Annotated in this window: 55 protein-coding genes and 1 pseudogene (2 of these 56 only partly in view); 17 read left to right on the top strand and 39 right to left on the bottom strand. The window is 67.8% G+C overall.

Annotation, left to right across the window (positions count from 1 at the left end; genetic code table 11):
- From IPI67_14100 to IPI67_14090, 3 genes are all read right to left on the bottom strand, one after another.
- On the bottom strand, positions 1-538 hold the 5' portion of the coding sequence (locus IPI67_14100) for a hypothetical protein (GenBank protein ID MBK7581333.1). 125 nt of this gene lie to the left of the window's left edge; 538 of the gene's 663 nt are visible here — the first part of the coding sequence; its start codon is at positions 536-538; its stop codon lies beyond the left edge, outside the window.
- Positions 539-602: 64 nt separating this feature from the next.
- Positions 603-1,352, bottom strand: coding sequence for a hypothetical protein (locus IPI67_14095; GenBank protein ID MBK7581332.1), 750 nt, complete (start codon positions 1,350-1,352; stop codon positions 603-605).
- A 29-nt stretch (positions 1,353-1,381) separates the two neighbouring features.
- Positions 1,382-1,897, bottom strand: a complete 516-nt coding sequence (locus IPI67_14090) for a hypothetical protein (protein ID MBK7581331.1) — start codon at positions 1,895-1,897, stop codon at positions 1,382-1,384.
- Between the two features lie 357 nt (positions 1,898-2,254).
- Here IPI67_14090 and IPI67_14085 point away from each other — a divergent pair, with 357 nt between their 5' ends.
- Positions 2,255-2,611 carry a DUF559 domain-containing protein gene (locus tag IPI67_14085; protein ID MBK7581330.1) on the top strand — a complete coding sequence of 119 codons (357 nt, stop codon included), beginning with the start codon at positions 2,255-2,257 and terminating at the stop codon, positions 2,609-2,611.
- Positions 2,612-2,698: 87 nt separating this feature from the next.
- On the opposite strand, the gene IPI67_14080 is transcribed toward IPI67_14085, so the two are convergent.
- From IPI67_14080 to IPI67_14065, 4 genes are all read right to left on the bottom strand, one after another.
- On the bottom strand, positions 2,699-3,601 hold the full coding sequence (locus IPI67_14080; GenBank protein ID MBK7581329.1) for a hypothetical protein: 903 nt from the start codon (positions 3,599-3,601) through the stop codon (positions 2,699-2,701).
- Positions 3,586-4,308, bottom strand: a complete 723-nt coding sequence (locus IPI67_14075) for a hypothetical protein (protein MBK7581328.1) — start codon at positions 4,306-4,308, stop codon at positions 3,586-3,588. The genes IPI67_14080 and IPI67_14075 overlap by 16 nt, the downstream gene beginning before the upstream one ends.
- Positions 4,309-4,323: 15 nt before the next feature.
- Complete coding sequence (locus IPI67_14070; GenBank protein ID MBK7581327.1) at positions 4,324-4,686, bottom strand: hypothetical protein; 363 nt, start codon at positions 4,684-4,686, stop codon at positions 4,324-4,326.
- A gap of 131 nt (positions 4,687-4,817) precedes the next feature.
- Entirely contained in the window at positions 4,818-5,159 is a 342-nt protein-coding gene (locus IPI67_14065) for a hypothetical protein (protein ID MBK7581326.1), read from the bottom strand.
- Between the two features lie 409 nt (positions 5,160-5,568).
- On the opposite strand from IPI67_14065, the gene IPI67_14060 reads away from it, so the two are divergent.
- The gene (locus IPI67_14060; protein ID MBK7581325.1) at positions 5,569-5,874 is read left to right on the top strand and encodes a DUF559 domain-containing protein; all 306 of its coding nucleotides are present in this window, start codon (positions 5,569-5,571) and stop codon (positions 5,872-5,874) included.
- A gap of 22 nt (positions 5,875-5,896) precedes the next feature.
- On the opposite strand, the gene IPI67_14055 is transcribed toward IPI67_14060, so the two are convergent.
- On the bottom strand, positions 5,897-7,474 hold the full coding sequence (locus IPI67_14055; protein MBK7581324.1) for a hypothetical protein: 1,578 nt from the start codon (positions 7,472-7,474) through the stop codon (positions 5,897-5,899).
- 17 nt (positions 7,475-7,491) lie between these two features.
- A complete protein-coding gene (locus IPI67_14050) occupies positions 7,492-8,328 on the bottom strand; it encodes a hypothetical protein (protein MBK7581323.1) in 837 nt (278 codons plus the stop codon).
- Between the two features lie 357 nt (positions 8,329-8,685).
- Here IPI67_14050 and IPI67_14045 point away from each other — a divergent pair, with 357 nt between their 5' ends.
- Positions 8,686-9,042 (top strand): DUF559 domain-containing protein, encoded by a 357-nt coding sequence (locus IPI67_14045; protein ID MBK7581322.1) that lies wholly within the window; start codon positions 8,686-8,688, stop codon positions 9,040-9,042.
- Positions 9,043-9,073: 31 nt separating this feature from the next.
- Here the strand turns inward: IPI67_14045 and IPI67_14040 are convergent, their stop codons facing one another.
- Positions 9,074-9,520, bottom strand: coding sequence for a hypothetical protein (locus IPI67_14040; protein MBK7581321.1), 447 nt, complete (start codon positions 9,518-9,520; stop codon positions 9,074-9,076).
- On the opposite strand from IPI67_14040, the pseudogene IPI67_14035 reads away from it, so the two are divergent.
- Both IPI67_14035 and IPI67_14030 read left to right on the top strand, forming a co-directional pair.
- Positions 9,498-9,578, top strand: a pseudogene (locus tag IPI67_14035) (energy transducer TonB). The gene IPI67_14040 and the pseudogene IPI67_14035 sit on opposite strands and share 23 nt — an antisense overlap.
- 450 nt (positions 9,579-10,028) lie before the next feature.
- Entirely contained in the window at positions 10,029-10,250 is a 222-nt protein-coding gene (locus IPI67_14030; protein MBK7581320.1) for a hypothetical protein, read from the top strand.
- 510 nt (positions 10,251-10,760) lie between these two features.
- On the opposite strand, the gene IPI67_14025 is transcribed toward IPI67_14030, so the two are convergent.
- The gene (locus IPI67_14025) at positions 10,761-11,123 is read right to left on the bottom strand and encodes a hypothetical protein (protein MBK7581319.1); all 363 of its coding nucleotides are present in this window, start codon (positions 11,121-11,123) and stop codon (positions 10,761-10,763) included.
- Between the two features lie 85 nt (positions 11,124-11,208).
- Positions 11,209-11,559 (bottom strand): hypothetical protein, encoded by a 351-nt coding sequence (locus tag IPI67_14020; protein MBK7581318.1) that lies wholly within the window; start codon positions 11,557-11,559, stop codon positions 11,209-11,211.
- A gap of 404 nt (positions 11,560-11,963) precedes the next feature.
- On the opposite strand from IPI67_14020, the gene IPI67_14015 reads away from it, so the two are divergent.
- Complete coding sequence (locus tag IPI67_14015) at positions 11,964-12,320, top strand: DUF559 domain-containing protein (protein ID MBK7581317.1); 357 nt, start codon at positions 11,964-11,966, stop codon at positions 12,318-12,320.
- A 15-nt stretch (positions 12,321-12,335) separates the two neighbouring features.
- Here the strand turns inward: IPI67_14015 and IPI67_14010 are convergent, their stop codons facing one another.
- From IPI67_14010 to IPI67_14000, 3 genes are all read right to left on the bottom strand, one after another.
- The gene (locus tag IPI67_14010; GenBank protein ID MBK7581316.1) at positions 12,336-13,904 is read right to left on the bottom strand and encodes a hypothetical protein; all 1,569 of its coding nucleotides are present in this window, start codon (positions 13,902-13,904) and stop codon (positions 12,336-12,338) included.
- A 17-nt stretch (positions 13,905-13,921) separates the two neighbouring features.
- Positions 13,922-15,004 (bottom strand): hypothetical protein, encoded by a 1,083-nt coding sequence (locus IPI67_14005; GenBank protein ID MBK7581315.1) that lies wholly within the window; start codon positions 15,002-15,004, stop codon positions 13,922-13,924.
- Between the two features lie 94 nt (positions 15,005-15,098).
- Positions 15,099-15,830 (bottom strand): hypothetical protein, encoded by a 732-nt coding sequence (locus tag IPI67_14000; protein MBK7581314.1) that lies wholly within the window; start codon positions 15,828-15,830, stop codon positions 15,099-15,101.
- 210 nt (positions 15,831-16,040) lie between these two features.
- Between IPI67_14000 and IPI67_13995 the strand changes: the two genes are divergently transcribed.
- Complete coding sequence (locus tag IPI67_13995; protein ID MBK7581313.1) at positions 16,041-17,126, top strand: hypothetical protein; 1,086 nt, start codon at positions 16,041-16,043, stop codon at positions 17,124-17,126.
- A 104-nt stretch (positions 17,127-17,230) separates the two neighbouring features.
- Here IPI67_13995 and IPI67_13990 read toward each other — a convergent pair whose 3' ends face one another.
- The 5 genes from IPI67_13990 to IPI67_13970 all read right to left on the bottom strand — a co-directional run bounded on the left by IPI67_13990 (position 17,231) and on the right by IPI67_13970 (position 20,860).
- Positions 17,231-18,076, bottom strand: a complete 846-nt coding sequence (locus IPI67_13990) for a Uma2 family endonuclease (GenBank protein ID MBK7581312.1) — start codon at positions 18,074-18,076, stop codon at positions 17,231-17,233.
- Entirely contained in the window at positions 18,009-18,311 is a 303-nt protein-coding gene (locus IPI67_13985; protein MBK7581311.1) for a hypothetical protein, read from the bottom strand. The genes IPI67_13990 and IPI67_13985 overlap by 68 nt, the downstream gene beginning before the upstream one ends.
- A 112-nt stretch (positions 18,312-18,423) precedes the next feature.
- Positions 18,424-18,747 carry a four helix bundle protein gene (locus tag IPI67_13980; GenBank protein MBK7581310.1) on the bottom strand — a complete coding sequence of 108 codons (324 nt, stop codon included), beginning with the start codon at positions 18,745-18,747 and terminating at the stop codon, positions 18,424-18,426.
- 664 nt (positions 18,748-19,411) lie between these two features.
- A complete protein-coding gene (locus IPI67_13975) occupies positions 19,412-19,735 on the bottom strand; it encodes a four helix bundle protein (protein MBK7581309.1) in 324 nt (107 codons plus the stop codon).
- 393 nt (positions 19,736-20,128) lie between these two features.
- Positions 20,129-20,860 carry a hypothetical protein gene (locus IPI67_13970; protein MBK7581308.1) on the bottom strand — a complete coding sequence of 244 codons (732 nt, stop codon included), beginning with the start codon at positions 20,858-20,860 and terminating at the stop codon, positions 20,129-20,131.
- A 359-nt stretch (positions 20,861-21,219) separates the two neighbouring features.
- On the opposite strand from IPI67_13970, the gene IPI67_13965 reads away from it, so the two are divergent.
- The 3 genes from IPI67_13965 to IPI67_13955 all read left to right on the top strand — a co-directional run bounded on the left by IPI67_13965 (position 21,220) and on the right by IPI67_13955 (position 23,958).
- The gene (locus tag IPI67_13965; GenBank protein MBK7581307.1) at positions 21,220-22,170 is read left to right on the top strand and encodes an SUMF1/EgtB/PvdO family nonheme iron enzyme; all 951 of its coding nucleotides are present in this window, start codon (positions 21,220-21,222) and stop codon (positions 22,168-22,170) included.
- 97 nt (positions 22,171-22,267) lie between these two features.
- Positions 22,268-22,723, top strand: coding sequence for a hypothetical protein (locus tag IPI67_13960; GenBank protein MBK7581306.1), 456 nt, complete (start codon positions 22,268-22,270; stop codon positions 22,721-22,723).
- 86 nt (positions 22,724-22,809) lie between these two features.
- On the top strand, positions 22,810-23,958 hold the full coding sequence (locus IPI67_13955; protein ID MBK7581305.1) for a hypothetical protein: 1,149 nt from the start codon (positions 22,810-22,812) through the stop codon (positions 23,956-23,958).
- 49 nt (positions 23,959-24,007) lie between these two features.
- Here the strand turns inward: IPI67_13955 and IPI67_13950 are convergent, their stop codons facing one another.
- The 3 genes from IPI67_13950 to IPI67_13940 are packed head-to-tail and all read right to left on the bottom strand — an operon-like array spanning position 24,008 to position 26,585.
- Complete coding sequence (locus IPI67_13950; protein MBK7581304.1) at positions 24,008-24,586, bottom strand: hypothetical protein; 579 nt, start codon at positions 24,584-24,586, stop codon at positions 24,008-24,010.
- A gap of 10 nt (positions 24,587-24,596) precedes the next feature.
- Positions 24,597-25,157, bottom strand: a complete 561-nt coding sequence (locus IPI67_13945) for a hypothetical protein (protein MBK7581303.1) — start codon at positions 25,155-25,157, stop codon at positions 24,597-24,599.
- A 3-nt stretch (positions 25,158-25,160) separates the two neighbouring features.
- Positions 25,161-26,585, bottom strand: coding sequence for an MBOAT family protein (locus IPI67_13940; GenBank protein MBK7581302.1), 1,425 nt, complete (start codon positions 26,583-26,585; stop codon positions 25,161-25,163).
- 517 nt (positions 26,586-27,102) lie between these two features.
- On the opposite strand from IPI67_13940, the gene IPI67_13935 reads away from it, so the two are divergent.
- Together IPI67_13935 and IPI67_13930 are read left to right on the top strand one after the other, a co-directional pair.
- Positions 27,103-27,621 carry a hypothetical protein gene (locus IPI67_13935; GenBank protein ID MBK7581301.1) on the top strand — a complete coding sequence of 173 codons (519 nt, stop codon included), beginning with the start codon at positions 27,103-27,105 and terminating at the stop codon, positions 27,619-27,621.
- 8 nt (positions 27,622-27,629) lie between these two features.
- Positions 27,630-28,460, top strand: a complete 831-nt coding sequence (locus IPI67_13930; GenBank protein ID MBK7581300.1) for a polysaccharide deacetylase family protein — start codon at positions 27,630-27,632, stop codon at positions 28,458-28,460.
- A gap of 7 nt (positions 28,461-28,467) precedes the next feature.
- Here IPI67_13930 and IPI67_13925 read toward each other — a convergent pair whose 3' ends face one another.
- Positions 28,468-29,727 carry a hypothetical protein gene (locus tag IPI67_13925; GenBank protein ID MBK7581299.1) on the bottom strand — a complete coding sequence of 420 codons (1,260 nt, stop codon included), beginning with the start codon at positions 29,725-29,727 and terminating at the stop codon, positions 28,468-28,470.
- Between the two features lie 81 nt (positions 29,728-29,808).
- Between IPI67_13925 and IPI67_13920 the strand changes: the two genes are divergently transcribed.
- Complete coding sequence (locus IPI67_13920) at positions 29,809-31,161, top strand: protein kinase (protein MBK7581298.1); 1,353 nt, start codon at positions 29,809-29,811, stop codon at positions 31,159-31,161.
- Between the two features lie 8 nt (positions 31,162-31,169).
- Here IPI67_13920 and IPI67_13915 read toward each other — a convergent pair whose 3' ends face one another.
- Together IPI67_13915 and IPI67_13910 are read right to left on the bottom strand one after the other, a co-directional pair.
- Entirely contained in the window at positions 31,170-32,159 is a 990-nt protein-coding gene (locus IPI67_13915; protein MBK7581297.1) for a hypothetical protein, read from the bottom strand.
- A gap of 94 nt (positions 32,160-32,253) precedes the next feature.
- Positions 32,254-33,723, bottom strand: coding sequence for a HAMP domain-containing histidine kinase (locus tag IPI67_13910; protein MBK7581296.1), 1,470 nt, complete (start codon positions 33,721-33,723; stop codon positions 32,254-32,256).
- Between the two features lie 125 nt (positions 33,724-33,848).
- On the opposite strand from IPI67_13910, the gene IPI67_13905 reads away from it, so the two are divergent.
- Complete coding sequence (locus tag IPI67_13905; protein MBK7581295.1) at positions 33,849-35,984, top strand: diguanylate cyclase; 2,136 nt, start codon at positions 33,849-33,851, stop codon at positions 35,982-35,984.
- A gap of 10 nt (positions 35,985-35,994) precedes the next feature.
- On the opposite strand, the gene IPI67_13900 is transcribed toward IPI67_13905, so the two are convergent.
- From IPI67_13900 to IPI67_13845, 12 genes are all read right to left on the bottom strand, one after another.
- On the bottom strand, positions 35,995-37,119 hold the full coding sequence (locus IPI67_13900; protein ID MBK7581294.1) for a hypothetical protein: 1,125 nt from the start codon (positions 37,117-37,119) through the stop codon (positions 35,995-35,997).
- 3 nt (positions 37,120-37,122) lie between these two features.
- On the bottom strand, positions 37,123-37,719 hold the full coding sequence (locus tag IPI67_13895; GenBank protein ID MBK7581293.1) for an HAD-IA family hydrolase: 597 nt from the start codon (positions 37,717-37,719) through the stop codon (positions 37,123-37,125).
- Positions 37,716-38,480: a hypothetical protein gene (locus IPI67_13890; GenBank protein MBK7581292.1), complete on the bottom strand. Its 765-nt coding sequence runs from the start codon at positions 38,478-38,480 to the stop codon at positions 37,716-37,718. The genes IPI67_13895 and IPI67_13890 overlap by 4 nt, the downstream gene beginning before the upstream one ends.
- A gap of 48 nt (positions 38,481-38,528) precedes the next feature.
- On the bottom strand, positions 38,529-39,743 hold the full coding sequence (locus tag IPI67_13885; GenBank protein ID MBK7581291.1) for a putative metal-binding motif-containing protein: 1,215 nt from the start codon (positions 39,741-39,743) through the stop codon (positions 38,529-38,531).
- A gap of 145 nt (positions 39,744-39,888) precedes the next feature.
- Positions 39,889-41,238 carry a polymer-forming cytoskeletal protein gene (locus tag IPI67_13880; GenBank protein ID MBK7581290.1) on the bottom strand — a complete coding sequence of 450 codons (1,350 nt, stop codon included), beginning with the start codon at positions 41,236-41,238 and terminating at the stop codon, positions 39,889-39,891.
- Positions 41,235-41,753: a hypothetical protein gene (locus IPI67_13875; GenBank protein MBK7581289.1), complete on the bottom strand. Its 519-nt coding sequence runs from the start codon at positions 41,751-41,753 to the stop codon at positions 41,235-41,237. Before IPI67_13875 ends, IPI67_13880 begins: the two co-directional genes overlap by 4 nt.
- Positions 41,750-42,340: a sigma-70 family RNA polymerase sigma factor gene (locus IPI67_13870; protein MBK7581288.1), complete on the bottom strand. Its 591-nt coding sequence runs from the start codon at positions 42,338-42,340 to the stop codon at positions 41,750-41,752. Before IPI67_13870 ends, IPI67_13875 begins: the two co-directional genes overlap by 4 nt.
- 59 nt (positions 42,341-42,399) lie before the next feature.
- Positions 42,400-43,353, bottom strand: coding sequence for a hypothetical protein (locus IPI67_13865; protein ID MBK7581287.1), 954 nt, complete (start codon positions 43,351-43,353; stop codon positions 42,400-42,402).
- The gene (locus IPI67_13860) at positions 43,350-45,983 is read right to left on the bottom strand and encodes a protein kinase (GenBank protein ID MBK7581286.1); all 2,634 of its coding nucleotides are present in this window, start codon (positions 45,981-45,983) and stop codon (positions 43,350-43,352) included. Before IPI67_13860 ends, IPI67_13865 begins: the two co-directional genes overlap by 4 nt.
- A 106-nt stretch (positions 45,984-46,089) precedes the next feature.
- Positions 46,090-47,499, bottom strand: a complete 1,410-nt coding sequence (locus IPI67_13855) for a M20/M25/M40 family metallo-hydrolase (protein ID MBK7581285.1) — start codon at positions 47,497-47,499, stop codon at positions 46,090-46,092.
- Between the two features lie 73 nt (positions 47,500-47,572).
- The gene (locus IPI67_13850) at positions 47,573-48,262 is read right to left on the bottom strand and encodes a carbonic anhydrase (GenBank protein ID MBK7581284.1); all 690 of its coding nucleotides are present in this window, start codon (positions 48,260-48,262) and stop codon (positions 47,573-47,575) included.
- 59 nt (positions 48,263-48,321) lie between these two features.
- Positions 48,322-48,810 carry a hypothetical protein gene (locus tag IPI67_13845; protein MBK7581283.1) on the bottom strand — a complete coding sequence of 163 codons (489 nt, stop codon included), beginning with the start codon at positions 48,808-48,810 and terminating at the stop codon, positions 48,322-48,324.
- Positions 48,811-48,833: 23 nt separating this feature from the next.
- Between IPI67_13845 and IPI67_13840 the strand changes: the two genes are divergently transcribed.
- Positions 48,834-49,298, top strand: coding sequence for a hypothetical protein (locus IPI67_13840; GenBank protein ID MBK7581282.1), 465 nt, complete (start codon positions 48,834-48,836; stop codon positions 49,296-49,298).
- 223 nt (positions 49,299-49,521) lie between these two features.
- Positions 49,522-52,023, top strand: coding sequence for a glycoside hydrolase family 31 protein (locus IPI67_13835; GenBank protein ID MBK7581281.1), 2,502 nt, complete (start codon positions 49,522-49,524; stop codon positions 52,021-52,023).
- A 404-nt stretch (positions 52,024-52,427) separates the two neighbouring features.
- Here the strand turns inward: IPI67_13835 and IPI67_13830 are convergent, their stop codons facing one another.
- The gene (locus IPI67_13830; protein MBK7581280.1) at positions 52,428-55,001 is read right to left on the bottom strand and encodes a hypothetical protein; all 2,574 of its coding nucleotides are present in this window, start codon (positions 54,999-55,001) and stop codon (positions 52,428-52,430) included.
- Between the two features lie 171 nt (positions 55,002-55,172).
- Between IPI67_13830 and IPI67_13825 the strand changes: the two genes are divergently transcribed.
- On the top strand, positions 55,173-56,384 hold the 5' portion of the coding sequence (locus IPI67_13825; GenBank protein MBK7581279.1) for a two-component sensor histidine kinase. 447 nt of this gene lie beyond the right edge of the window; only the first 1,212 of its 1,659 coding nucleotides appear in the window; the start codon lies at positions 55,173-55,175; the stop codon falls past the right edge of the window.

The raw sequence follows: 56,384 nt of genomic DNA, 5'->3' as shown, positions 1-56,384 counted from the left end.
CGTTGGAGCCTGCCACACCAGCCGTTCCGTTGTTCGTGCCTGAGCCGGCGGCGCCGCCGTTTTTGATGTTGGGCGGAGTCACGCTGGTTTGGGGCAGGCCAGCGGCTCCGTCTTCGCCGGCAAGGCCTTGTTCGCCAAACCGCCATTGCCGCCCTTCGATCCGCACGTGCTCGCGCCGGACCATTTCCCTCCGTCCTGTGTGCCCGGCGCACTCGTACACGTCGCCGCCGCGCCATTCCTGCGCTGCCGCCGCGTTGTCACCATCCGGCCTTTGCGTCCCGTCGCTGCCCGCGTTTCCAGCCTTGCCGTCGCCAGCGGTGAGCGACACGTTCTTGAACGCGACGCCCTTCGAGCTCGCGACAATGGCGCCGAAGCTGCTCTCGCCAGAGTTCGCGGCGTTCGCTGCGATGATGTCGAAGCTCTCGACTGTGAAGCTCGTCGAGATGCCGGAAATCGTCAGGCCGACCGCCGCTCCGTTCACCTTTGCTTTTGCGCTGGCCGACCAGGTCCAGGTGCCACAGTCGAAGCCGCCATACATGCCGCGGCTGTCGTGAGTGGCCGTTACCGCCAGCGTCGCCGTCTCGCTGAATCCGCCTCCGTCGTCAAAGCGTAGACACCTTGCCCGTGGTCCCCGCGCTGGCGAGCGCCTTGCCCAGCGTCTTGTACGGGCTGGCTTTGGTGCCGTTGCCGCTAGTGTCGTCGCCTTTCGGCGAAACAAAGACACCGTAGTCGTCAGCGATGAGGGCGTGGCTCAGGCCAGGCGACTTCGTCGGGTCGCAAGTGCCGCTGTCACCGCCGGCAACTCCACCGCTTCCAGCAGTGCCGCCGGTGTTGCCAGTGCCGCCGGTGCCGGATGTGCCTCCGGTGTTGCCGGTTCCGCCGGTGCCACCGGTGCCGCTCGTCCCACCGCTGCCACCGGTGCCGCCGTCCTTCTGCGGACAGGTCGAGGTTGCCTCGCAGGAGTCGAAGTTGTCTCCGCCGCAGGCGATCAAACCACCGCCGCTGGCGACAGCAGCAAGCACGAAAGCAAAGCCCATCTTCTTCATTTCATCCCCTTGATCATCAGAAGCGGCCGAAGGCGCGAGGCCTGCCGTGTGCTGATCCAGCAGCGGATACACCGCAGTCTTGTTGTTCGAGCCGGGCATCAACATGAATGCCACGAAGCCTGCAGCGCCAACACCGGCGCCGATGAATCCAATCGTGGAAATCGTGCCGCTGCTCTTCGCGCGATCGACAGCGTCCGCCAGGTCGGAGCAAGCGGCGGGTTTGGTCTTCCCGCTGCAGCCACTATCGCCGAGCTTGTTGTCGCTCTGGAGTGCGTCCGCATCATCCTTCGCCGATTGCTTCTTCATGTAGAAGCCCACCCCGACACCGAGGCCGATCAGCGCAACCGCTCCGACGCGATCAGACCGACGGTCTTCACCGAGGATCCACCCGGCGGTTTGAGATCACCTGTAGCGTTTGCGTTCGCGTTCGCGTTCGCGCCGCCGGAACCGTCCCCATTCCCGGGTGGCCCCGCCGCTGGTCCCACCGCCGCTGCCTCACCCTCGATCACGAGCTCGATCTCTCGCGCGTCGCCGACATCGAGCGCGACCGTCTTCTTGACGACCTTCTCCCCGATCTTCGCCTCGATCGTCGCCGCCCCCGCGTCGATGAACACCGGTCCCGGCAGCGGCGACTTGCCGACCGGCTTGCCGTTGACGCTGATGTCCGCGCCTTCGCTGACCTTCAACGTCAGCGTGCCGATCTTCTGCTTTGCTTCCTCGAACCGCGCCGCCGTGCGCTTGCGCGAGGCCTCCTGACCCGCAGGCCAGTTGCGCAGCGAGTACTCGAGGTGCTCCGCCGCATCCCGGAACTTCCCCTGGAACACCTCAACGTCACCGAGGTTGCCCGCCACTCGTGCTGCCCACCCTCGTCGCCGCTGCGCGGCGCCGGTCCCTCCCAAAGCCGTGCTCGCGGCTCCGCCGCTCCGCGCGGCAGGGAGGGACTGTGACCTGCCGCCTCGTTTCGAGGTCTGGCGGCGCGATGACTCGCTGCGAGCTTGGCGATGCCGGGCCGGGTCGGTGTTCCGCCCGGCGTGACGGCCGGGCTGTGCTCCGGTGGCGCACGCTCTGCGCCACGCCGCGCGCGGCGTGCGGAGTGAGCCCGAGCTTGCAACGCGCACCGCGGATGAAGCGAGCTCGAAGCGGCGTGTCACAGATCGTGCGCCGTGGGGTCGCAAAGCCCGGCCGTCACGCCGGGAGGAGGAAACACCATGGCCCAACATCCCCGAAGCTCTCCGCTCATCATCGCACGGGCTCGCGAAGTGCGCTTCGCGATGACCGAGACCGAGGAAATCCTGTGGCGGGAGCTCTCGGGCGGCAGGCTCGGGGTGGCGTTCCGGCGGCAGGTGCCCATCGGGCGGTACGTGGCGGACTTCGCCGCGCTGAGCGTGAAGCTCGTCGTCGAAGTCGATGGTGGGTATCACTCACTGCGAAGGGCGGCCGATGCGCGCAGGGACCGGGACTTCGCCCGGTGGGGCTACCGCGTGGTGCGCGTGGGGGCGGACGAGGTGCGGGCGGACGTGCGGGCGGTGCTGGCGCGGGTGCGGGAGGTCATCGCTCAGGGGTGAGAGTGTGCAGGCTGACGCGCACGCGCCTGCATCACTTCTGCTCGAACTCTTTGCCAGCAGGTCCGGCCGTGCCCTCCGGAGCAGGATTCAAGTTGGAACCTTGCACCGCGCCGCCGGGCCCTTTTGCTCCGCCAGTGCCTTCGGCGAGCACCGTCGAGGGGATGCTGGGCTTGGTTCCGTTCCAAACGAGCGCATAGCTCCCGCCACCTGTGGCGCCCGAGCCGGAGCCGCCGGGGCCGCCGGTGCCGCCCTTACCGCCATCGCCCGCGCTTCCGAGACCACCCCGGCCGGACCACCTTGCCCGCCGCTCTTACCGCTTCCTCGGCGCGGCGCTCCGCCCTTTCCGCCGTCGCCACCCTTCTTGGAAGTGAGCGAGCAACCGCTCACGGTCACGTCGCTCTGCCACGAGAGAAGCGCAACGCTCGCGCCGCCGCCCTTGCCGCCGGTGCCCTGCCCGCCGCCGCACCCCGCCATTCCGCCCGCGCCGCCAGACGCGCCGATGCATGAGCCCGAGCCCGCGCTTGCACCACCGCCTCCGCCGCCTTGGCCAGGGAAACCATTGGCGCCGTCGTTGCCGTTCGCGGGAGTGAACCCGGACGAGGTGAAGGTCCCGCTCGAGGCAGCGGCGGTTGCGAGCGTGCCAGAGGTTCCGTTGGAGCCTGCCACACCAGCCGTTCCGTTGTTCGTGCCTGAGCCGGCGGCGCCGCCGTTTTTGATGTTGGGCGGAGTCACGCTGGTTTGGGGCAGGCCAGCGGCTCCGTCTTCGCCGGCAAGGCCCTTGTTCGCCAAACCGCCGTTGCCGCCCTTCGACCCGCACGCACTCGCACCGGGCCACTTCCCGCCATCCTGGGTGCCCGGCGCACCCGTGCAAGTCGCCGCCGCGCCATTCTGCGCCGCCGCTGCGTTGTCACCGTCCAGCCCTTGCGTGCCGTCGCTGCCCGCGTTTCCAGCCTTCCCATCACCCGCGGTGAGGTTCACGTTCTTGAACACGACGCCATTCGAGGTCGCGACGATCGCGCCGAAGCTGCTCTCGCCGGAGTTCGCGGCGTTCGCCGCGGTGATGTCGAAGCTCTGACTTTGAAGTTGGACGAGATGCCGGAGATCGTTAGCGCGACCGCCGCTCCGTTCACCTTCGCTTTTGCGGTGGCCGACCAGGTCCACGTGCCGCAGTCGAAGCCGCCATACATGCCGCGGCTGTCGTGAGTGGCCGTTACCGCCAGCGTCGCCGTCTCGCTGAATCCGCCTCCGTCGTCACAAGCGTAGACACTCTTGCCCGTGGTCCCCGCGCTCGCGAGCGCCTTGCCCAGTGTCTTGTACGGGCTGGCTTTGGTGCCGGTGCCACTAGTGTCGTCGCCTTTCGGCGAAACAAAGACACCGTAGTCGTCAGCGATCAGACATGGCTCAGCGCTCGGTGACTTCGTCGGGTCGCAAGTGCCGCCGTCGCCGCCGGCAACGCCGCCGCTTCCAGCAGTTCCGCCGGTGTTGCCGGTGCCGCCGGTGCCGGATGTGCCTCCCGTGTTGCCGGTTCCGCCGGTGCCACCGGTGCCGCTCGTCCCACCGCTGCCACCGGTGCCGCCGTCCTTCTGCGGACAGGTCGAGGTTGCCTCGCAGGAGTCGAAGTTGTCTCCGCCGCAGGCGATCAAACCACCGCCGCTGGCGACAGCAGCAAGCACGAAAGCAAAGCCCATCTTCTTCATTTCATCCCCTGATCATCAGAAGCGGCCGAAGGCGCCGGGGCCTGCCGTGTGCTGATCCAGCAGCGGATACACCGCAGTCTTGTTGTTCGAGCCGGGCATCAACATGAATGCCACGAAGCCTGCAGCGCCAACACCGGCGCCGATGAATCCAATCGTGGAAATCGTGCCGCTGCTCTTCGCGCGATCGACAGCGTCCGCCAGGTCGGAGCAAGCGGCGGGTTTGGTCTTCCCGCTGCAGCCACTATCGCCGAGCTTGTTGTCGCTCTGGAGTGCGTCCGCATCATCCTTCGCCGATTGCTTCTTCATGTAGAAGCCCACCCCGACACCGAGGCCGATCAGCGCAACCGCTCCGGACGCGATCAGACCGACGGTCTTCACCGAGGATCCACCCGGCGGTTTGAGATCACCTGTAGCGTTTGCGTTCGCGTTCGCGTTCGCGCCGCCGGAACCGTCCCCATTCCCGGGTGGCCCCGCCGCTGGTCCCACCGCCGCCGCCCCCCCCGCGATCCTCAGCTCGATCTCTCGCGCGCCGCCGACATCGAGCGCGACCGTCTTCTTGACGACCTTCTCCCCGATCTTCGCCTCGATCGTCGCCGCCCCGCGTCGATGAACACCGGTCCCGGCAGCGGCGACTTGCCGACCGGCTTGCCGTTGACGCTGATGTCCGCGCCCTCGCTGACCTTCAACGTCAGCGTGCCGATCTTCTGCTTTGCTTCCTCGAACCGCGCCGCCGTGCGCTTGCGCGAGGCTTCCTGACCCGCAGGCCAATGCCTCAACGAAAATTCCAAATGCTCCGCCGCATCCCGGAACTTCCCCTGGAACACCTCAACGTCACCGAGGTTGCCCGCCACTCGTGCTGCCCACCCTCGTCGCCGCTGCGCGGCGCCGGTCCCTCCCAAAGCCGTGCTCGCGGCTCCGCCGCTCCGCGCGGCAGGGAGGGACTGTGACCTGAGGGGTCTGCTCGAGGTCTGGCGGCGCGATGACTCGCTGCGAGCGTCGCGATGTTGCGCCGGGTGGGTGTTCCGCCCGGCGTGACGGCCGGGCTGTGCTCCGGTGGCGCACGCTCTGCGCCACGCCGCGCGTGGCATGCGGAGTGAACCCGAGCCTGCAACGCGCACCGCGGATGAAGCGAGCGCGAAGCGGCGTGTCACAGATCGTGCGCCGTGGGGTCGCAAAGCCCGGCCGTCACGCCGGGAGGAGGAAGCACCATGGCCCATCATCCCCGAAGCTCTCCGCTCATCATCGCACGGGCTCGCGAAAATGCGCTTCGCGATGACCGAGACCGAGGAAATCCTGTGGCGGGAGCTCTCGGGCGGCAGGCTCGGGGTGGCGTTCCGGCGGCAGGTGCCCATCGGCCGGTACATCGCGGACTTCGCCGCGCTGAGCGTGAAGCTCGTCGTCGAAGTCGATGGTGGGTATCACTCGCTGCGAGGGGCGGCTGATGCGCGCAGGGACCGGGACTTCGCCCGGTGGGGGTACCGCGTGGTGCGCGTGGGGGCGGACGAGGTGCGGGATGATGTGCACGCGGTCGTGGCGCGGGTGCGGGAGGGGGTTGCCTTGCGCTGAGCGCAGGCTGTGCATCCGGCGTCTACTGCACTTCCATCGTCGCCTTTGCGTCTCCATCAATGCCGTCGTTGGTGCCCGGTTTGCCACCGACACCCTTGTTGCCCTTGTTGCCGAGCTGGGGACTGGTCGCGGTCAGCGTGACAGGCTTGCCCTTCGATACGACACCCGCACTGACGCCGCCCGCCCCGCCGCCACCTGCTCCGCCGTCGGCGCCCTTGCCGCCGTTGCCGCCGTTGCAGCCGCCACCGACTTTCACGCCACCGAAACCTGCGATCTGCTGACCCGTCTGTCCGGCAATTCCGCTGCCGCCGTCGCCCGCGTCTCGAGCGATCACCTCGCAAGTGTCGAGGGAGACCGCGGTGTTCAGAGCAAGAAGAGCGATGCTCGAGCCGCCAGCGCCGCCGCCCTTGCCGGGTGCGCCGCCGCACGCGCCGCAACCGCCGCCGCCGCCGCCGCCGCTGGTGGCGCTGCCTGCGCCGCCGCCGCCGCCTTGCCCGGGTCCGCCTGCTTTGCCGTCGGTGCCGGGAGTGCCAAGCCAGCCGCCCGAGGCGAGAGTGCCGAGAGTCTTTGCCCCGTCAGAGGGTGTCACGGCTGCGCCGGGGTTGCCATCGCCTCCGGTGCCACCTGGCGAACAGGATCCAATCACTCCACCTTTACCAGCGCCGAGGTCCGGCTGACCGAGGCCACCGCCGGTTGCGCCGACCCCGCCATCGCCACCCTTTGCCCCGGTTGTCTTCGTCCCATCCGGACACGTGCACTGATTGAACGCGGCTCCCGTGTCACCGCTCGCATTCTTTCCGTCTAGCGTCGTCTGAGCCGGGTAGTTGAAATCCGTCTTTGTCCCCGTCGCACCCTTCGCTCCCTTGCCTGCCTCGAGTCGCACGCGCTTCATCGAGATCGCTCCCGACTCCTTCACGAACGCCGCGACGCTCGACTCGCCCGGATCACTCCCGGCCATCGCGAAGAAACCGACGTCCTCGAAGGTCGCGCCGGCTGCGAGCGTGTCGAGCGTCAACACGATCCCTCGCGTGGAAGGTTTCAGGTTTGCGCGCGCCGAAGATTCCAAGGACCAATCGGCACACTTGAAGCCACCGTAGACCTTGATCCCATCCGCCGCGGTCGTCAGCGAGAGCTCGTCGTCGTCACCGTTGCACGCGATCACCCGACCGTGTCCCGCCGTCTTCGCTTTCGCGACGGCGTCCGCGAAGGACTTCAACGGACTCGCTTTGGTCCCCGCTCCGCCCGCACTGCCCGACGGCGAAACAAAGATGGCGTTCTCGTCACTCACCAAACACGGCGCTTCACTCGGACTCTTCGTCGTGTCGCAAGTGCCGCCGTCGCCGCCGGCAACTCCGCCGCTTCCAGCAGTTCCGCCGGTGTTGCCGGTGCCGCCGGTGCCGGAGGTGCCTCCGGTGTTGCCGGTTCCGCCGGTGCCACCGGTGCCGGATGTGCCTCCGGTCGCGCCGGTGCCGCCGTCTTTGCCTCCGGTGCCGCAGTCGTTGTTGGCCTCACAAGACCCGAAGTCGTCGCCGCCGCACGCGACGGCCGTTGCGCCGCCAGCGATCGTCATCAACACAAATGCAAGGCCAAGCTTCTTCATTGGTTCCCCTTTTGGTCCTAGAAACGGCCGGAAGCGCCGAGGCCCGCCGTGTGTTCGTCGAGGAGCGGATAGAGCACGGCGCTCTGTTTCTTGCTCGGCATCAACATGAAGGCGACGAGGCCTGCCGCGCCCACACCTGCGCCGATGAAGCCGATCGTTGAGATCGTTCCGCTGCTTTCGGCCTTGTCATTAGCGTCCGCGAGGTCGGCACATACTCCGGTCTTGCCCGACTTCGGGCACCCACCAGAACCGAACTGCTTCACCGCATCCGCCGCGAACCCCTCCGCGTCATCCTTCGCCGACTGCTTCTTCATGTAGAAGCCGACGCCGACGCCAAGCCCGATCAGCGCAACCGCGCCGGACGCGATCATCCCGACAGTCTTGACGGACGATCCACCTGGCGGTTTGAGATCACCACTCGCGTTGCCGTTCGCGTTCGCGCCGCCCGAACCGTCACCATTCCCGGGTGGCCCCGCCACCGGCCCCACCGCCGCCGCCTCCCCCTCGATCACGAGCTCGATCTCTCGCGCGTCGCCGACATCGAGCGCGACCGTCTTCTTGACGACCTTCTCCCCGATCTTCGCCTCGATCGTCGCCGCCCCCGCGTCGATGAACACCGGTCCCGGCAGCGGCGACTTGCCGACCGGCTTGCCGTTGACGCTGATGTCCGCACCTTCGCTGACCTTCAACGTCAGCGTGCCGATCTTCTGCTTTGCTTCCTCGAACCGCGCCGCCGTGCGCTTGCGCGAGGCCTCTTGACCCGCAGGCCAGTTGCGCAGTGAGTACTCGAGGTGCTCCGCCGCATCCCGGAACTTCCCCTGGAACACCTCCACGTCACCGAGGTTGCCCGCCACTCGTGCTGCCCACCCTCGTCGCCGCTGCGCGGCGCCGGTCCCTCCCAAAGCCGTGCTCGCGGCTCCGCCGCTCCGCGCGGCAGGGAGGGACTGTGACCTGAGGGGTCTGCTCGAGGTCTGGCGGCGCGATGACTCGCTGCGAGCGTCGCGATGTTGCGCCGGGTGGGTGTTCCGCCCGGCGTGACGGCCGGGCTGTGCTCCGGTGGCGCACGCTCTGCGCCACGCCGCGCGTGGCATGCGGAGTGAGCCCGAGCCTGCAACGCGCACCGCGGATGAAGCGAGCGCGAAGCGGCGTGTCACAGATCGTGCGCCGTGGGGTCGCAAAGCCCGGCCGTCACGCCGGGAGGAGGAAGCACCATGGCCCATCATCCCCGAAGCTCTCCGCTCATCATCGCACGGGCTCGCGAAATGCGCTCTGCAATGACCGAGACCGAGGAAATCCTGTGGCGGGAGCTCTCGGGCGGCAGGCTCGGGGTGGCGTTCCGGCGGCAGGTGCCCATCGGCCGGTACGTGGCGGACTTCGCCGCGCCGAGCGTGAAGCTCGTCCTCGAAGTCGATGGTGGGTATCACTCACTGCGAAGGGAGGCTGATGCGCGCAGGGACCGGGACTTCGCCCGGTGGGGCTACCGCGTGGTGCGCGTGCGGGCGGAGGACGTGCGGGCGGACGTGCGGGCGGTGGTGGCGCGGGTGCGGGAGGTCATCGCTCAGGGGTGAGAGTGTGCAGGCTGACGCGCACGCGCCTGCATCATTTCTGCTCGAACTCTTTGCCAGCAGGTCCGGCCGTGCCCTCCGGAGCAGGATTCAAGTTGGAACCTTGCACCGCGCCGCCGGGCCCTTTTGCTCCGCCAGTGCCTTCGGCGAGCACGGTCGAGGGAATGCTGGGCTTGGTTCCGTTCCACACGAGCGCGTGGCTCGCGCCACCGCTTGCGCCGGAGCCGGAGCCGCCGGGGCCGCCGGTGCCGCCCTTACCGCCATCGCCCGCGCTTCCGAGACCACCCCCGGCCGGACCACCTTGCCCGCCGCTCTTACCGCTTCCTCCCGGCGCGGCGCTCCCGCCCTTTCCGCCGTCGCCACCCTTCTTGGAAGTGAGCGAGCAACCGCTCACGGTCACGTCGCTCTGCCACGAGAGAAGCGCAACGCTCGCGCCGCCGCCCTTGCCGCCGGTGCCCTTGCCGCCGCCGCAACCCGCCATTCCGCCCGCGCCGCCGGACGCGCCGATGCACGAGCCCGAGCCCGCGCTTGCACCACCGCCTCCGCCGCCTTGGCCAGGGAAACCATTGGCGCCGTCGTTGCCGTTCGCGGGAGTGAACCCGGACGAGGTGAAGGTCCCGCTCGAGGCAGCGGCGGTTGCGAGCGTGCCGGAGTTTCCGTTGGAGCCTGGTTGACCAGGGCTGCCGTTAGCCGTGCCCGTACCGGGGTCTCCTCCGTTGTTTACGTTCGCGGGGGTGACATTAGTTTGTGGGATCCCGCCGGACCCTTTCTCGCCAGAGGCCCCAAGATTCGCGGTCCCGCCCGTTCCGCCTTTGGCGGAGCAACCGCTTGGCGCCGACCACGACCCACCCGGCTGCGTTCCCGGAGCACTGGTACACGTCGCTGCCTTGCCATTCTGCGCCGCCGCTGCGTTGTCACCATCCGGCCCTTGCGTGCCGTCGCTGCCCGCGTTCCCAGCCTTCCCATCACCCGCGGTGAGGTTCACGTTCTTGAACACGACGCCATTCGAGGTCGCGACGATCGCGCCGAAGCTGCTCTCGCCGGAGTTCGCGGCGTTCGCCGCGGTGATGTCGAAGCTCTCGACTTTGAAGTTGGACGAGATGCCGGAGATCGTTAGCGCGACCGCCGCTCCGTTCACCTTCGCTTTTGCGGTGGCCGACCAGGTCCACGTGCCGCAGTCGAAGCCGCCATACATGCCGCGGCTGTCGTGAGTGGCCGTTACCGCCAGCGTCGCCGTCTCGCTGAATCCGCCTCCGTCGTCACAAGCGTAGACACTCTTGCCCGTGGTCCCCGCGCTCGCGAGCGCCTTGCCCAGTGTCTTGTACGGGCTGGCTTTGGTGCCGGTGCCACTAGTGTCGTCGCCTTTCGGCGAAACAAAGACACCGTAGTCGTCAGCGATCAGACATGGCTCAGCGCTCGGTGACTTCGTCGGGTCGCAAGTGCCGCCGTCGCCGCCGGCAACGCCGCCGCTTCCAGCAGTTCCGCCGGTGTTGCCGGTGCCGCCGGTGCCGGATGTGCCTCCCGTGTTGCCGGTGCCTCCTGAACCGCCGGTGCCGCTCGTCCCACCGCTGCCACCGGTGCCGCCGTCCTTCTGCGGACAGGTCGAGGTTGCCTCGCAGGAGTCGAAGTTGTCTCCGCCGCAGGCGATCAAACCACCGCCGCTGGCGACAGCAGCAAGCACGAAAGCAAAGCCCATCTTCTTCATTTCATCCCCTTGATCATCAGAAGCGGCCGAAGGCGCCGAGGCCTGCCGTGTGCTGATCCAGCAGCGGATACACCGCAGTCTTGTTGTTCGAGCCGGGCATCAACATGAATGCCACGAAGCCTGCAGCGCCAACACCGGCGCCGATGAATCCAATCGTGGAAATCGTGCCGCTGCTCTTCGCGCGCTCGACCGCGTCCGCCAGGTCGGAGCAAGCGGCGGGTTTGGTCTTCCCGCTGCAGCCACTATCGCCGAGCTTGTTGTCGCTCTGGAGTGCGTCCGCATCATCCTTCGCCGATTGCTTCTTCATGTAGAAGCCCACCCCGACACCGAGGCCGATCAGCGCAACCGCTCCGGACGCGATCAGACCGACGGTCTTCACCGAGGATCCACCCGGCGGTTTGAGATCACCTGTCGCGTTTGCATTCGCGTTCGCGTTCGCGTTCGCGTTCGCGCCGCCGGAACCGTCACCATTCCCGGTGGCCCGCCACCGGCCCCACCGCCGCGGCCTCACCCTCGATCACGAGCTCGATCTCTCGCGCGTCGCCGACATCGAGCGCGACCGTCTTCTTGACGACCTTCTCCCCGATCTTCGCCTCGATCGTCGCCGCCCCCGCCTCGATGAACACCGGTCCCGGCAGCGGCGACTTGCCGACCGGCTTGCCGTTGACGCTGATGTCCGCGCCCTCGCTGACCTTCAACGTCAGCGTGCCGATCTTCTGCTTTGCTTCCTCGAACCGCGCCGCCGTGCGCTTGCGCGAGGCTTCCTGACCCGCAGGCCAATGCCTCAGCGAAAAATTCCAAGTGCTCCGCCGCATCCCGGAACTTCCTGGAACACCGCAACGTCACCGAGGTTGCCCGCCACTCGTGCTGCCCACCCTCGTCGCCGCTGCGCGGCGCCGGTCCCTCCCAAAGCCGTGCTCGCGGCTCCGCCGCTCCGCGCGGCAGGGAGGGACTGTGACCTGAGGGGTCTGCTCGAGGTCTGGCGGCGCGATGACTCGCTGCGAGCTTGGCGATGCCGGGCCGTGTGGGTGTTCCGCCCGGCGTGACGGCCGGGCTGTGCTCCGGTGGCGCACGCTCTGCGCCACGCCGCGCGCGGCATGCGGAGTGAGCCCGAGCCTGCGACGCGCACCGCGGATGAAGCGAGCGCGAAGCGGCGTGTCACAGATCGTGCGCCGTGGGGTCGCAAAGCCCGGCCGTCCCGCCGGGAGGAGGAAGCACCATGGCCCATCATCCCCGAAGCTCTCCGCTCATCATCGCACGGGCTCGCGAAATGCGCTCTGCAATGACCGAGACCGAGGAAATCCTGTGGCGGGAGCTGCGCGGCGGGCAGCTGGGGGTCGCGTTTCGGCGGCAGGTGCCCATCGGGCGATACGTGGCGGACTTCGCCGCGCTGAGCGTGAAGCTCGTCGTCGAAGTCGATGGTGGGTATCACTCGCTGCGTCGCGTGGCAGATGCGCGCAGAGATAGAGATCTCGCGCGGTGGGGGTACCGCGTGGTGCGCGTGGGAGCGGAAGAGGTGCGGGCGGACGTGCACGAGGTCGTGGCGCGGGTGCGGGAGGTCATCGCTCAGGGGTGAGAGCGGTCTGCGTGCTCACTTCGCTTCGAGCGTTTGCTGTGCCATTCCGTCGATGCCGTCGTTCGTGCCGACCTTGCCGCCGTCGCCCTTCTTGCCGAGCTTGCCGAGCGTGTACTTCGTGCCGCTGTCCATGTCGGGCGCTGCCGTGCCTTTCCAGACTACCGCAACGCTGATGCCGCCGGCGCCGCCGCCGCCAGCGGCGCCGGTGCCACCTGGTGCGCCATTGCCTCCGGAACAACCGGGCGGTGTGCCGTTGCCCAGGAACCCAACATCGGTCTGCCCGGTCTGTCCTGCGACACCCTTGCCGCCTGCGCCGGCGTCGAGAGTGAGCAGCTCGCTACCCGCGCCAACAGTCACGATCGAATCCAGCACGAGCAGCGCGATGCTCGCACCACCGCCGCCGCCGCCAGGTCCTCCCGCACCGCCGCATCCGCCGCAACCGCCGCCACCGCCGCCGCCGGTCGCGGAGCTTGCGCCGCCGCCGCCGCCCTGGCCAGGGCCGCCTGCGGTGCCGGTCGCTCCGCTCGACGGGGACCAGCCACTACTCAAGATGGCGCCAATCGTGGATGCGCCGGCCGCTTCACCTGGCGAAGTGCCGGGATTGCCGTCGCCGCCACCGCCGCCAGCGTTGCAGGTCTTGGACGGGTCGCCCGCGAGGCCACCTCCCTTGTCGGGGGTTCCTTTGCCGCCGGCTTGGCCGCCCGTTGTCGCGGTTCCGCCGATGCCACCCGTGGTCAGCGCACCACCCGGGCAGGTGCACTTCTTCTCGGCACCGCCCGCTGTCCCGTTCGCGTTGTTGCCGTTCAGCGAGGTCTGCGCCGGATAGCCGAACGGGGTCAGCGTCGCATCGGCGCCCGCAGCACCCTTGCCCGCGGAGAGCTTCACTCGCAGGAGCTTCACGTCTGCGCTGTTGTGGACGAACGCGCCGATACTGCTGTCCCCTGCCGCGGTTCCGTCGGCTGAGGTGAACTCCATGTCCTCGATCAAGATCTTGGACGCGACCGAGTCAATCTCGAGCGCAAAGCCCTTGGACTTGGGCTTCACGATCGCGCGCTGGCCGGTCTCGTAGCTCCAGTCCGTACACGAGAATCCGCCCGACAGCCTGCCACCGTCCGTGAGCTTGACCTGCTCGTCGTAGGTCGTGTCGCACACGAGAATCATCTTGTTGCTGGTCGAGGCCAGAGCTTCGCCAATCGTCTTGAAAGGGCTGGCCTTGCTGCCATCGCCGGTTGCGGTCGCCGTGCCGTTGACGAAGATCGCGTACTGGTCGCTCACGAGGCAGGGCGCCTCACTGGGGCTCTTCGTCGGGTCGCAAGTGCCGCCGTCGCCGCCGGCAACTCCGCCGCTTCCAGCAGTTCCGCCGGTGTTGCCGGTGCCGCCGGTGTTGCCAGTTCCGCCGGTGTTGCCGGTGCCTCCCGTCCCGGACGTGCCCCCGCTTGCGCCGGTGCCTCCGTCTTTACCTGCGCCACCTGCACAGTTGTTGTTCGCGTCACACGAGCCGAAGTCGTCGCCGCCGCAACCCGCGACCATCACCGCCGAGGCGCCGATCGCCGCGAGAACGAAAGCCAAGCCCATCTTCTTCATGTCATCCCCTTGGGTTCCTAAAAGCGACCGTGCGCGCCGAGGCCGGCGGTGTGTTCGTCGAGGAGCGGGTAGAGCACGGTGTCATGTTTCTTGTTCGGCATCAGCATGAAGGCAACCAAGCCCGCTGCGCCAACGCCGGCGGCGATGAAGCCGATCGTCGAAAGTGTACCGCTGCTTTTCGCCTTGTCGTTTGCGTCCGCCAGGTCGGTGCAGGGGGCGGCACTTGGCTGATTCCAACAGCCATTCTTGCCCAACTGGTTGACCGCATCCGCTCTGAAGCTGTCCGCATCATCCTTCGCCGACTGCTTCTTCATGTAGAAGCCCACCCCAACACCGAGACCGATCAGCGCAACCGCTCCGGACGCGATCAGGCCGACGGTTTTGACTGACGATCCACTCGGTGGCTTCAAGTCGCCAGTCGCGTTCGCGTTCGCGTTCGCGTTCGCCCCGCCGGAACCGTCGCCGTTCTCCGATGGCCCCGCCACCGGCCCCACCGCCGCGGCCTCCCCCTCGATCACGAGCTCGATCTCTCGCGCGTCGCCGACATCGAGCGCGACCGTCTTCTTGACGACCTTCTCCCCGATCTTCGCCTCGATCGTCGCCGCCCCCGCGTCGATGAACACCGGCCCCGCGAGTGGCGACTTGCCGACGCTCTTGCCGTTGACCGAGACGTCAGCGCCTTCGCTGACCTTCAACGTCAGCGTGCCGATCTTCTGCTTTGCTTCCTCGAACCGCGCCGCCGTGCGCTTGCGGGAGGCTTCCTGACCCGCAGGCCAGTTGCGCAGTGAGTACTCGAGGTGCTCCGCCGCATCCCGGAACTTCCCCTGGAACACCTCGACGTCACCGAGGTTGCCCGCCACGTCGTAGCTCTGCTTCAGAGCCCAGGCCGCCTTGAAGGCTTCGGCGGCTTCGTCCCAGCGCTTCATCTTGTAAGCGTCGTTGCCCTTCTTGAAGAGCCGCGAGGCCTCGTCGGTGGGCTCCGCGGAGGGCGTGTCCACCGGCGGTTGCGCAAAACTCGGGCTCGCCGCTGCAAGGAAAGCGGCCAGGAAGAGGGCGGGACGGGCGCGGTGCTTCATGCCGGCGTGCGCAAATTCCCTCATGGCGGCGGGGCTGGCAAGTTCCGAGGGGTCGGGCGGCACCTATAGAAGTGCGGGGGCCAGCGCCAGGCCGCCGTCCCAACCCCCACACACCACCTCACTCGTTGATCGGTTGCGGCGTGTCGGGCTTCTTCTTCTTGATGGGTCGCGCCGAGTCGGGGTCAGCCGTTGCACTCGGTTCGGCGGCCGGCGCTGGGGTTGGCGCGATTGCAGGGGCCGCCTGGGTGATCACGGGCGAGGTGGCCGTGGGTTTCGGCGGCGGGGCCGGGAGCGCGGCGGCGGTTGCGGTCGCTGTCGCTGCGGTGTCGCCACCTTGCACCATCTGCACCACCACGTAGATCAGCGTGATCGCGATCAGGAAGACGATGGTCCCGCCAATGATCAGACCGGCACGGCTGCGCTGGGGGGTGTCGGCGATCGAGGCGGCGGCCGGGCGCGCGTTCGGCGTCGCTGCTGTGGCGTCCACGCCCATCAAGTGCAACTGCCGCTGCGCATCCTCGCGCCGCAACACGTGCATCGCCTTCTGCGTCATCGCACGCCGGGGATCCTCTTCCTGCACGACCCGAACTGGGACAATCTCCAGCGTCTTGTGATCGGCCGGCTTCGGCAGCGGTCGCGGCGGCACATACTCACTCGCGTAGTCGGGCGTCGGGCCCACCAGCGGAATCGTGTCCTTGTCCGCCAGCGCGTCCGCTTCGCTCGCAATCGCCGCCGAACCGTCGATCGGCGTGTCACCAAATGCGGGCGACCCCTCGCGTGGCGTGTCCGCCTCGAGTGCTGGGGGGACCGGTTTGGCCGGGGGCACCGGCGGCCGTCGCTCGTCGCTCATCAGTCGCGAACCCTTCAATCCCTCACTCCGCCGGTCCTGGCAAGCTTCCGTTGGGCTCATTTCACACACTCCGAAAGCCCGCTGTCTCGGTCCGCGGCTTTCCGCAGTTTCGTGGGATTTGCAGGCTGGGCCCGCGCGACCCTCGCCCGCTCGACGGGTTTCGGGCAGGCGTCGACTTCGCGGCAAAATTACGTAAAACTGCCGACCAGCTTGGCACGGCGGGACGGCTCTCATCGGCTTCGATACGCAACCGCGGCGGTGCTCGTCGTGGTTGCCTTCGCTGATTCCGCCCGCGCCGATCCGACCGCCGCCGAGGTCGCCGTTGCGCGGAAGGCCTTCGCCCAGGCCACCGAGCTCGAGTCCCAGAAACAGTGGGCCGACGCCGAGGTCAAACTGCGCGAGGCCCTCGCCATCAAGGAGACCCCGGGTCTGCGCTACCACCTGGGCTTCTGCCTGGAACACCAGGGCAAGCTCGTCGAAGCGCTGGTCGAATACGATCGCACCGACGAGATGCTGCAGCAGGGCGCCAAGGCGCCGGACGTCGCCGAGCTCCTCGGCCCCGCGCGCGACGGCGTGCGACAGCGCGTCGCGAATGTGACGTTGAAGACTCGGGCCAAGCTCGAGGGCGTCAGCATCGAGATCGATCACATACCGGTGAAGGACGTGCTCGTCGGCAAGGTGATCCCGCAGAACCCCGGGCGGCGGGTGATCACCGCCAGCGCGCCCGGTCGCCAGCCGTTCCGGCGTGAGCTGTCCCTTGCTGAGGGCGAGTCACGCGAGGTCGTGATCGATTTGCCGGAGCTCGGTGCGACGAAAGGACCCGCATCCCAGCCGGCCGCTGGGGGGCCGGCAGCAGGCGATAGCAGCGCCGGCGCGCAGCTCGACACGAGTCGGCCCGGCAGCGCTCGCACCATCGTGCTCGTGAGTGAGCTGGCGTTCACCGCCGTGGCGCTCGGCGCGGGCGTCTACTTCACGCTCGAAAAGGGCAAGAGCCAGGACCAGATCGACGCGGCCAATGCGGAGCTCGACCAACAAGTCGGCACAGGCGATTCGATTTGCCAGAAGCCCACCAAGGCCGCCGAGAACAGCTGCGGTCAGCTCCCGGATCTCACCGATCAGCGCAACCGCAGCGCGAACCTCGCCCTGGCCGGCTTCATCGGCGCGGGTGTTGGTGCCGCGGCGACCCTCACGACGTTCCTCTTGTGGAAGCCCGCACCGCGCAGCACGGCCCGCGTGCAGCTCACTCCCGTCGCAGCACCGCGCGCGCTCGGTCTCGGGATGAGCGGACGGTTCTAGAGCGCCGAACAGGTTGAACGTCGTTTGTTTTCAGCGACTTGCAAGGTGTTCTAGGCGCCCCTGCACGCCGCGCTGCGCGGCTCGCGAAGCGAAAGCATTTCTGCTCAGGGGCTGCGCGTTGGGTCTCGGTAGATCTCGGACAGTGGGAGCTCGCAGTCGAGCGAGCTCAGGGACACACGATCGGACGCGCGGCGCACGTCGAGTGTCCAGCGCGCGCCATCGCGACGCCAGATCTCGGCGCGCGGCTCGTCGTGGGCGAGGAGCACGATCTCCTTCAACGACTCGATGCGCTGGTAGTGCCAGAGTTTCTCGCCGCGGTCGTACTGTTCGGTGGACTTACTCAAAACTTCGACCACGACGCTGGGGTTCACCACGGTGTGAGCGTTGGGGTCGTCCGTGTCCGTCTCGAGCGGACCACACACGACCGTAACGTCCGGATACGTTCCGAGGCCGGTTGCCTTGACCCGCACCCGGAGGTCCGACGTGAACACCCGGCAGGGGCGATCGCGCAGAGCGTTGGTCAGCAGGCCGATCACGTTCGCGGCGATGGCCGTGTGATCGGGTGATCCGCCCGCCAGCGCCCACGCCACTCCGTCGAGGTACTCGTGCTTGACCTGGCTCCGCGCTTCCAGGTCGAGGTACTCCTGGAAGGTGAACTGCTGGCGGACAGCGTGGACCACCCACCGAGGGTAGCAGTGATTTTGGTACGCGGGGCCCGACCCGTTCGCCGCTCGACCGCGGGCGTGTGAACGCTGCGCGCGCCGCGCTATCCGTACTCGTACCCGACGGAGCTGCTTGAAACCGCCGCAGTTCGTGCAGCACGACTCGCTGTCCCAATTCGCATCGCCCGGGCGGCGGGCCAGGCGTGTGCGTGGAGCGGCGTCACGCACTCGGCCCAACCCGTCCGGTGTAGAGCGCGACGTGCGACGCGCATCCGCAGTGTTTGTCATTGGGCGCCGGGCACGCACGAATCAGCGCCACCGCGCGGTCGCCTTCTTCTCGTGACACCTGGGGCAAGAGGAACGCCTCGGACTCGCCCATGAAACGATCATGGTACCCCTCGACGGTGTAGAGCTCGCAGTGCTCGCAGAAGAAGTACGAGTAGATGTACTCATCGCCGGTGACGAAGATACAGATGGCCTCTCGCGCTCCCGGCAACTGTCGAGCGCACTGCACGCAGTTCACGCGCTGATGTTCGCCGGTTCGGCTGAGCTTTGCCAGCGCTGGCTGCCCAGACGCCGACGCTGCGCGCGGATGGGGGAGACGGGCGCGCACTGGTCTGAGGGGCGCCCCCGACTCAGCGGCGATGAGCGAGGGTCCAGAGGACAGGGATGATGTTGTCGAGCGCGTTGACCGCCGGGTCGGTGTCGTGCGGAGCGAGGTAGCCGCAGGCTCTGGCGAGGCGGAGGCCCATGCGGACTTCACGAGCGGAGTTGACGGCGTCCTCGAGACGCGACCTGCGTTTACCGGCCTTGGCCCAGAGGCCTTCGGAGGTGTTGAGTGCGGCGCTGGTGCTGGCCCGGCGGAGCTGCCTGGCCAAGTCTGGGTCTTGGCGAGCGATCTTGGCTGCCAGTCCGTGAACGATGCGTACCAACTCGACGAGTGAATCGATGACTCTCATGCAAATCTTCTCTTTCTGCGATCGGGATCGCAGCCTCCCCCCGGCGCCGCGCGCAGCGCGTGTCAACGGCGAGCGCGCAAGCGCTCGGCGCGGCGCAGCCGCGCGCACCGTTGATGCGCGCGAGCACGGCGGTAAATAGGAAGGCGACCGGAAGCATCACTCCCCGCCCAACGCGGTTGCGCCGCCGCCCCCAAGCGCCGGTTGTGCCGCGAGCAGTCCTGCGACTGATCCCGCGCCTGATCCTGCCCCTGCCCCCGATCCTGATCCTGCCCCTGATCCTGCCCCTGATCCCCTGCTCCTGATCCTGCCCCTGCTCCTGATCCTGCCTCTGATCCTGATCCCTGCCCCTGATCCTGATCCTGCTCCTGATCCTGCCCCTGCTCCTGATCCTGATCCTGATCCTGATCCCGTCCCCCCGCTCACTCCCCGCCGGTCACCGGAAACACGATCACATACGACCCCTCCGCCGGCTTGAACAACACGACCTTCTTCCCGAGCTTCGCCCGATCGTAGTGCTTCACCCAAGGCAAGCTGTGTTCCTGCCCCCACTCGCGTCGCTGCGCTCCGCGGTCTCCCCCCGATCCGTGCTCGCGCCGGCGAAGACGCCGACGCTGCGCGCGGATGGGGGAGACGGGCGCGCACTGGTCTGAGGGGCGCTCCCGACTCAGCGGCGATGAGCGAGGGTCCAGAGGACAGGGATGATGTTGTCGAGCGCGTTGACCGCCGGGTCGGTGTCGTGCGGAGCGAGGTAGCCGCAGGCTCTGGCGAGGCGGAGGCCCATGTGGACTTCACGAGCGGAGTTGACGGCGTCCTCGAGACGCGACCTGCGCTTGCCGGCCTTGGCCCAGAGGCCTTCGGAGGTGTTGAGTGCGGCGCTGGTGCTGGCCCGGCGGAGCTGCCTGGCCAGGTCTGGGTCTTGGCGAGCGATCTTGGCTGCCAGTCCGTGAACGATGCGTACCAACTCGACGAGTGAGTCGATGACTCTCATGCAAATCTTCTCTTTCTGCGATCGGGATCGCGGCCTCCCCCCGGCGCCGCGCGCAGCGCGTGTCAACGGCGAGCGCGCAAGCGCTCGGCGCGGCGGAGCCGCGCGCACCGTTGATGCGCGCGAGCACGGCGGTAAAATGGGAAGGCGACCGGAAGCATCAATCCCCGCCCAACGCGGTTGCGCCGCCGCCCCCAAGCGCCCGTTGTGCCGCGAGCAGTCCTGCGACTGATCCCGCGCCTGATCCTGCCTCTGCCCCCGATCCTGATCCTGCCCCTGATCCTGATCCCGATCCTGATCCTGCCCCTGATCCTGCCCCTGATCCTGATCCTGCCCCTGATCCTGCCCCTGCTCCTGATCCTGCTCCTGATCCTGATCCTGATCCCGTCCCCCCGCTCACTCCCCGCCCGTCACCGGAAACACGATCACGTACGACCCCGCCGCCGGCTTGAACAACACGACCTTCTTCCCGAGCTTCGCCCGATCGTAGTGCTTCACCCAAGGCAAGGCGGTCCAGGCCTCGCTGTCCTTGATGTACTCCGGCACGATCAGATCCAGTTCGACGTACCGCTCTCCGGTTGCCTTGCTCAGCTCGGCGCCGTAGCTCCAGGTCTCGCGCCCGGGGCGCGGCAGCTTGTCGTTGTGCAGCGCGCCGCCGTAGGCCACGACCACCCGCTCTTTGCCCGCCTTCTTGTTGCGCTCGACCTCGCCCACCGCGATGTCGCGGGTCAGCTTCGCGATCGTCTCGAGCATCACGCCGATGTCGCCGGCGCCCGCCTGGGTGATGCGCGTGAGGTCCTCACAACTCGGTCGCAAGAGGTCCGGCACGATGCCGAGCTCCTTGGCGCGCTTGCCAAGCACCAGGTACTCGTTCTGATTCGTCTCGGCTTGCGGCTCCGTCACGGGCTTCTGCTGCTTCCGAACCTGCTTCGTCTCCTTCTGACACTTCGCATTCGGCATCATCAGCTCGACCGCAAGGAAACTCGCCTTGCCCTTCAGCGCCGGCAACAACTGCTCGGTGAAGCGTTTGGTCGTCGAAGGCAGATCCTCCGTGCCCTTCTGCGCGTGCGCCTCCCCAATGCCGAGCACCAACGGTTTGTCCGCGAGCACCACCTCGAGCGCCTCCACCGCACTGTCGAACGTCCGACAGCCGAGCTCGCCACAGCTGGACGAGGGTGCGTCGGTAGAGGCAGGCGAACCACTCGCGCTCGGCGCCTGCGCGACACTCGGTGCGACCGGGATCGCGCTCGACGGATCGGCGTGCGGTGGCGGTGGCGGTGAGCTGGTGCAGGCGACGAACAGGACGGCGGGCAGGGTGAGGGTGAGGCGGTGAGGCATGCGAGCTCCGAGGGTAGATCAGGCGCCGGGGGCGTAGGCGATCGGGCAACAGGCAAAGGACAACTGCCAGCTCGGAAGGTTTGGGTTCGGGGCCGGGCGGGCCGCAATTCGTGCAAATCTCGGCTTCCGTGCTAGCGAGGGCTCGGGTCATGCCGACGCTCCTGCCGTCCGCTCCGCGCCGCTTCGCCGCTGGCGCTTTCGCCGTGCTGGCGCTCGCGGCGCTGTTGCCGACCGCCGAGGCCGTGGCGAAGAAGCCGACCTGTCCGGCTGGCATGGTCAGCATCGGGGGGCGTTTTTGCATCGACGCCTTCGAGGCCAGCCTGGACGTGGTCGACACCCGCGGTCGCACACTCAAGCGGCACTCGCCGTATCAAACCCCGGCGGCGGACCTGCGGGTCTTGGCGCGCTCGCGCCGCGGGGTCGTGCCGCAGGCGTACGTGAGTCAGGAGCAAGCAACGGCGGCGTGTGAGGCCGCGGGCAAGCGCCTGTGCAGCGACGACGAGTGGCTGAGCGCGTGCCGTGGGAAAGACGCGAGCCAGTATCCGTACGGTGCCGAACGCGAGACGGGTCGCTGCAACGACAAAGGTGTGTCGCCGCTGCGGGTCTTGCACGGCAAGGCCGACGGGCTCGAGGTGTTCGGCATGGAGGCCATGAACGACCCGCGCCTGAATCAGATAGCCGGCACCGTCGCCCGCACCGGACGCTTCAAGCGCTGCAAGGGGCCGGCCGGTACCTTCGACATGGTGGGCAACCTTCACGAGTGGACCGCCACACCCAGCGGGACCTTTCGCGGCGGTTACTACCTGGACAACGAGATCAACGGTAACGGTTGTGACTACGTCACCACGGCGCACAACACGAAGTATCACGACTACTCGGTGGGCTTCCGCTGCTGCAAGGGTGGCGGCGCGGCGACCCGTGGCAACAAGACCAACGCCAAGAAGGGCACGAAAAAGCGCACGCACGTGGTCGAGAGCGGACAGACCTTGAGTGGGATCGCTCAGCGGTACTCCAGCAGCGTGGACGCGATTTGTGAGGCGAATGGCATCGACCAGAAATCGCCGATCGTCCCGGGGCAAGAACTGGTCATCCCGGAGTGAAGCCAAGACTGGGTCTTTGGACCGCGGGCCGAGGTCCGCGCACCGCAGCCTGCGCTTGCGAACTGCCTCATCTCGGCATAAACCACGCGGGCACACCGTGAGGAAGACCCGCCCGCAGCTCGTACTCATGGGAGTGCTCGTCTCGGCGGCGCTCTCGGGCAGTGGCTGCTCGGACGGCAACGGCGATGACCCCAAAGAGTGCACCATCAAGGCGGCGTTCGAGCTGACCGTTCGGACCGTGTCCGGCGCGCTGCCAGGCGATACGACTCTCGAGGTGAAGTACGGTGGCGGCGTCGAGGCCTATCGCGTCGACCAGGGCATGCAGAATCAAGAGGTTGTCCTGTGCACTACGGACACGGCGGACGCCAGCGACGCGGGACAGGCGGCCAACGAGGTGTACTGCAAGCTGTGGACGCAGGGCGCGGCGGCCGTCACCGTCACGGCCACGGGTTACCCCACGGTCAAGCAGGATCTCGAGGCAAAAGCCCAGGGCAAGTGCATTCAGACCGTCCCGGTCGAGATTGTCCTCGGCGATCAAGACGCCGGGATCTGAGTCCCGCGGCGCGCTCCAGCCGCTGCGCGCCTGTGCGGCGCATGACATCCACCCGCTCGGGCGCTACACCTCCGCCCGGAGGGACAATGATTCAGAACCACAGTGTGGTGCGCGATGGATTCGCGCGCGTCGACGAGCTCGCACCGATCACCGATCTCGATGAAGCCTGGCTGGTGTCCGGCCACGGGCCCAAGCTGCGCGCCGTGCGCAAGGCTGCCGAGGGTTTGCGCGAGCGAATCGTCCGCGGCCCGCGCATCGTTAGCGTGCGCTCGCTGCCCATCACCACCCTGGGTTATCCGACGAAGTACGCGTTCTGGAGCGCACCGCTCTCACCCGCGCCCTACGTGATCATGACACACCGCTGTTTGCTGGTGCAGTTCCTGCGACGCGGTGAGCTGAAGACGTTGCTGTTCAATCCAACGGATGACGTGGCGGCGCGCAAGACGCCGTTCTTCGAGCGGACGATCCGCCAGGTCGGCGACTACATCGCGTTCAACCTGCTGGCCAAACGCTTCGACTCGCTGGAGCACCAGCTGTCGGCTTTGGGGGTCACGCCCGAGTCCGTGGACTACCTGGCGTTCGATCACTTTCACACCCAAGATCTTCGCGGGCTGCTCGGGACCACGGACTCGCGTCACACCGCGCGCTTCCCCAACGCCAAGCTGCTTGCCCCGCGCGCGGAGTGGGACGACTGGGACGACTTGCACCCGATGCAGCAGGCGTGGTTCGTCGCCGACGGCAAGCTCGGCGTGCGCACGGACAAGGTCGCGCTGACCGATGGCGACTTCCAGCTCGGTGACGGGGTGCTCTTGCTGCGCACTCCCGGGCACACGAGCGGCAACCAGACGCTGTTCTTCAACACCGCCGACGGTGTCTGGGGTTGCAGCGAAAACGGGACCTGCGCCGACAACTGGTCGCCCCACGACAGCCGCATCAAGGGACTCTCCCGGACCGCCCGCCTGCAGGACCTGGACGTGATCTTGAACGCCAACACACCGGAGCTGGGCGCAACGCAGTACACGTCGATGACGCTGGAAAAGACCCTCGTGGACCGCGTGAACCGCGCACCCGGTTTCGTGCAGATGTTCCCGTCCAGCGAGGTGACCCCGAGCCCGCTCGCTCCGGGACTCAGCCCCACCATCTTGCATGGCGGTCTGGTCTACGGTGACGTGAGCCACGCGGAGGCGCAGCGCGCTGATCGGAGCCGGGTCTCGGCCGCAGCCGCGCGCGCCTGACGCTGGAGCATGGCGGGTGCGGCGGCGTCTCTTCCTCTGCGCCCCCGCGTCACTTCTTTTCGGGCGGAACTTCGTTGATGTCCACCCGGGGGCCGTACGAGCGGAGGACCGCACGTTCGCGGCCGAAGTCGTCACCGATGCTGCCCTCGGCGTCGAGTGACACGATGCCAATGTCCGGGCAGAACGTGGTGATGACGCGTTTCTTCACCACCTGGCTGTCCTCGATGGTCTCGACGCAGCCGGTGAAACGGCCAGCCGGCGTCTCGATCGTCGCGTCGATGCTGCGGACGACGACCTGCCCGAACTGACCCTTGAACTGCGAGGCAACCTCGAGCGGCGCCTTCAACAACCAACCGCCGTTCTCCAGGCGGATGCCCTGCGGCGCGATCTCCAGGCGCTGCGCGCGACCGCCCACGGTGAGCACGGCTTGATTGGGGCGCGGGCGGTCGACGTGCATCATGAGCACGCCCTTTTCGCCCGTGTTCTCGATGGAAGTCTCGAACGCGTACACGGTGTCGGCCGTCAGCGGCATGAATCGCTCGACGTCCGTGATGACGGGCTTGGTGGGTCCGAGCTTGCTGTTGTTCTGCGCAGCCGGCGCGCCCCCGCAGGCCGTGAAGAGCAGCACGGTGGCGAGCTCAAGGTTTGTGCGTGTACGCATGCAGCACCAGGACCAATAACAGCATCATCGAGGCCAGGAGCAGGTACTTGATCAGTGGGTCGGGTTCGAGGCGCTGACGGAGCTCGAGGGCGGCGTCGCGCACTTCCGGGTTTTGTGCACGGTTGGCCAGCTCGGGAGCGCCCTGCCGAACCGCGGCGAAGTCCCCGCGTTCGAAGGCAGCGACCAGCTTGTCGAGCTCGGGATCACTCGGGAACGAGAGCAAGAAGCGCGGGCGCTCACGACCCTCGGCGTCGAGCGCGCCAGGCACGTCCGTGCGCTCGGACCCCGAGGTGGCGCTGGCCGGCACGGGGTCGTCCGCGTTCTCGTCGCCTGCTCCCGCACGGGTCCGCTTGCGCTTCTTCTTCTTTTTCTTCTTGGCGGGGGCGGGCTCCTCGTCGTCGTCGCCCGCTGCGCGCGCGTCGTCGTCACGCTCGCCCGCTTCTGCGGCCGGCTCCGCGTCGGTGTTCTCTTGCGCGTCGTCAGCCGGCAGCTCGCCGTCGTCGTCGCCGTCGGTCTCTGGTTTCTCGTCGTCGGACATGGCTCAAAACTGGAAGTAGACGAAGGGTACCGCGTCTGCGGTGGCCATGGCACGCAGCGCGAGGCCAACGCAGAACAACGCCATTCCCTGGGCTGGCGCCGGCATTTGTGCAAAAACACGCTGCGCCCCCAGGTACCAGCGCTCGGGTGCCCAGTGAGAGAGCAGGCCCAGAGCCAGGAGGCCGAGCACCGGTGCGGGCAGGTTCGGGTGGTACGTCGTGAGTGTGCCGAGCTGAGCGAAGATGATCGAGGCCTTGGCGAAGGTCTCGGCGCGGAAGAAGATCCACGCGACACACACCAGGTGGAACGTGCCGAGCACACTCAGCGCGTGGACCCACGGCGAGCTACGTTTTCTCACACCCAAGCGAGCTCGCCAGGCGGTGTACGCCCGGGTCACCGCCAGGGCGGCGCCGTGCAGGCCACCCCAGACCACGAAGGTCCAGTTGGCGCCGTGCCACAGGCCGCCGAGCAACATGGTCAGCATCAGGTTCACGTAGGTGCGCGCCTCGCCTTTGCGGTTGCCGCCGAGCGGCACGTAGAGGTAGTCGCGCAGCCAGGTCGACAGTGAGATGTGCCAGCGACGCCAGAAGTCCTGGATGTTGGGCGCCTTGTAGGGTGAGTCGAAGTTGAGCGGGAACCGCACACCGAGCAACAACGCCGAGCCGATGGCGATGTCGGTGTAGCCGGAGAAGTCGCAGTAGATCTGCACCGCGTAACCCAGCACCGCCGAGTAGCACTCGAGAGCGGAGTACTGCGTCGGGGCGTCGAACACCCGGTCTACGAGGTTCAACGCGAGGTAGTCCCCGATGATGATCTTCTTCGACAGACCCGCCGCGATCAGGAACAGCCCCTCGCTGCCCTCCGCCGAATTCCAGCGCGCCTTGCCGGCGAGCTGCGGCAAGAGATCGCGCGGGCGAACGATGGGACCGGCGACGAGGTGCGGGAAGAAGGCCACGAAGGCCAGGTACTCGACGTAGCTCCGGTGAGGCTCGATCTGGCGCCGGTAGACGTCGATCACGTAGCTCATCGACTCGAAGGTGAAGAAGCTGACGCCGATGGGCAGCGCGACTCGCAGCGCGACCTCGGGCACGTGAACCCCTACCTTGCCCAGAACGACGGTTGCGGTATCGATGCCGAAGTTGAAGTACTTGAAGATCCCGAGCACACCCAGGTTCAGGATCACCGTGCCAGCGAGCCACAGCTTGCGGGAGCGATCGCTGCCGGCGCGGGCGATGGCGTGGCCGAGCAACCAATCGAGGGTCGACGAACCCCAGATGAGCGGCAGGAAACGCCAGTCCCAGTGGGCGTAGAACACGTAGCTCGCGCCCAGGATGAACAACAGGCGCACCTTCTTGGCGCGCACGAGCAGGTACAGGCCGACAGGCGCGAGCACGCAGCCGGCGGCGATGATCGGCAGGCTACGTGGAATGGGTAAACCAATGCTGGTCAAGGCCAGCGTCAGCGGGTCGCGTCCGGTGTGGTGAAACGACAACCAGGCGAGCCCGCTGACGTTGACGAGCACCGACGCGAGGGTGACACGGACCGAAGGAAGCTGGGCCTCTTCCGCCAAACCAGACGGCGCGCTGCGACGACACAGCGTGAGCGTCAGCGCGAACGCGATCAGTGTGATGCCGCCGCTCGTGGCCGTGAGCGGCACCGAGAGCGCGAAGGTTGCCAGAGCAAACCACGGTAGCAGCGCTGTCCAACGCCGACTGACGAGCACCCAGGCCACGACGAACACGACGGCGAAAAATTTCGCGTAGGCGAGGGTGTTGAACAGCACGGAAGGGCCCTACCATAACCTGGTGTTTTCCCCGGATGGGCAGCCCCGACCTTTTTCGCGGGCGCCCCGCCGAGCCCTCCGCGCCCCCCTGCCTCCGATCTTCGGGCTCGTGTGCGCTCGAATGGGTTGACGAGGGACCGGTCGAGGAGAACCTTATGCCACCGTGCTCAAGCGCGTGCTCTTTGGTCTGTTGAAAGGCTCCGTCGTCGGCGGGCTCCTTGGCGCGGCCGTCGTCTTCGGCCTGGGCATGCCCGTGTTCGCTGCGTGGCTCGCGTACGTGGCGGCGGCGCTGACCGGTGCGCTCACCGGCCTGGTCGCGGGGCGCGCCATCTGGGAGAAAGACGCGCGCATCGAGGCGGGGTTGAAGGCCGGCGTGGGCGCGGTGATCGCCACGCTGGCGATGTTCGCGGTTCGCAAATGGTTGAACGTCAGCTTGAACCTGGGACAGCTCGGACACGGCGCGGTCGGGCAGCTGCCACTCGCGAGCTTGCCGTTGATTTCGACGGTGCTGGCGTTGTTCTACGAGCTCGACAACACGGGAGACTCGGGCGCGCCGGAGACCCCCGCGAAGAAGGTACGCGTCGAGGCTGAGGGAGCCGACGCTGTGGCCTCGACGGACGATCTGCAAGCGGCGCTCGAAGCCGACGACGAAGAGGCCGCGCGCAAGGCTACCAAACACTGAGCCGCCGGATGCCGCCCTTTCGCATCGTGCTCTGGGTCGCCAGCCTTGGTGGGCTGGCGCTGCTCGCGCGCACGCTGATCATCGAGCCGGTGCCAATCTGGCTCGCCCTCGCGGCGTTCGTCGTGTACGCGCTGCTCTGCACCGTGGGTGTGCTGGTGCCGCAGCTCGAGATGTTCGGTGACGTCGAGTGGCGGGGCGAGCCAGGCTCGCGCGCGGTTGCGCTGACCTTCGACGACGGCCCGAACCCCAAGACCACGGGCAAAGTCCTCGAAATTCTGGCGCGCGAGGGCCACAAAGCCACGTTCTTCGTGGTCGGCAGGAAGGCCCTCGCCCACGCCGACGTCATCCGGCAGATCCACGAGGCGGGTCACGAGATCGGGCTGCACGGTTATCAGCACGACCGGCTGTATTCGTTCAAACCACCCAAACACGTGGAGGAAGACATCGCGCGCACTCAGCTCGCGGTCGAGCAAGCGTGTGGTTTCCGCCCGACCTTGTTCCGTCCGCCTGTTGGCCATGTCAGCTCGCGCACCGCGGCCGGGGCGAAGCGCGCCCACGTCCGCACCGTTGCCTGGTCCGCCCGCGGGCTCGACGGGGTGGGTCCGACCGACGCCGAGCGAGCCTACGCCCGCATCGAGCCTGGGCTCGTCGACGGCGCCATCGTGCTCTTGCACGATTCGGCGGAGCGAGACGACTTCGAGCCGGCCAGCGTGGAGCTCTTGCCGCGGCTGCTCGAGGAGCTTGGTGATCGAAAGCTTCGCGCAGTGACCGTCACCGAGCTGCTCGATGGTCCGCTCAGCGAGGAGTTGGACGAGCCACCGAGCAGCGAGACAACCTGAGGCCGGATCAAGGCTTGACGATGGGCGCGGGGAGTCCCAGCAGCCTGGCGTTGCCGATGCCCGTGCTCGCCAGCGCAAAGACGGACTTGTCCATGACGGCGAGCCCCTGAATGCGCGTTGCCTTCATGCTCGCGAAATCGGTGTTGGTCCAGGTGGGCTTGGCCTCAGGAGTCAGCGGCAGCTGCCATACTGCCAAGGCGGCCCTGCCAGCTCCGGGATCTTCCACGTTGGTCGCGCCGACGGCGCCCCCCACGAATAGCTCGGAACCGAGCGTGGTCATGCGGCTGAAGACTTCGGCGCCGGGCCCGGGATCCCAGGTGACGACGGCCTGAACCGCGCCCGTTGCCACGCTGAGCGAGGCGGCGAAAGCGAAGGGTTCGGCAGAACCAATGCGCGCGTGTCCCACGACGTGAGCGACATCGTCGACCACCAACAGATCACGCGCGCTCGCAGCTTCGCCAGGCAGGACCAGCTCTGGGGAGGTGAAGCTCGGTTTGCACGCGCAGGTCGGAGGAGCGCAGTCCACGGCGTTCACACGCGCCAACTTCAGCTTGCCCTGGGTCTCGATCACGAGGAGCGCGGAGTCGGCGAGCGCCGCAACGGCGCGCGCGCCCGTCGCACCGGCGAGGTTCGCGGAACATGCGCTAGCGCCGGATGCTCGTGCCACCCAGGGGCCGCTCGACTCCGAGCTACCGACCGACCATGCCCCGGAGCTGCCCGCGGATAGATCGGCGATCACCGCGTCCGCAGCCAGAGCGCTCGGGGTAGCGCTGCTCTTCAGTTTTCCGGTCTTGGGATCGAGCTCGGCAAAGCTGATCTTTCCGTCGCTCGACCCTGCCAAGAACACGGAGCCAGCGCTCTCCGCGATTGCCTGCGCCGAAGAGCCGAGCGCTGACAGCGGGAAGACGACGCTTCCGACCTTGCCGCTGCACGTCTCGGCAGTGACGAGCACTGCTTGTGATGGTTTCCCGTTGTCGTCGGAGGATGTCCCCGCGGCCAACAGCTCCGCCCCGGTGGTGGCCAAACCCGCCGGCATCGGAAATCCGAGCTCGACCTGCCACGGACCGCACGTCGGCACGCAGAGCCCGTTGGCGGTGAGCTCGGTTCCTTCCGGGCAGGCCGGGGTGCATTCGTCCTTGTCACAGCCCACGCCCCCCGCCCCGCCGGCGCTGGTGCTCCCGGTGCCGCCAGCTCCGTAGTTGAACTGGTCCGGCGCACAGCCCAGGGCGGTGATTGCCAGCACGATCGCTGAAAGCTTCTCGCCCATGATGGATGACATATTATCCCAGATGGGGGACGCTGAGTACCACCGAACGGCGGCTATTCACGAACCCAATGACGAGGCGCCGTGATCGCTTCAGGCAGCATCATCAGCAAAAAATACCGACTGGTTCGCTGCCTGGGTGAAGGCGGGATGGGGGAGGTGTGGGAGGCGCTGAATTTGCGGACGCAGCGCCCGTTCGCGCTGAAGCTCGTTCACGCTGACAGTCAGATCGCGCCGGAGTTGCGTGAACGGATGTTGCGCGAGGCGAGTGTGGCGGGGCGCCTGCAGCATCCGAACGTGATCGAAGTGTACGATGTAGGTGAGACGGAGGCGGGCGAGCCGTTCCTGGTGATGGAGCTGCTCAGCGGAGAGACGCTGGCGGAGCTGCTCGATCGCCGTGGCAACCTGGATTCGACCCGAGCGGCGGCGGTCGGCGCCGAGATCACCGCGGCGCTCGGCGCTGCGCACGCGTCCGGAGTCGTGCATCGCGATCTGAAACCCGCGAACGTCTTTCTGCACGAAGATCCCGGCCACGGTCGGGTGGTCAAGGTGCTCGACTTTGGTGTGAGCAAGTTGCTCGTCCCCGACGGCCCGTCTTCGACCGTGACCGGCGCGCCCATCGGAACGCCGGCGTATATGAGCCCGGAGCAGGCCCGCGGGTTGCGAGACCTGGACCAGCGTACCGACCTCTGGTCGGTCGGCGTGATGCTGTTCGAGATGGTGGCCGGCCGTCTGCCGTTCGACGGCACGACCGCCTACGCCGTGGTGGGTGAGGTGTTGCACGGCAACGTGCCGCGACTGTCGGAGCACGCGCCGAGTGTCGACCCGCGGCTCGACGCGATCGTCGCAAAGTGCCTCGAGCGAGACCCGGAGCTCAGGTGGGCTTCGGCGCGGGAGCTCGGGGCGGCGATCGAGTCGATCCTGCCGAAGCGGGCGAGCGCCGTCGTGGCCGACTTCGACGAGGACGCCACGCTGTCCCGGAAGGTCGCGCGCGTCGCGCCGCCGAGCGAGATCTCAGACACCGCAACCACTGCCGTCGTGGGTCCACGGGCACCCGTGTCCGCTCAGACGCCGAGCCTCGTGCTTCCGACGCAAACGCGTCGGCTGTGGCCGGTCGCGCTGGTCAGCTTGGTCGGGTTGTTCCTGCTGGGAGTGATCGGCGTCACGGTCTATTTGCGCATGGGGTCAGCCCCCAGCGCGGACGTCGAGGGGGTTCCGCCGACCGTCGCACCTGCGGTTGCCGCCGTGAGCCCGGGTCCTCCGGAGCTTGCGCCCGCGACACTCCCGGCTCCATCGAACAGCGTGTCACCACCGACGCCACCGAGCGCTTCGGCCTCTGCAGCGGAGAAGAAGAAACCCCCGCTACGCTTCGCGCCCTGCCCCAAGGACAAACTTCTGCTCGACCCGGTCACTGGCAAGCCGCGCTGTGTGCGCTGACCTCGGTCTCAGAACGCCCAGCGCACGCGGGCCGCGGCGCCTTGGATCGATGGCTGAACGCTCAACGCAACCGCTCGACTCTCGGAGCTAGAGCTGCCGAGGGCCCACCACACTCCGCCTGCAACGAGCGCCGACGCGCCGACCCCGAGCGCTACGTTCCGCCACACTCCGGCACTGGCCGCCTGGTCCTTCAGGTCCTGGTGATTCGGGTCGTTCTCCAGGGCCTTGGGGCACTGCCAGCCCGAGCCGGTGCGCGTGCAACCCGCGGCTGCTTCGTCGAGTTTGTCGTTGCGGCGCACCTGGAAGATCACGCCAACCACGAGGGCCGCCGCGCCCACGCCGGCGAGCACCACGGCGCCCGCCGGAGGTCCGCTCGACGAGACCGAATGGGCTGGGCTCCTGGGTTGGGACTTCGGCGCGGGTGGAGTCGCTGCGGGAGGCGGCGCGTCGCGCTCGAAGCGCACGACCAGATCGATGCGCGTCCCCTCGACTGCGGTGAGCTTGCGGCTGAAGGGCTTCTCACCCGCTGCGCTGATCGTCACGTCGTGCGGCCCCGGGTCGAGCTCGAGCTCACCTCCGACGATCTCCGCCGGTCGTGAATCGACCCGGGCTTCGACACCCGCCGCGTCGCGAGGCAGGCTGAGCCGCACGCGTGGTACCCGGGTCGCCACCGCCGCGAGGGCGTCGTCCGACAGGCGCCGCACGTCGTCGGCGCCCTCCCGTTCTGCCAGCGCGCGAGCGCTGACGAAGTGGCGCTTGGCGCTGGCGATCAGGCCGAGGTTGCGCTCCGCCTGCGCCAGATTGAAGAGCCCCACGGGTGTTGCTCTGAGCGCCACCGCGGCCTCGAACTTCGCGCGCGCATCCTGCCACTTGCCCTGCGATGCGAAATCCGCGCCTTCCTGGTAGAGCTGCGCCGCGGGATCTGCGGTCTCCTGGGCGTGGCTCGGCTGCGCCACGAACACAGCGCACACGAAGCAGGGAATGAGCGCTCTTCGCATCGTCGTTTGTGAATGATACGGGCGGTCGCTTCTTGCTGACAACCCGAGTCAGAAGATCACGGCGCGCGCGGAGTGTTTGTTCAACGGGTGCGCGTCAGCTCGGTCGGGTCGAGGGCGCCGCTTCACCGGGTGGCAGATCGATGACAAAACGCGCGCCAGCGCTGAAGTCCTCGTCGAGGCTGATGCTGCCGCCGGCCGACTCCACCAGCCCACGGCACACAGCGAGGCCGAGGCCCGTACCTTTCCCCACCTCCTTGGTGGTGACGAAGGGCTCGAACAAGCGCGAGCGAACGTCGGCGGCGACGCCCGGACCGTTGTCCTCGACCTCGAGGCGCACACCGCCTTGTGCGGGCAGAGCTCGGAGCGCGATCTTTCCGCCCGGTCCACAGGCGTCCGCAGCGTTCAGCACCAGATTCAAGATCACCTGCACCAGGTGTTCGCGCGTCAGCGCCACCGCGGGCAGATCCGGGAAGACGTCGACCGCAAGCTCCACGTCGCGCATGGAGCTCTGCGGCGCCACCAGGGCGGCCGTGTCGTAGATCGCGGACTCGACATTGCCCGGGCTCGGCACTTCGTCGCTCTTGTTTCCCGGGCGCGCGAACTGCAAGAGGTCGCGCAAGATGCTGTTGATGCGTTCGCTCTCGCGGCGCATGCGCTGCAGGAAATCGCGCTGCTCCTCCGGTTCGAGCCCGCCTTCGAGCAGCAGGTCCTGCATGCCGATCAGGGCGGCGATCGGGTTGCCGATCTCGTGCGCAAGACCCGCGGCAAGGCGACCGACGGAGGCCAGGCGCTCGGAGCGCACCAGGCGGTTCTGCGCTTCCTCGAGCCGGCGGGTCGCGCGCTCCACCTCGTCGACCTTTTTCCGCAGCGCCTCCTCTTCGGAGAGCAGCTTCTCGGTCATCGTCTTCAGGTTCACGCCGAGCTCGGCGAGCTCGCGTGGTCCGCGGGGCGGAATGTCCAGACGTCGCGCGCCGCCTGCGACCCGCTCCGCCGCGCGCGAGAGCTGGTCGAGGGGTCTCACGATCAGGCGTGTGAGTGCAAAGTACGCGATGACCAGCAGACTGAGCGCGACGATGCCGGTGTACAGACCGACCAGGCGCACCAGCGGTGCGGCGCGAGCCGACTGATCATCGGTGCGGACGACGGCGATCACTGCACCGCTCGCGTCCGGAACGGTCACTGCCAGCGCGCGCCCGTGGCTGCTCGTCAGCTCGGCCACCAGCTCGCGCCTCGGGTCGATGCGCACACCCAGCGCGACGGCCGCCACCGGATCGCCGACGCGCAGCACCGGCTCCCCCGAAGCGTCGTAGACACCGATGGCCTCGACGCCCTCGGTGCCGATCTCGGCGTCCAAGAGGGACGAGAGCTGCGCGACCGAGCGCTGGCTGCGCGCTTCTCCCACATGGCTGGCGACGGCACGGCCGAGGGCGCGAGCGCTGGTCTCGCGCACTTGCTGAAGTGTCAGCCGCGTGTAGGTGGCGACGGCGAAAAAAAGTGGGACGAACGCCAGGACCATCAGCCCGCCGAGCAGCATCAAGATCTGGAGTCTCAGCCCCGGTTTCACGTTGCCCACATTGTCGCCGATCCTTCAGTCAGAAGTCGCGTTGTCGAGCGACAAGGGAAGTTCTTCGCGCGGGCGACTCCAAGAAGTGGGCCGAGTTGCCGAAGCTCTGATAGCCGGGACCGTCAATGGATCCGCTGGTCCGAGTCACTCTGCGCATGCAGCAGGCAATGGCGCGTGCCTCGGGTCTCGGGCTGAGCATCGGGTTCGGGGCGTACCTGGTCTACAGTGTCACCGAGGCTCCCGGGCTCGCCTTCGACGCTGCCGTCGGGACGCTGCTCCTGGGCTCCCTGGGCTTCCGAGTTGCGCGGCGCCTGCGCCGGCTCGACCCCGACGCCACCACCCGGCTCGACCTCGAGCTCTTCACCCACCTGGTCGTGGCGACGCTCGCGCTGGTCACGCAAGCGCCGGGCAAACTGGACGGCGCGTTCCACCCTGCGGTGTACGCAATCATGATGGTGACGGCGGCGTTCGCGCGACCCCAGGCCGCGCTCGGCACGTCCGCCTTCACGCTGCTGCTCGAAGCGGCGCTGCGGATGATCGCGCTGGGTCAGCGGCTCGAGGAGTTCTGGCCGAGCCTGGCGTTCATCGGGCTGTTCGCGTTCCTGAACCTCAGCCTCTTCCGCGCCGAGATAGCCCGGGTCCGTCGGCTGTCGCGGGTGCACATCGAGGGTGAGATCGAGCGCATGAAGAACGCGGCGCGCTCGTACCGACTGATCGGTGCACCCAGCTCCTCGCTGGAGCGGGGCTCGATTCCGCCGCGCGACGAGGAAGACCGCCTGCTGCGTTCTGGGGTGGACGAGATCCACCAGGCGCTGGCCTTCGCGCTCGAGCTGCTGCGCCGCACGCTCGATCTGCGCACGGCGGTGATCCTGTGGCTCGACGGCAGCGGGCAGAGCTTGCAGATCCAGGAGATCTCGTCGGCGGACGACGGGATCGTGCCCGGGCCTTTCTCGGCCAAGGACGGCATCTTCGCCGCGGCAATCAGCCAACGCACCCCCGTGGCGCTGCACGGTCCGAAGGCCGCGCAGCACACCCCCTATTACGGTGAGCTGCCCCGAGTTGGGGCCGTCTGCGCTGCACCTCTGATCGAACACGGGCACGTTCGTGGTGTGCTGGTCGTCGATCGCGAGAGCGCCGAGCCCTTCAGCGCCCAAGAGCAAGAGCTGCTCGGGAACTCCACCGCGTTCTTGCTGCGGGCCATCGAGAACGAGCGTGTCTTCGTGCAGCTGGAGCGCGCGAAGATCGAGCAGGGCAAGCTCTACCGTGCAGTCGACGGGCTGAACGCCGTGTGGACCGAGAAACAGGTGATCGAAGCCTGTGTCGGCGCGGCGCGCGAGTTCACTGCCTTCGACTTTGCCGTCGTCACGCTGTTCGACAAGAAGACGAGTGAGCACGAGATCTGCGCGGTCAGTGGCGAAGGGGCCAACGAGCTGGTGGGCCAGCGTTTCCGTCACAACTCGGGGCTGGTCTCGATGGTCGTCGCCAACCGCCACCCGCTGCCGTACCGCGGTGACTACGACCCCGCCCGTCAGGTGGTCTTCTCACGACGCCTCGCGCCGCCCGCCATGCCTTCGCTCCTGGTGTTGCCGCTCTCGGTCCACGAGCGCGCCCTCGGCACGTTGGTGCTCGGTTCGCAGCGGCGCGGTGCGTTCGGGGAGGCGGTGCGCCCCATCCTGGAGGTGCTCGCGAGCCACGTCGCGGTGTCGCTGGCCAACGCGCGCATGTTCAAGCGCCTCGAAGAGCTGGCCACCACGGACGGGCTGACCGGTCTCTTGAACAAACGGGCACTGATCGAGACGGCCAAGCAAAAGATCCGCAGCTCGTCGCGCTTCCGCAAGCCGCTCAGCGTCTTGGTCTGTGACATCGATCACTTCAAGAAGGTCAACGACACCCATGGTCACGACATTGGGGACGTGGTGATCCAGGGCTTCGGCGAGGTGCTCAAGCGCACCAAGCGCGACACCGATGTGGTGGCTCGCTTCGGCGGTGAAGAGTTCGTCGTGGTCTGCGAAGAGACCGACGCCGAGGGCGCCGCGCTGCTCGCCGAGCGCATTCGCAGCGAAATCGAGGCGTCGACCTTCCACAGCACGGCCGGGTCACTCAAGGTGACCTGCTCGGTGGGTGTTGCGACCTTCCCGGCGGCTGGGCACGAGTGGGAGTCGCTGTTCAAGGCGACCGACGAGGCGCTCTACGCCTCGAAGCGTGGCGGTCGTAACCGTGTCACCATCTGGTCGCCGCGCATGCACGGCGCGGCGGCCTGAGCGCGGCGGCTCAGCGATACGCACCCTGCGCGCGGGCGGGCCCGAGCAGCCGTGCGATCGCGCGCAGCGACTCCACGAGATCGGCGAGGGACATCTGCTCAGCGAGCGCGCCGTCGACCGTCACGTCGAGCTCGGTGGGGGTCAACGCCAGCGAGTCGACCTTCTTCTCGAGCGCGAGCAGCGAGGTGCGCACCTCGGCGCTGAACAGCCGCGAGATCTCGTCCTTCGGTTCGCCGGACACCACGAACATGGCGTCGAAGGTCGCGTCGCCGAGCTCGATGTCCTGGTGACGCCAGCGCTCGAAGCGGGTGAGATCCGACTCCAGCTGGAGGCGCACGTCCGTGGTCAGCGGACGGGCGAAGGCAATGGAGAGCGCGGTTCGGAAGTCCTTTCCCTGCACACGATCGACGTGGGCCGTGAGGCAACCCTCCTCCAGCTCGAGGCGCAGCTCGTCCTCTTCGACCACACCCCCGAGGCTCTGCGCCAGTGTGTTGAAGGCCTCGAGGATGCGCTCCTGCATCGCCGGTCGCGGTAGCGCGGCGCGGGCTTGACGGATCGCCTGGGCCGTCTCGATCAGCCAGTGGGCGGACTCGACTGCGCGTTCGTGGCCGAGACGGCCATCCAGTGAGACCTTCAGCTCTGCGTCGTCGAGCGAGACCTCGAGGCCGCGGGTGAGCGCCTTGCGGAAGGCGTCGTCGAGCTCACCTTCGAGCAAGGCCTTCGCTTGGTCTGCGTGCAGAGCGTCGACCCGAAAATGATGGTCGAAGTCCTCGGACACGATCGGTTCGCCGCCGCCGCCGCCTAGCGCACCCCGGGCGCGCACCTCGAGCTCGAGACCCAGCGAGCGGGGAAAACGCGCGACGCCCCGGTAGAGCTCCGGCCGAGTGCCGGAGGGGAGTGCGGCGAACTCCACCCGCAGGTCATCGACCCTGCCAGCGGTGACATCGACGCTGTGTTTGAGGCCGTGGCGCTGGGCGATCTCCGCCAGCACCTTGTCGCCCTCCGTGTACACACGTTTGCTGCGCTCCAGTGGTGGATTGGGCTCGATGGGGGCGTTGGCGCTGTTGCGTGCTGAATACAAGAGCAGACCCCCCATGATGCCGACGTACGCCAAGAGTGGAAGCAACACCTCCAAGTCTCACACCCTCCTGAATGTCATGCCGGCGGCCCGCGCTGCGGCACCATCGGCGTCATCGCGATCACCGATCACGAGGCACGCTTCGGGCGCCACACCCAGGCGCCGTGCGGCCTCGAGATAACCCGCCGGGTGCGGCTTGAGCCGGGGTGGGCCGCCGGGCTCACCGTTGGCAACGACCACATCGAACAGAGCCTCAGCGCCGAGGGCGGCCAGCTTGCCGCGGGCGGGGTAGTCGCTCACCAGCGCGGTCTTGCCACCCTGCGCTCGAAAATCCGAGATCTCTTGCAACAGGTCCGTGCGCCCGAAGCGCCGAATCCACTTCTGCGGGCGCTCGATCATCCACTCGGTCACCCGCTGTTCGACCTCGCTCGAAGGCACACCCAGCGCGCTGGCAGCGCGCTCGACCTGAGCCTGGAACGGGCTCGGGACGTCTTCATCCAGCTCCTCACGCAACAGCTCGTGCTCCTTGCGAAAGCGACGCAGGGTGCCGACGGAGCCCCAGCCGCTCAGGGCAAGCTCCGCTGCCATGGCGAGCTTCACCCAGCGCGCGACGTACAGCGTGCCATCCAGATCGACGAGCCAGGCCTTCGCGCTCATGTCGCCGACTCCGCGATGCGCCGAAGCTCGGGTACGGCGACACCTCGCTCGGCTGCGAGGGCGATTGCACGGCGCAACCGGGTGCTTGCGCTGCGCCCGGTGCAGGCGTGCTCGGGATCGGCGAGGATGGCCTGCTCGAGGGCAAGAAGCAGCTTGGGCCCCGAGAGCTCGATGTCCGAGAGACTGCGTTCGAGCGCGAGCACCTCGTTGGCGACGGCGAGCGCCAGCGGGCGGTGAGTGCCAAAGAGGGTACCGACCGTGCCCTTGACCTCGAGCCCGGCGATGTTGGTGGTCAGGATGTAGAGGTTCTTGGCGACCAGCTCGAACTCGAGCTCCGCGTCGCTCTCGACGCTGCGGCAGCCGAGTCCGAGGCTGCGGAGCGCAGCGCTCAGGCGCTCGGCTTGGGGGCCTCCAGCCACGCTGGGCAGCAGCTCTCTTGCCAGGGTGGTCGGCTTCTTCTCGAACCACACCACCACGACACTGGGGTGTTCGATGCCATGCGCGCGCCAGCTGCGCGGTCGTAGCTCGTTCTGCAGCAGGCCGACGCGGTCCTTCCAAGCGAGGGGCAACGAAGCGAGCACTCCGTCGAGCTCAGCCTCCCCGACCGCGACCAACACCAGTGCGGGTGTGGGCACGTCATGCGCGACGTCCTGCATGCGAACGGCGCGCGTGACGGGGACGACGGTGTGCCCGCACTTCAGGAAACCACGGGCAAAGCTCGAACCGAGCTCTCCCATGCCGACGATCACGACCGCGTCCATGCCGCGTCGACTCGTAGCACGACGCCCGGGCGTTTGGGCGCGCCGTGTTCACTTCGGCGTGGCCACCGGCTTCGTGACGGCGCCGCTCGCCGGCTCCGCGGAGAAACGCAGGTCGTCGATCAGGACCGTCGAGTCGAGGATCCCGTCACCCATGTCCCAGATCGCAAAACGCAGCTTCACGATTTCGCCGGGGCTGACCGGCGCGTTCGTCTCGAGCCAACCCGTTGCTGCGCCGTCTTCGAAGCCAGTGCCCGTGAGCTCGCTCTGACCGAGCTTGCAGGCGAAGGGTTTTCCGCCCGCTTCTTGCGCAGCGCACACCTCCAGAAATCCATTGTTCACGCTGACCGGGTTGCCCTGTGAGTCGAACGAGATGTTTCCACTCTTGGCGTTCTTCGAGGGCGGGTCGAGCAGCGCCACGAAGAAGTCGTTGAACTCGCTGCAGACGAACACGGGAAACTCGTAGGTGTAGAAGTCGAACTTGAAGCTCAGGCTCTTGGCGTTGGTCGGCACTCGGAGCTCGAGCTCCAGCGCTGCCGGGTTGTAGGTGGTCGTGTCGCTGGCGGTCTGCACCGAACAAGTGGTCGAATCCTTGGGAAATCCAGGCGGCGCCGTGCCCATGGTGCCGGTGTCGGTGCCCGAGACGTCCTCGTAGTCCACGTCACTCGGGCGGCGCGCGGTGCCGCTCGAGAGCACCAGCATGCGTTTGCCCTCCTGGGCCGAGACACTCGGTCCGAAGTCGGGCAACAGCCCGTGGGACACGTCGTTCATGCCGGGCGAGCCGTCCGCCATCACGTATTTCGCCGACACGACCCCCCAGTGTTTGTCCGAGGCCGTCGCGAAGTGGCAGAGGCCGATGGCACGCGCTGCGTCGAGGGCGTCGGCGCTGTCCAGGCCGACAATCACGGAGTCGCAGCTCGTGACGGTGTCGTCTGCGACGCCGTTGCAGTCTTCGTCGATGCCGTTGCCGGCGACGTCCAGCGCCCCAGGGTTCACGTTGGGATCACAGTCGTTGCAGTCGTCGGTGGTGAAGCCGTCTCCGTCGGCGTCGGGCCCGGGATTCGAGCAGTACGCGGTCGCACCTCCGGAGCTGGCGCCGCCGAGGTTCAGGCCACCTCCCGTCGACGGCGCGCCGCCCGTCTCGGGCGCTGCGCCCGCGCTGCCGCCGCTACTCTCGCCGTCGTTCGCCGCGCCGTTGTTCGCGGCGCAGCCGAGCGCCGCGACGCCAAGTCCCAAGAACACCCAACCCAGTTGCTTCGTTCGCATGCCAGGCGACCTAGCAACGGGTGGGCCAATGTAGGCATGCCGACGTTCCGCGGGAATTCTAGCGATTCTCGCGCGAGGTGGGTGCGCCGGCCCTTGTCGTGAGCTGACCTCCGGCTGCGCGATTGCGCGGGCCCCCGCGCAGGGCTCAGACGCTAGCGGTGCGGTAGGGACCCTCGTTCTTGAACTTGCGGGGGAAGAACCCGGCGCCCCGCGTGGCGACCAGCGCCCCGATGCCGAACAGCACCACCACGGCGGTGACGAAGCCGCCGATCCAAGGCAGCCAGGACCCAATCAAGAAGACCGCGCAGCCCACCGCGAGGTGCACGTACACACTCTTGCTCCGGTGGTGAAAGAGGGCAGCGCCAAGCGTCGTGAGCGTCGCACAGATGCCCGCATAGGCACCGAGCACACCCAGCAAGATCCCGATGATGGCGATCGGAATGCCGATCACTGTCACACACAACACGATCACCGTCAGCAGAGCGACCAGTGAACCCACGATGCCAAGGGCGAAGGTGCGCATGGGTCGGGCGGCGACCTCACCTTGCATCGATTCCATGCGGCCCGTGGTGAGGGCCAGCAGCACCGTGCCGAAGACGAACAACAACGCCGTGCGGGTCACGCTGCTGCCGAATTCACTGAGCCAGCCCATGAAGCCGCTCCGCTTCTCCGAGTCGCGGCCCAGTCGCAGGTTCACATTGCCGCGGTTGGACTTGCCACCGACGACGTCCACCTTGCCCTCGACGGTTGCGCCGTCTTGCAGGTCGAAAGACCCGCCGACGACGCTGACGTCGCCCTCGACGAGTCCGCCCTTCTTCACGACGACCGAGCCACCCATCACCGTCACGTCGCCGGTGACCTTGCCGAGGACCTCGGCGGAACCGCCCATCACGACCAGATCGTGCACGACCTCGCCTGCCTCGACCCGCGTGCTGCCGCCGGTGACGACGCGATCGTCCACGTCGCCGTCGTCGTGTTTGCTGGCCTTGGCCAGCGCGACGGCGCTCGCTGGGGGCGCCGCAGGTTGCTCTCCTGCAACCTCGGTCGGCGGAGTGGGTGGGGTCGGCGGAGTGGGTGGCGTGGGAGGAGTGGGTGGGGTCGGCTCCGCCGCGTCTGCGGTCTCGGGTGCAGGCATCGGAGACATGTCGCCCGTTCGAGTGATCGAGATCAGATCACCCTCTCGTTTTGCGACGTAGCGCGCATCGGACAGGAGAATGTCGAGGATCTTCCCGGGCGGTTGGTCCTTGACCTCGACGTCGACGGGGTTCGACGGTGGCGCTTCGACCACCACACTCCAGCCCGCCTTCTGCGCCAGCTGTTTGACCGCCTCGCCGCGCGGCAGGTTCTTGACCGAGAGCGACACCTTCGGCTCCTCGGCGGGCCAGCTGCCCTCGCGGACGACCTCGGCGCTGGCCGTGCCCGCACTGCCCAGCAGCCACAGCGCGGCGAGCCCGCTCAGGAAACGGCGTGAACTGCGACTCCTCAGATGGCTCATCGATCGACTCCCTTCGAAGACAGCGGTCGTGGCGCGTGGCGCGCCACCCAGAATCCAAGGCCACCGAGCAACAGCGTCGCGGTGAACCAGACAACCCACAAAGCCGGACCCCCGAGCGAGGCCGCCCGGAACAACGAGCTCAGAACTCGCAGCGCGATCGGGGTCGATGCCAAGAGCGCTCGCGGTAGCCCAACGAGCCAGGCGGGCACCTCAGCCAACATCGGCGCCACGCCCGTGGTCGCGAGCGCCAGGCCACACAGGACGGCCCAGACCGGAAACGGCTCCGCCGCTCGGACCACGACCGGCGCTGCCAACAGCGCTTCGGAGACACTCACGCTCAACAGCGCCTGGGCGCCGAGCCGCTCGGTGCACACGTCACACGACTCGGCATGAAGCTTCGCTCGCTCGGGCAAGAGCTCGTTCTCGCCGTCGGCGAGCGCGGTCAACGCTACGTCGCTCAGATGCCCGTCCGGTTCGAACAGCACGTCGTCATCCAGTTCTTCTTCGGGGCTCATGCGAGTTTTCCTTGGTGGCCCAGCGCGTCGGCGATGCTGCGCCGGCCGCGGGAGATCCAGGTGCAGACACTGCCGATGGGAACGCCGAGCTTGGCCGCGATCTCACGGTAAGCGAGGCCTTCGACGTGGAACATTTCGATCGCTCGCCGCTGGTCTTCCGGCAGACGCGCCATGGCCGCACGGATTCCAGCGATGCGTCGCCCCTGGTCGAGGCGCTCATCGGCGTCCGGAGTCGAGTCCGCGACACGATCGAGCGGGTCGTCGCTGCCGTCCCGCGAGGGTTGCACCAGACGGGCGCGCGAGCGAACGCGGGCGCGCAGCGCGTCCATGGCGACGTGCCTCGCGATGCCCAGCAACCACGGACGCAAGGGCTCACCCGGTCGCAGTCGGTCCCGACCTTCGATGGCCCGGCGCAAACTCTCATTGGTGCAGTCTTCGACGTCCGGATGCATGCGACCCTCGCGGAGAACACTCGCCGCGACCGCCCGAACCAGCGGCCTCAACGCCTCTGCGTCGGCTGCGAAGTCGCCGGGCGGAGCGGGTAGTCCCGTCGGGACTTCGGTCGATGCCATCCGAACGGCGAGCATCCTCGCCCCTCTTTCGCAGGCCGGCGCCGGTTTATTTCAAATCGGCCCGAGCGGTCCGCTCACGGTGTAACCAACGCCCAAGCGGCGTTGAATTTGGCTTCTTTTGGCTCGATCACTCTGGAAATGGCCAAGCTCGAGTCCGCAGCCAGGTCGAGCAGCGGGGGCCGCAGATGAGCCCGACCTCGGGTGTCGACCAGCCCGTGGCACACGGGTCGACCGGGCAGCTTCTCGGGCTGTGTGCCCACGATGGCCCACTGGCCGTCGCTGAGCGCGAGCAAGGTGCCCGCTGGAACCAAGCCAATGGCTTTGACCAGGAGCCCGAGCACAGCCCAGTCGGCCTGCGCTTCGCCCAACAGCCAGCGGAGCGCCGAGCGTGGTGAGAGATCGTCGTCTCGCTGCGTCGGCGCGATGCGCCTGAGCAGTGCCCGACAGGTGAGGACCACGCGGGACGAGAGCCGAGGAGCTAGGGATCCCGAATACAAAGGCCCGAGCCGCGGTCGCTCCAGCCACGCGATCTCGAAGGCCGTCAGTGTTGCGGCCTCCAGCAGCGTGGAACGCGCCGAGCCGACGCCGAGCGCCGCGGTCGCAGCGGGTGCGAGGGCGTCGAGGGCGTCCGGGAGTTGGCTGAACACTTGAAGATCGATGCCCGCACCGTGGGCCAGGCGCTGGCGCCCTGCATCGACCAGCAGCGCAGCGAGCGTCAGAGAAACGAGATCGCTGTCGCGCGCGCCGGCTTTGCGCGCGACGCGCGCGCTCAACATGGCGGACTGAACCGCACGGGCCGCGTCGTCCCGAGCCGTGTGCGCGAACGCCAACACACACAGGCAAGCAGGATTGACAGCAGCGTCGGCGATTCGCTGAGCGATCACAGAGAGCTCCGCAAGCGGCGGCGCCAGATCCGTCATGCGGGCGTAGTGCTCTCGCATTTCGACCACGAGGGTTGCGTAGTCTCGCAGCACTCGGGGACCGTCCGGTGGGAGCTCCGGCGCGCGAGCGGGGCGTTCGTCGCTCATCGGCGCCCCCGATCGGAGCCGGACGGGGTCTTCTTCGGCGGCGGCTGTGACAAGCGCGGGGGTTGAGACGGGCGCGGTGGCGCTTCGCTGCGGCCGGCGCCTGGCTTGACCGAGCGGTGAGCGGGTGCGCCGGCTGCCATGCGGGCTCGCACTGTTTGGAGCGCGCGTTCCGCGGCCAGCCGAACTCGGTCGCTGGTACCGAAATGTTTGCCCGCGTGGTGGACCAGGGTCTCGATGCCGAGCTCGCTCGAGGCGACCTCACCCAGCGCGCTGGCCGAGAGCGCCCGAGTCTCTTCGTGCGCGCTGGAGCTCAGGAGCTTCTTTTGCGCCAGGAGCTCCGCGAGCACCGCTTCGGCACGAGTGGGGGCGACCACGCACAGCGCGTGGAGCAGCGCGCGCCTCTCTTCGAATGGCAGGGAGTCGAGCTCGTCCGACTTGATACGCACCGCCAAGAATGGGGCCGCGAAGCGGACGTCGAAGTCCGCAAGCGCGCGCAGAGTCTGGATGCGTTCGCTCGAGGGGGCTTCGACCAAACGCTGCCGCAGCTCGACCCGAAGTTTTTCGCTGGACGCGCCCTCGCTCGCGCCGAGTGCTTCGAGTTTCACGACGAAGTGCGGGCTCTCTGCGATCTGGGCCAGCGCCTGGCGGGCCGCCAGCGTCTCGATCTGAGCCAACAAACGCACGACCTCGACGCCGAAGCGCGGCGCCGCAGTGCGCCCGAGCTCGGCCAGGAGCGGCTCGTGGTCCGTGAGCTCGACGGTGAGATGGTGCACGACCTTGGCTCTCAGCGAAGGGTCGACGACCAGGGGCAGGGCGTTGGCCAGGGGAACGGCGAACTGCACCCCGAGCGAGGGCAACAACTCGCCGAGGGAGTCGAGGGCGCGTGCGTCGGAGAGCTGCCCGCCGAGGCGAATGAAGAGCGACTGGATCAGGTCGGTGCTCGCGATTTGATCGAGCACACGCTGACGCTCTCTCACGAGCAGTGCCGGGGGAGCTCTCACCGCGCGCTGCAGCTTCAACAGCAAGTCGAGCGAGGTCAGGGGTTCATGTTCGAGCGAACGAGTGACGTGGTCGGAGAGCGCGGGCCCGAAGGCCTCGAGCGCGGGGCCGAGGGCGGGGCCCTCGAGCGAGCAGGCGGCGACCTGGACCAACCGTTCGGGGTCCGGTGACGTCAGCGATGACAGCTCGAGCGCGAGCTCGGTCGCGGCGCCCGCGCCCGAAGGCAGCTTGCGAATTGCATCACTCGCGTCGTCTTCGCTCCCGCGACGAGCGCCCCCCGGCGACTTGCGCGCGGCCTTCCACGCATCTTCCAGCTGCATGCTGGAGTCGAACTCGAGGATCGAACGGATCTGCTGCGCGCCTTGCTGGGGGTTTGTCGTTGTCGACGCTGGCTGCGGTTTCTCGGGTGACCTCACCCGCTCGCCAGCGGCAGTCTCTGGCAGCTGTGTCTTTTGTGGTGCCGACGCTCCCCGCTCGGGCGTGAGAGTCTTCGGCGGTCGGACCGAACCACGGTCGTCGGCGCGCGCCGGCGAGCTTTTTGCTGGGTCGATCGGAGGCGGCCGACTCGACGACGCCCGCGCGGGTGGCGCTGGTGAGCCACCGGTCGTGCTGTCGTAGGTTTCCTCCCGAGGCGGGGGACGGACCGACGGTGCATGCTTCGAACGGGGGGTGTCGGGTGGCTCGGAGATCGGTCGAGGCAAGCGTGGAGGTGTGCCGCCACGCGGTGTGACTGGCGGTGTCGAACCACTCGGCGATGCCGGCGGTGGCTGCGAAACCCGCATCGGATCGATCCAGGCATGCGTGCCTGACTGTCCCGCGAGCGTGCTGGCCAAGGCGTGGGCGTACTGCACGTCACGCATTGCCAGGACCTCGCGCATCGCCGCGAGCTCGGTGCCGGCGTCGATCCATCGGCGCGCGGGCTCGGTGCTGAGCATCCGGTCGACTAGCTCGACCAGCGGTCTCGGTGCGCGGTTGCTGAGCTCCGCCAGTGACCGCACGCGCTGGCCGCCAGCTTCGGAGGATTCGGCAACGGAGAGCGGGCTGGCGCCGGTGAGCAGGACGAACACGATCGCGCCGACCGCCCACAGATCGCCCTCGACGCTGGGCGCGTTCAGCTTCGTACCGGGGGCGAGGTACGCGAGACCGGACCCGAGCCCGAGGTGAGCGCGCACACGAGCTTCACCGAAGCCGAGGAGGCGAACCCCACCTTGTTCGTCCAGGAGTACGTGCGACAACGACAACGCTCCGTGGCAGAGCGAGCTCGCGTGTGCGGTGCCGATGATGTCGAGCACGTCCCGGCCGACGCGCAGCGCCTCGGATGGCGGAATACGGCCGCGGCGTCGTCGGGAGAGTTGAGCGGCGCTCTCTCCGCTGACCAAGCCGGAGACGCAGGCGCGCGTGTCGCCATCTGAAATGATCTCGAGCGGGGCAACGACGGCGGGGTGCCCAACATCGGAGGCCGAGCGCAGACCGCGCAGCAGCTCCGGGCTCAAGTCGGACGCGAGCTCCGGATGAAACACCTTCACCGCGACCTTGCCCCGCGCCTGACTCTGAGCGGCGTAGACCGCGCCGAGGTCACCCACCGCGAGCAAGCGGACCAGATGGAGCCCCGCGATGAGGTCGGTGTCCACTCGGGCCTCGCAAAGTGCCCGGTCTGCTGGTTGGCGTACGTGTTCGTTGGGTTTCACGGCCGCGCCCCAGAGACAGTCTATCAGGGACCCGAGATGCCCGGGGTCTTCAGCGCGCGCGCCGCCGGGGAGCCGCCGGCCGGCTGGCTGCCAGTGCAGCCGGAGCGAGCTCGAAGTACTTCACGAAGGTGCGCATGCCACCCGCGGCCTGTCCCCAGTCGAAGTATTCGTTCGGCGCGTGATACCCGTGATCGGGCAAGGACAACCCGATGAAATGAATGGGGCAAGCGAGGTGGCGTTTCATCGTCACCACGGCGCCGATGCTGCCGCCCTCGCGTACGAACGCTGGGCGCTGGCCGAACCCGTACTTCAGGGCGGAAGCCGCCGCCTCCGCCAGCGGTCCCGTCGTCTCGCCGCGAAACGGAGCGAGCGCGCTCTCGGCGGTGACGACAACGTCGGGGTTCAGGCGCTTCACCTCGGCGGCCAAGAGCTCGAAGGCCTTGGCAGGAGTCTGGTCGGGCACGAGACGCAGGCTGACCTTTGCTTCGGCAAACGGCGGAACGATGGTCTTGATGCCCGGCCCCTGGTAGCCGCCGGCGATGCCATGGACCTCGAAGGTGGGACGCGACCAGATGGCCTGCATGATCTCCAAGGGGTCGTTGCTGCGCAGTGATCGCAGGCCGTAGACCTTCTTGAAACGCGCCATGGAGAAACCACAGCGCTCGAACGACGCGAGCTCGGCCTTCGAGATCGGGATCACGTCGTCGTAGAAACCTTTGATCCGGACCTTGCCGGTGCCTCCGTCCGAGAGCTTCGCAAGCAGATTGGCCAGCTCAATCACCGGATTTCTGGCACCGCCGCCGGTCAAGCCGGAGTGCACGTCCGCAGTGCCGGTCTCGAGGCGCAGGGTCGCGCCCTGCAGGCCGCGCAGCCCGCTCGGCATCGCGGGTTTGCCCTTCGCGAGCCAGACCGTGTCCGACACGATGACGACGTCCGAGCGCAGCGCCTTGTGATGCTTCTGCAAGAAGGCGTTGAAGTTCGGGCTACCGATCTCTTCTTCGAGCTCCCAGATGAACTGGATGTTGACGGGCAGTCCAACCTTCTTGGCAAACGCTGCGGCGAAGAGCACCGACAGCGCAGGTCCCTTGTCGTCCGTGGCGCCGCGCCCGTAGTACCGGTCACCCTCGATGCTCAAGCGGAAAGGCTCCCGCTTCCAGCTCTCGCCCTCGGCGGGTTGCACGTCGAGGTGGTTGTAGACGGTGACGGTCGGGTGTTTTGGGTCGCTCAGGAAGCGACCGATGACGACGGGGTTGCCGCGTGTCTCGAGCACCTCAGCGGTTCCGCCGCGTCGAGTCACGGCCTTGGCCGCAGCCTCTGCACCGCGCCGAATGTCGCTTCGGTGCTCGGCTAGCAAGCTCACCGTCGGGATCTCGACCAGCCGGCGTAGCTCAGCCTCGAACTCGGGGCGCGACTCAGCGACGTAACGTGCGAGGGATTTCGAGTCGAGGCGGGAACCCATTGGAGCCGCATCCTAGCAGGGCTCGCCGGGGCGCCGTCACCCGCGGAGTTTGCGCGGGGTGGCGCTTGGTCGCTCAGCGCTCGGACGGCGTCTGACTGCCCCGCGGCGTGTGTGCGAGATCGATGCGCATCGCCAGCTCGGGGTCGGCTCGCTCCGAAAGCGACTGATAGGTCTCGGTCTCGGCGTCGTAGCCCAGCACGTCGCCCGTCTCGATGTCGAAGACCCAACCGTAGAGGGTGAGAGTGCCGGCATCCAGGCGTTCTTGCACCGTCGGGTGGGTGCGCAGGTGCTCGACCTGGAGCAGGACGTTGCGCTGCACCGCGGTCCGGACTCGCTCCGCGGCCGAGAGCCTGGGATCCCACGGCTCCTCTCGCACCGGTTTCGCGTGCCTCAGCCATTCCTGCACTTCATGCAGATCGGAGATGTCGACCTGACCGACTAGCGCGCCCATGGCGCCACAGTTGCTGTGGCCGCACACGACGATACAGCGCACGTCCAGCTTCGCCAGGGCAAACTCGATCGTGGCTTCTTCACTGTTTCCCGTGGCGGAGTGGGGCGGGACGATGTTGCCAGCGTTGCGCAGCACGAACAGCTCGCCAGGCAAACTCTGGGTGATGAGATGCGGATCGAGGCGCGAGTCCGAGCACGTCACCATCAGCGTGTGAGGCGACTGGCCGTGCGCGAGGCTGCGATAGAGCTCCTCGTGTTTCGGATAGATCTCGGTCCGAAACCGGCGAACCCCCGCCAGCAACCTGGTGATCACGGTGGCAGCTTAGTGTGGTCGGTTCGTGGAGGTGAACGCGAATCGTCGATAGACCGGGCTCAAGGGCAGTCCCAGCGCATCGCCGACCCGGTCCAGCGGCAGCGGCAGAAGGAGCCGGTGTAGGGGCACACAGCGCTCTGATCGCTGCACGTGCTCTCGTCCGCGGGTTTGGTGGCCGGGCAGGTCAAACACTGCCAGTCCGTGTTCTGGAAGTCGCAGCCGCAGGCCGTGGAGTCGTAGTTACACGCATAACCGAACGTGCCGCAGTTCGAACCTTGGCTGGGGGCGTTCGCCGGGCAGGGGTTGCAATGCCACTGATCGCCCCAGCAAGTGCACTGGTTGTTGCCGTACTTGCACATTGCGCCGGCGGCGGTGCAGGCCGAGTTGTTGGCGGGCGCGGTGCCGGGGCATTGATTGCCCGTCGTGCCACCGGTGCCGCCCGTCGCGCCGCCGGTGCCGCCCGTCGCACCGCCGGTGCCGCCCGTCGCGCCGCCGGTGCCGCCCGTCGCGCCGCCGGTGCCGCCGGTTGCGCCGCCGGTGCGCCGCACCGGTGCCGCCGGTTGCGCCGCCGGTGCCGCCTGTCGCGCCGCCGGTGCCGCCGGTCGCGCCACCGGTGCCGCCTGTCGCGCCGCCGGTTCCCGTAGTTCCGCCGCCGCTGGTGGTTCCGCCGCCGCTGGTGGTTCCGCCGCCGCTGGTGGTTCCGCCGCCGCTGGTGGTTCCGCCACCGCTGGTGGTTCCGCCGCCGCTGGTGGTTCCGCCGCCGCTGGTGGTTCCGCCGCCGCTGGTGGTTCCGCCGCCGCTAGTGGTTCCGCCGCCGCTAGTGGTTCCGCCGGTGTTGCCAGTGCCACCACCGCTGGTCGTGCCACCCGTGTTGCCAGTGCCACCGCCGCTAGTCGTCCCACCGGTGTTCCCGCTGCCGCCCGAGTTCCCGCCCGCGCCGCCCGCGCTCGTTCCTCCAGTGCTCGCGCCGCCGGTGCTGGCTCCACCTGTGGATTTCCCTGCCCCGCCGCCGGTGCCGAAACCGAATTCTTCGTAGTCGTTCGTGCAAGCGAGCGCGAGCCCGAGTGCAGCCGTGCAAACCAAGACGTTGCGAGTCAATTTCATGGCGTGACCTGTGTTCAAGCGTCGCACGATCGCTCAAAAAGGACCAGTACGACGCCAGGCCAGTCAGCTCCCCAACATCCCACTCCGGCGCACCTTAATCCACACGCGGTTCATGACTTCTCGACGCGTGACGGTGGCGCTGCGAGGCTCCCGCCATGCTTCGAACGCTGGGTTCCTCGCTCCTGATGGCAGTTGCCCTCGGCCTGTGGGGCTGCAACGACGAGCCGCTCGATCAGGGCCCGCTCCTGGTTTCCGACCGCGCGAGCGTCCAGATCCACCTCTCTCCGTTCAGGCTCGAGCTTCGCGACGCAGAGGGTCGGCGCGTGCTCGAGACGACGACCGGCACCGACTCAGACGGTTACGCCGGTCCGAGCGCGACCCATGACACGCCGGACTTCCTGGCCCAGAGCCTGCCGGGCTGGGATGGTTATCGAGCCAACGAGGCCCCCTGGCAGAGTGTCACCCGCGCCCGCGTCCGCGAGGCTGATGACAAGTCCGCGCTGCTCGAGCTCGAGGGCAACGGTCGTCGCATGACCGTTCGCGTCGCGCTCGAAGGCAATCGTGTTCGATTGCGACTCGAGGCTGGTGCCAGCGCGGGGGACTCCGCGGAGCTGAACAAGACCACGCTCGGTTTTCACTCCGGGACGGACGAACACTTCTTCGGCATGGGGGAGCGCTTTGGCAGCGTCAATCACCGCGGCCAAGCGCTCTACAGCTGGTCCGAAGAAGGCGCCCTGGGCAAGGGCGAGAAGACCGCGATCGGACCCGAGAATCCCTGGCCGAACGGCCCGAGCATGACCTATTTCCCGGTGCCGTTCTTCGTGTCGAGCCGAGGCTACGCCGCTCATGTCGACACCACGTTCCGCAGCGAAGTCGTCTTTGCCTCCGAGCGAGACGACGCCTGGCGCGTGGCGGTGAACGCCGATCACTTCGACCTCACTTTGTACATCAACGCCGACCCACTCGCGAGCATCGACCAGTACACGGCGGATTCGGGTCGCCCCCCCATTCCGACGCCGTGGGTCTTCGGCCCGCGCCGGCGCGTGAGCCCAAACGTCATGGTCGACGGAGTGCTCGAGTGGAAGCTCATGCGCGATCAGAACGTGCCGTGCACGGGCATCGACGACGCCGTTCACTTCTTGCCGGCGCTCTCGCACCTGGGTCGGGAGCAGGAGCTCTCGGACTGGACGAAGGTGCTGCACGCGGCGGGCTACAAGGTCATGGCGTACAACAACCCGTACGTTGCTTCGAACCATCCGAACGCCGCCGCGGACTACGCCTTCGGCAAAGAGCATGGGTATTTCGTCAAGCGACCCGACGGCGAACCGACCCTCACTGAGTTCGTGTCCGGCAAGCTGCTATCGGTCGCTGCCGTCGACTTGACCAACCCCGCCGCTGTGGCCTGGTATCAAGGCCTGCTCAGCCGCACCCTCTCTCTCGGTTACGACGGTTGGATGCACGACTTCGGCGAGTACACGCCGCGCGACGCGGTGTTCTTCGACGGGCGGCGCGGCGACGAGGTCCACGACCAGTACCCGGTGCTATCAGCCAAAGCCGCGCACGACCTGCTCGAGAAGGAGCGGCCCGGCGACTACCTGTTCTTCGTGCGCTCCGGTTACAGCGGGACCCAGGCCTTCGTGCCGGCGGTGTGGGGCGGCGACGCCGAGGCGACCTTCGACGAGAGCCAAGGTCTGCCCTCGGCGCTGCGCGGCGGCGTCAACCTGTCGGCCAGCGGCGTTCCCTACTGGGGCAGTGACATGACCGGTTTCAAGTGCCTCACCGACGCACCGCGGGACAAGGACGTGTTCCTGCGCTGGGTCGAGCTCGGCGCGGTCTCGCCGATCATGATGGAGCAGAACGCCTGCTCGAACCCGATCGGGAAAAAAACCAAGTGGTCGCTCTGGAGCGACGCCGAGACGACCTCGCTCTACGCCAAGTATGCACGCCTGCACACGCGGCTGTTTCCGTACTTCCAGCTCCTGGCACAGGAGGCGCACAAGAGCGGGCGACCGCTGACGCTGCATCCATTCCTCGTGCACCCCCAGTCCGAAGGCGCGCGCGCAATCGACGATGCGTACTACCTGGGTCCCGCGCTCTACACCTCGCCCGTCGTGCGCCGCGCCCAGACCCAGAAGAAGACCTGGCTGCCGCCCGGACGCTACGTGCACTTCGAGGACTACACACTCGTGGTCGGCGACCAGAGCGTCACCATCGCCGCACCACTCGGCAAGCTCCCGTTGTTCTTGGTCGAGAATCAGCTCTTGCCGCTGCTGGACCCGAGCATCGAGACATTGGCCCCCGCCACGTCGCCGGGTGTCGTGAGCTTGGCGGACGTCGCCGATCGGCTCGATGTGGTGGTGGTGCTCGGGCCCGGCGGGCACGCGGAGACCACACTCGCCGATGGTACGAAGCTCGAGGCCTACCGTCTGCCGAACGACGTCGAGAATCCGGCGGGCCTGAGCAAGGTACCCGACGACGAGATCGCAAGCTGCGCGGGCTGCTTCGTTGCGGACAAGAAGGGTGACGTGGAGCGGCTGCGGCTCAATGGGAGCCTTGCGACCGGGGTGGACCTCAGCCTGAACGACGTGCGGGTCGTGGCCAGCGGCGGGCCCGAACGCCGGGTGCGCTGGGAAGTGATTCGGCTGGCCGCAGAATGACCCGGCGGCCGGGGGCCGAGACTGCAAAAAGGCGACGAATTTTCGCCAGATCGACGCAGGAAAAAAAAACGGAATAGCCGGGGCCCATGCGCGGTTTCACGAATGAACCGCCAAGGAGGTGCCTGAGAGACCCAGATACACAGACCCGCCTGGAGCACGAACACGGAAGTCGCTGTGCGCCTCCTCCCGAGCCCGCCCAACCGCATTTGGGGCGCGACCGCTGCCGACAGGCGGCGAGACTCCATGTTCATCCACGCGGTCCTGCTTTCGAACCCCCGGTGTGCTCCACCGGGGGTTTTTTTTGGTGCGCCTAGTATGGGCTCGAGGGGCCATCGGCGAACGGGATCAAGAGCGACCCACCAAGCGCGCCACCGTTTCCGGCGACCCGGGTCAGCGCGCGAGCTTCACTTCCAGTCGATCAGTGCCCGACGGGGACGGCCTTCGTTGCCGGCCCGATCACCGAACACGAGCTCGCGCCCCAACAGGCTAGGAGTGACGGAGACGGACGCGGGTGAGCTGAGCGCCATGAGCCTCACCGGAGCCGTAACCTTGCCGCCGGCCCATTCCCCCGCCCACAACTCGGCGGAAGTGCCGCGGGTCACCCCGAGCAGGACTCGGCATGCGTCTCCCTGGCAGTCCAGCGCCATGGTCGTGGGGGTGACGCCCTTGAGCGCGAGCGGAGTGGAGTTGCCAACGGGTCGCCCGTCCTCGCCGATCTCGACGACTCTGGCCTCCGCTTCGGCGCCGCTCTCCCCGTCGGACACGCGCTCTTCGATGAAGCCGAGCAGCGCACCTTTGCCCAGAGCAGCCAGCACCGGTGAGCGCGAATGGTGTGGCGTCTTGGCGACGATCTGCTCCTTGCCCACGAGCGATGCGTCCGCGGCCTTGAGACTCGCGACGAAAATGTCTCCGACTCCGGGTCGGTCTTTGTCGCGCGCGTCGGACCAGGCAACGAGGGCATCGCCGGATCGTCGGAGCAGAGCCACATCGGAGGCCGTTCCGGCCGTACTGGTGATGCGTTTCTCGGGTCCGACGTTCTGAAGCAGGCGATTGACCCGCGCGGCGTAGACCTCCGGGTCGCCGTTGCGCTCGTCGATCCACGCCACCACCCAGCCGTCCCCCACGCCCGTGACACTGAGATCTGTTTTGTCGCCCGGGCCCCGCGTCAGCATGCGCTGCCGCAGCTTCTTTCCCTTGGCGTCGAGCACGGTGAGAAATACCTGGGGCAGCTTGAAGTCGATGGCCGTCCACGCGAGCAACGCTTCGGAAGACCCCGCGGCTGCCGCTGCGAGTGCAACGCCGCCGGGCGAGCGCGCACGGATCGAGATGGTCTCCGCAGGTAGCGCCGCGCCGGTCTCGGGCAGCGCGCGGACTTGGAGCAAGGCGCGCGGAGGATCCAGGCGCCCGTCCGCTGCGGGCCGGGTCAAGCGCTGCCACGGCGCAGCGGGATCGAAGTAGGTGAGCCATGCGGCCAGCGAGGTCGTGCCGAGGTGGGTCGCGGCGACCGCAGCCAGAGGATCGGTCTTTGCCAGCACTTCGAGGGATGCCACGCGCGGTGGCCCCGCGTTCGACGCCTGTCGCGCAGCGGGCTCCCAGTCACTCGCTCGCGTCTCGGCGCGCACGGAGAAGACCGGCGCGGGACTCTTGGCTCGCGCGGCCAGTACTCGACACGGTTGGCTCGCGCAGGTCAGTCCCCACGCGAGATCGGGAGCCTCCCCGCTCAACGCCTTGAGGTGCAGCGGCTCGGAGCCAAGGACAACGAGCTTCTCGTCGAAGGCCACGAAGGTCGGCAGGAGCGCCGCGCCGGCGCAGCTGTCTCCACGCCGACACGCATGCGCGAGGGTGAGCGCGGCGAGTCCTTTGGATGTGGCTGCCAGCTCGGGCAACGAACCGTCACGCGAGACGTGATCGAGTTGAGCGCGCGCGACCCCGAGCGTGCCGTCGCTCTTCAGCGGCGCCAGCGTGATCGTCCGCCCATGTGCCGGTCGATCGATCAGGCTCTCCCACGCCAGGTACGCGGGTCCGCCCTTGGCGTGCGGGTGGACCAGTCGAACCAGGGTCTCCTCGCCGACACCGGCGACGGCGGGAGACGGCTTGCGCACGACCTTGCCCGTGCTGTCGAGGGCGGCGAGCGTGACTCGCGCCTCGAGCTCTTTCTGGTCGGACCAGGCGAGCACGAGGCCGCGATCGATCGCCACCATGTCGAGATCGGTGCTGGCCGTGGCTGATGCGCTGACGCTGATCCGCTCCGCGGGGCCACCCTCCGGATCGAGCATCCGGACTTCGACTTGACCGCCGCTGGCTGACTTGTCGCCGGGCATCACCAGACCGACAGCTGCGCCGGACCCGAGGGGAGCCGCTTGCCACGCCAGCGCTCCCGTCGCGAACGGTTTTGGCTCCACGCGCTCCCGCCCCGACAACGCGGCAAACAGATCGACGCCTGCGGGAGTCTTGACTCCCCAGAGCGCCAGCGCTCCGGCAGAAGTCGTGACCCAGTCGACCCACACGACATCGCCGGAGACCTCGCTCAGTGTGATCGCGTTGGCTTTTGCCCGCGCCTTGTCGTCCAGCTCGAGGCTATCGAGCACGGTCTTGTCTCCCTCGCGCCGGGTCCAGAGCAGCGCAAAGCCGCCGAGCGCGGGTTCGACCACCGCCAGGCCGACCTCGGCCGGGGCCGGTGCAATCGGCGCGGCCGGTCCCTTCGACACGCCATCGGCGCCGAACGCCACACCGAACCAAGCGCGCCCCTTCTCGACCGTCTGCGCCCAGACCGCGACGCCTCCGTTCACCGTGTCCGCGACGTACGGGCCGTAGGTGCCGACGGGCACGCTCGCAAAGCGCACACTCTCGAGCCAGGCGCGTTCGTTGGCGCGCGTCGCTGCGGTCACCGGTGGTTTGGCCGGACGACGTGGTTCCGGAAGCTCGCCGCCGCCGGCGCAGCCGGCAACAAGGAGAGCAAACACCGCAGCCTGTTTCATGCGACCGGAAACTACGAGCACCCTCGGTCCCACGCAAGCCCGCCCCCGCGGGAAATTCCCTCGGCGCTGGCGAGGGTGTGCCGTCGAACGGGCCGCGCTCGGGAATCGCGACCCTGCCGGAAGCGCCGGGGAGTTTCCGGCGTTATCGCACAATCAGCTAGGATCCCCAGCGTGACGCTCGCGCAACGCCTGCTCGTGGCGACGCTTCTGCTCACCGTGGTCACCACGGTGAGCTTGGGCTTTGGTGTGCGCGAGGCGTGGCGCCGCACCGAAGAGGAGCGATTTCGAGAGCAGGGGGCGCTTGCGTTCCAGCGCTTGGAGAAACAACTCGGAGCGGCGGTGCGTGATCTGCCGGAGTTGGTCGAACCGCTGTGCAAACACGACCCGATGGTCGACAGCGCGCTGGTCGGTCTCAAGGCGCGGGATCTCGACTCGCGTCGCCTGTCCTTGAGCCTGCGTGTACCGGAGCTGATGAAGGCGCTTCGGCTCGACGAGCTGGTGCTCGTCACGAGTGAAGGCGAGGTGCTGGGCGCCGGTCACGCCGATGGTCTGGTCGGCAAACGCGACAAACGTCTGGCCGAGCGCATGCAGAGCGGGACGCGTTCGGCGCGCCTGCGCACCACCGAACCTCCGCTCGCGGTCGAGGCGGGCTGCATCGTTCGCGATCACGACAACAAGAAACTCTGGGTTGGCCTCTACGCCGCGCGCCACCTCGACCCGATGCTGCAGGCGACCGCAGAGGCCCACGGCGTGCGCTTGTCGCTCTCGAGACCCAGCTCGGGGGCGGACATGGTGACGGCAGTGAGCATCCCCGATCTGGGCGGCATGCAGCTGTTCGCGAGCCAATCCCGCGTGCCGCTCGCGCGCGCGCTGCAGGCGCTCGATTCGACGCTGATCGTCATCGGCGGCAGCACGTTCGGCGCCGCCCTGCTCGTGGCGTTGCTGCTCTCGCGGGGGCTCGCTCGACCGATCGTGAAGATGGCTGCCCAGGCGCGCGAGGTCGTGAGTGGGGAGCCCAAGCCCGTGAAGGGTGAGGGCGGCAAGGAGCTGGTGGAGCTGGCCAACGCCTTCAACAAAGCCATCGCCGACTTGACTCAGCTTCGCAAGCGCCTGGCCGCGACCGAACGCATCGCTGCGCGCCGCGAGATCGCTCGTCGTGTCGCCCACGAGATCAAGAATCCGCTCGCGCCGATCCGCGCCGCGGTCGAGACCCTGCGCCGACTGCGCGCGCGCGACGACCCCGAGTTCGACGAGTACTTCGACGAGGCGACTCGGACAGTGCTCGAAGAGGTCGCTCGCATCAGCAACATCGTGTCGGAGTTCACGCGCTTCGCCCGACTCCCCCCGCCGAACCCCTCACCCATCGAGCTTTCCGAGGTCGTG

Source organism: Myxococcales bacterium (assembly GCA_016706225.1).
Lineage (GTDB): Bacteria > Myxococcota_A > Polyangia > Polyangiales > Polyangiaceae > JADJKB01.
This window is presented reverse-complemented; position numbering and strand designations above follow the sequence as displayed.

Coding starts and splice junctions, on each gene's coding strand:
- IPI67_14095 (MBK7581332.1), bottom strand. CDS start 1,352: ATGAAGAAGCAATCGGCGAAGGATGATGCGGACGCACTCCAGAGCGAC.
- IPI67_14085 (MBK7581330.1), top strand. CDS start 2,255: ATGGCCCAACATCCCCGAAGCTCTCCGCTCATCATCGCACGGGCTCGC.
- IPI67_14075 (MBK7581328.1), bottom strand. CDS start 4,308: ATGAAGAAGATGGGCTTTGCTTTCGTGCTTGCTGCTGTCGCCAGCGGC.
- IPI67_14060 (MBK7581325.1), top strand. CDS start 5,569: ATGCGCTTCGCGATGACCGAGACCGAGGAAATCCTGTGGCGGGAGCTC.
- IPI67_14055 (MBK7581324.1), bottom strand. CDS start 7,474: ATGAAGAAGCTTGGCCTTGCATTTGTGTTGATGACGATCGCTGGCGGC.
- IPI67_14045 (MBK7581322.1), top strand. CDS start 8,686: ATGGCCCATCATCCCCGAAGCTCTCCGCTCATCATCGCACGGGCTCGC.
- IPI67_14040 (MBK7581321.1), bottom strand. CDS start 9,520: ATGGCGGGTTGCGGCGGCGGCAAGGGCACCGGCGGCAAGGGCGGCGGC.
- IPI67_14020 (MBK7581318.1), bottom strand. CDS start 11,559: ATGCGGCGGAGCACTTGGAATTTTTCGCTGAGGCATTGGCCTGCGGGT.
- IPI67_14015 (MBK7581317.1), top strand. CDS start 11,964: ATGGCCCATCATCCCCGAAGCTCTCCGCTCATCATCGCACGGGCTCGC.
- IPI67_14010 (MBK7581316.1), bottom strand. CDS start 13,904: ATGAAGAAGATGGGCTTGGCTTTCGTTCTCGCGGCGATCGGCGCCTCG.
- IPI67_14005 (MBK7581315.1), bottom strand. CDS start 15,004: ATGAGGGAATTTGCGCACGCCGGCATGAAGCACCGCGCCCGTCCCGCC.
- IPI67_14000 (MBK7581314.1), bottom strand. CDS start 15,830: ATGAGCGACGAGCGACGGCCGCCGGTGCCCCCGGCCAAACCGGTCCCC.
- IPI67_13990 (MBK7581312.1), bottom strand. CDS start 18,076: ATGACAAACACTGCGGATGCGCGTCGCACGTCGCGCTCTACACCGGAC.
- IPI67_13980 (MBK7581310.1), bottom strand. CDS start 18,747: ATGAGAGTCATCGATTCACTCGTCGAGTTGGTACGCATCGTTCACGGA.
- IPI67_13975 (MBK7581309.1), bottom strand. CDS start 19,735: ATGAGAGTCATCGACTCACTCGTCGAGTTGGTACGCATCGTTCACGGA.
- IPI67_13965 (MBK7581307.1), top strand. CDS start 21,220: ATGCCGACGCTCCTGCCGTCCGCTCCGCGCCGCTTCGCCGCTGGCGCT.
- IPI67_13955 (MBK7581305.1), top strand. CDS start 22,810: ATGATTCAGAACCACAGTGTGGTGCGCGATGGATTCGCGCGCGTCGAC.
- IPI67_13945 (MBK7581303.1), bottom strand. CDS start 25,157: ATGTCCGACGACGAGAAACCAGAGACCGACGGCGACGACGACGGCGAG.
- IPI67_13930 (MBK7581300.1), top strand. CDS start 27,630: ATGCCGCCCTTTCGCATCGTGCTCTGGGTCGCCAGCCTTGGTGGGCTG.
- IPI67_13925 (MBK7581299.1), bottom strand. CDS start 29,727: ATGGGCGAGAAGCTTTCAGCGATCGTGCTGGCAATCACCGCCCTGGGC.
- IPI67_13915 (MBK7581297.1), bottom strand. CDS start 32,159: ATGCGAAGAGCGCTCATTCCCTGCTTCGTGTGCGCTGTGTTCGTGGCG.
- IPI67_13905 (MBK7581295.1), top strand. CDS start 33,849: ATGGATCCGCTGGTCCGAGTCACTCTGCGCATGCAGCAGGCAATGGCG.
- IPI67_13895 (MBK7581293.1), bottom strand. CDS start 37,719: ATGAGCGCGAAGGCCTGGCTCGTCGATCTGGATGGCACGCTGTACGTC.
- IPI67_13890 (MBK7581292.1), bottom strand. CDS start 38,480: ATGGACGCGGTCGTGATCGTCGGCATGGGAGAGCTCGGTTCGAGCTTT.
- IPI67_13885 (MBK7581291.1), bottom strand. CDS start 39,743: ATGCGAACGAAGCAACTGGGTTGGGTGTTCTTGGGACTTGGCGTCGCG.
- IPI67_13880 (MBK7581290.1), bottom strand. CDS start 41,238: ATGAGCCATCTGAGGAGTCGCAGTTCACGCCGTTTCCTGAGCGGGCTC.
- IPI67_13875 (MBK7581289.1), bottom strand. CDS start 41,753: ATGAGCCCCGAAGAAGAACTGGATGACGACGTGCTGTTCGAACCGGAC.
- IPI67_13870 (MBK7581288.1), bottom strand. CDS start 42,340: ATGCTCGCCGTTCGGATGGCATCGACCGAAGTCCCGACGGGACTACCC.
- IPI67_13865 (MBK7581287.1), bottom strand. CDS start 43,353: ATGAGCGACGAACGCCCCGCTCGCGCGCCGGAGCTCCCACCGGACGGT.
- IPI67_13855 (MBK7581285.1), bottom strand. CDS start 47,499: ATGGGTTCCCGCCTCGACTCGAAATCCCTCGCACGTTACGTCGCTGAG.
- IPI67_13835 (MBK7581281.1), top strand. CDS start 49,522: ATGCTTCGAACGCTGGGTTCCTCGCTCCTGATGGCAGTTGCCCTCGGC.
- IPI67_13830 (MBK7581280.1), bottom strand. CDS start 55,001: ATGAAACAGGCTGCGGTGTTTGCTCTCCTTGTTGCCGGCTGCGCCGGC.